The following is a 53,968-nucleotide window of genomic DNA, read 5'->3' as shown; positions in this document are numbered from 1 at the left end:
GCGCGGAGTGCGTCCGCATCCAACCGGGCACCGAGTTTGTTCATCGGCAGGCTAATGGCATCGGCCGCCGAGGAATGGTCTAGCGCACCGATGGTGCGGTAGTCAAAGAGCCTCTCCGAGTAGGACCTCGCGGCACTCAGCTTGCCGGGGAGGTTGGGCAGTCCGGCGCCGATGATGAAGAACGGCCATCCCTTTTGTCCAGCCAGATGCTGGACCGAGATCAGAGCGCCGAGCAACTCGTCGTCGAGATCCTGCATTTCGTCGATGAAGACTCCAAAACCTGCCTTGCTTCTCGCCATAGCTGTGGCGAGGTCCTCGACGAGTTCCTCGAGGTCGATGTCGAGGTTCCCGGAATCCGCCCGGCCCGCGGTCGTACCCAGAGTGGCCGAGACGCCTGTAAAGCCCAACGTAACGTTGAACGAGCCAATGCTCCCCAGGACGTCCTTCACGTAGCCCCACGCGGATTTGGCCCGCAATCTTCGAGCACCTGCTTCGATGGCCCGGGCGAGCTTCTGTCGAGTCGCCTTGCGCCCTTCCGGTGAGGGCTGCGCTTCAATCTGAACGACAAACCAGTCATGCCGCTCAGCCTGGGCGGCGAAATTGTTCAACAGCACGGTCTTGCCCACTCCCCGAAGTCCGGAGAGAAGCATCCCGCGCTCTGCTGCCTGTCGCTTGGTCCTGACTATGAGGCGGTCGAAAGCCTCTATCTCAGCTTCCCGGCCTTCCAAGGCAGGTGGCTTAAGGCCTGAGCCAGGGGCAAAGGGGTTCATGTCAGAGTCCACATGAGCAGTCTATACAAGAATATGAGTCGATATAAAGCATCTTTTATATCGACTCATATTTCTTTATCGGGTGGCGAGCCGCCGGGCAGTCAAAACCAATCCCTTCCGGCAGCCGCGGGCCGGTGGACTGCGAGCTGAAACCAGCCGTCTGCGGGTAAGAATCAGTCGGCCTTCCAGTCGCCGGCGGTGCTCCACTTCCTTGGTACTGGAACACCCTGGTGGCGCGTTAGGCCGCCCCGTCTAGTTCGCACACCGGCTCCACCTTGATCTCTGGCATGCCCCCAGGGACAACAAACTCTCGGTTTCGAAGCAGCATGAGCATCTGGTTGTGCATCTCCACGCCCAGCGCTTGACCTGCATATCCAGGTACCGATGCAAGGGCCAAGGACATTTCTCCGTCCAGTCGGATACCTGCCATAACGCTCGGGAGTTCAAGCGCCGCTTCCTGTAAGACTTCCTGCTCCATCTCAATCACATGGGTAACCGTGATGCGAAAGCGTGCCATGCCCGAACCTTCCTTTAGTGGTTACTCTCTTTAGACTGGCCTTCCATGCTCACTCTCTGAGCGGCTCACTCACGCTCCAAGATCTCCGAGATGGATTGGATTGCAGTTTTGGTCCGCTTCATCGGAACTGGACTCGCTTTGTTGGAGGACGGTGCCTACGAGCGAGTCAGAGCCCCCTTACGGATACAGTGCGGGTGCCCTAGGATTCGTGACGCGAAGAGCGTGGATATTTTTGGGCTGCGTTCTATCCTGCTTCCGCGTGATGATTCTCGCCGCGCAGTTGGTGCAGCCGGTAGGATAGGCGGGTCTTGTGGATTTCTTCGAGCAGCTCACGGTTGGTGACGGGCCGGGGCATTTCCCCCGACGGGCCGTCAGGGTTGAGGGTGGTGGCGGAGTCGTAGAAGCGTCGTTCCACATCGCTGGTTGGTTCCTCGAGGGCTGCCAGGACATAAGCGATGGCCCGCAGCTCCGGATCGCTGTGGAACTCTGTTGGCACATCGTGCAGGTTAAGGATGGCGGTGAGAGTAGCTTCGGTGATGCTCATAGCTGGATCCTTCCCTGTGTACTACCGCTCTCTTTGTTGATAAGTATGCTGATGGATTCAGGTAGGAGGAAGAGTCCTGATAGCCCTCCCTTACTCCCGGGGAAACCAGAAGCGACCTCATGCCATTTCCGTATTCAGCCCGCTTTTGGCTGTGACAGGTTTGGATGGCCCCGGTAGGACGGTTATCTTTGGCCCCACTTCGTGACTCGCCGGGCAATTGTGACGGTTATTCGTGGTCCCACCTTCAACGTTGGATTCATCAGTGGATGCATGCAACGGAAGGTGGTCTGGATGGAGTCGAGAGTGGAGTTGTTCGCGCAGATCCGAAGGGACGCCCGGGTTGAGGGCCTCTCGATTCGTGCGCTGGCGACCCGGCACGGGGGTTCACCAGAGAACGGTGAGGCAGGCCCTGGAGTCGGCAGCCCCTCCGGAACGCAAACCACGGCGGGGGGTGGCATGGCGGCTTGAGCCTTTCAAACCGGCCATCGACGCCATGCTGGTCGAGGACACGACCGCGCCGCGGAAACAGCGCCACACTGCCCGCAGGATCTTGGCCCGGCTGATCGAGGAGCACGGAGCGCAGGAGCTGTCGTACTCGACGGTGCGTGATTACGTGCGGGTCCGCCGGGCGCAGATCGATGTGGAGGCCGGCCGCCGGGTTGAGGTGTTCGTCCCGCAGGAGCATGCTCCAGGTGCTGAGGCTGAGGTGGATTTCGGTGAAGTCTGGGTCGTGTTGAAGGGGGTGAAGACGAAGTGCCACATGTTCGTCTTCCGGCTGTCCAGATCTGGCAAGGCAATTCACCGGATTTACCCAACCCAGGCGCAGGAGGCTTTCCTGGAGGAACATATCGAGGCGTTCAACGAGATCGGCGGCGTCCCGGTTAAACACATCCGCTACGACAACCTCACTAGTGCTGTGACTGCTGTGGTCTTCGGCCAAGGCCGGCAAAGGATTGAGAATGACCGGTGGGCGCTGTTCAAATCCCACTTCGGCGTAGATGCTTTCTATTGCCAGCCAGGCATCGCGGGGGCTCACGAGAAGGGCGGTGTTGAGGGCGAGGTCGGCTGGTTCCGACGCAACCGACTCTCCCCGATGCCGGTGGCTGAATCCCTGGATGAGCTCAACGACCGCATCCGCAGGTGGGAAGCCCAGGACGATGATCGGAGGATCAACGACAGGATCCGCACCGTAGGGCAGGACTTCGATGCCGAGCAGCCGTTCCTGGCGCCGTTGCCGGCGGAGACATTTGAACCCGGTCTGGTGCTGAACCCCAGGGTTGACAGGTCATCGATGGTCACGGTGCGGATGGTGAAGTATTCCGTCCCGGCGCGCTTCATCGGCAGAAAGGTCCGGGTCTCACTCCGGGCCTCGGAGGTCGTGGTGTTTGACGGTCGTGCCGTGGCGGCCAGACATCAGCGGATCGCCGCCAAGCACGGACAGTCGGTCCAGCTGGACCATTACCTTGAGGTCCTCAAAACAAAGGCGGGGGCTGACCGAACAAGCCGCCGTCGCGGCCGTGGACCAGGCCTGCCGACGGCTTCGCCTGCCCACCGTCCGGGCGGTCCTGGACGAAGCGCTGACCGTGGCAGGGAAGGAACAACTGACTTATCAGGGCTTCCTGGCGGAACTTCTGCTGGCCGAATGCGATGACCGGGACAGGCGCTCCTCGATCCGCAGGGTCAAAGCGGCCGGGTTTCCGCGAGATAAATGGCTCGGGGACTTCGATTTCGACGCGAATCCGAACATCAACCCTGCCACCATCCACACCCTGGCAAGCGGTGACTGGATCCGCAAAGGCTCCCCCCCTGTACCTGATCGGGGACTCCGGTACCGGCAAATCCCACCTGCTCATTGCATTGGGTACCGCGGCCGCGGAGAAGGGGTACCGGGTCAAATACACTCTCGCCACCCGGCTAGTGAACGACCTCGTCGAAGCCGCCGACGAAAAAGTCCTGGCCAAAACCATCGCCCGCTACGGCCGCGTGGACCTGCTGTGCATCGATGAACTTGGCTACATGGAATTGGACCGTCGTGGCGCGGAACTTCTCTTCCAGGTCCTGACCGAACGTGAGGAGAAGAATTCCATCGGCATCGCCTCCAACGAGTCTTTCTCAGACTGGACCAAGACCTTCACCGATCCGCGGCTTTGCGCTGCGATCGTGGACAGGTTGACCTTCAACGGCGCCATAATCGAAACCGGCACCGACTCCTACCATCTCGCTCACACCAAAGCCCAACAGACCCAGTAGGCCGCGCAAGGAGCCAGTGTTGCGGCGCAATTGTCTACACCGGGAAAGGACGCTGACCCTCTTTAGCCGTTCCCGGGCGCGTCTCCTCAACCGGCCTCGATAACCAGCCACCATCTGAGTGCGTGCCGGGTAGAGGAGTCACTCACGGCCCGGCACGCACGATTATGAGGCCCGGCCGCTAAGCCTTTGAATGAACTCGTCGGCCTGAGCCAGGTTCCGCGCCATCTTTGCCCGCTGGTGCACAGCCCTCCAGGAATCCGGCCAGCGTCGCCGACCGTTCAGGAGCGGTGACGTCCGGGGCTGCGAGGAGAGCAAGGATTTCAGCCATCTCCTCCAGTGAGAAACCCAGGGGCTTCATCTGCTTGATGACCATGAGCCGTTCGAAATCATCCTCCGAGAACACCCTGAAGCCGCCATCGGTCCGCGCTGTCGCAGGCAGAAGCCCCACGTCGTCGTAGTGACGGATGGTCCGCAGGGACAGGCCCGTCCGGTCCGCCAATTCACCGATGTGCATGGTGTTGGTGCTGCTGGTCTTAGCCGTCATCAGCGCCTCCGTCCTGTTCTGATTTAAACCCTACCATCACGTTAGAGTAGGGTCTGATTGGTGGGGTGAGACTCTCAAGAGTATTCCCCCCTCTTCCCGGCGCGGCGCTGCGCCCCTCATTCCTTAGCAACACCGAAGCCACAGCCGTGTCTTCTCGACCATGAACGGAGCCAGCAATGGCCGCCACAAAAGCCGAACACCCGCCGGCGTTCACCCCTGAACAACTTCAATCGGTCCGGGGAACCCTGATGTCACCGCAACGGCTCAAGACCGAGGTCCTTGCCGGCCTGGTCGTCGCGTTGGCGCTGATCCCTGAGGCCATCGCGTTCTCCATCATTGCCGGGGTTGATCCGCGGATTGGGCTCTTCGCCTCCTTCACCATGGCGGTCACCATCGCCTTCGTCGGCGGCCGCCCTGCCATGATCTCAGCGGCGACCGGCGCGATCGCCCTGGTGATTGCCCCGCTGGTGAAATCCCACGGCGTGGACTATTTCATCGCCGCCGTGATCCTCGCAGGCATCTTCCAGATCATCCTGGGCCTTTCCGGGGTCGCGAAGCTCATGCGCTTCATTCCCCGCTCGGTCATGGTCGGATTCGTCAACGCCCTGGCCATCCTGATCTTCATGTCTCAGGTCCCCGAACTCCTCGGTGTCCCATGGCTGGTCTACCCACTCGCTATTCTTGGCCTTGTTATTGTCTTCGGCCTGCCGAAGCTCACCAAAGCTGTCCCGGCCCCGCTGGTAGCCATCGTGGTGCTCACGTTGATCACCGTTCTCGCGTCCGTCGCGGTCCCCACCGTGGGCGACAAGGGCGACCTGCCCGACTCGCTCCCGCAACTGTTCATCCCCAATGTTCCGTTCAGCCTCGAAACCCTGCAGGTCATCTTCCCGTTCGCCCTCGCCATGGCTTTCGTGGGGCTACTCGAATCGTTGATGACGGCCAAGCTCGTGGACGACGTCACTGACACCCGATCCCACAAGACCCGCGAAGCCTGGGGCCAAGGTGTGGCGAACATCGCTACAGGCTTTACCGGCGGCATGGGCGGCTGCGCCATGATCGGTCAGACCATGATCAACGTCAAAGCCTCCGGCGCCCGCACCCGCATCTCCACCTTCCTCGCCGGCGTTTTCCTGCTCATCCTCGTCGTCGCACTCGGCGACATCGTCTCGCTGATCCCCATGGCCGCCCTCGTGGCAGTGATGATCTTCGTTTCCGTGGCCACCTTCGACTGGCACAGCATCAACCCCCGCACCCTGAAAATGATGCCCAAAAGCGAAACCACCGTCATGGTCGCCACAGTCATCGTCACCGTAGCCACCCACAACCTGGCCATCGGCGTGGGCGTTGGCGTGATCGTGGCCATGGTCATGTTCGCCCGCCGGGTAGCGCACTTCGTCACCGTCGAACGCACCGTCAAGACCATCGACAGCCACGAAACGGCCACCTACGTCGTGGACGGAGAACTGTTCTTCGCCTCTTCCAACGACCTCTACACCCAGTTCGAATACGCACTGGACCCCGAGCACGTCGTCATCGACATGCACGCCTCCCACCTCTGGGACGCATCCACCATCGCTGCGCTGGACGCCATCACCGAGAAATACCACCACCACGGCAAAGACGTAAAGATCGTCGGCCTCAACGACGCCAGCATCCTCATGCGCGAACGCCTCGGCGGCAAACTCGGCGCCGGCCACTGAGCCCGCTCAGTCCAGAAGGAGGCCCGTTACACATGTTGAACTGGTCCCCGAAAGTTGGACTAGCTAAATAGGTGTTAGACCGCGAGGGTGTAGGCACGGTATTCGACCGGGCTCAGGCCCTTTAGCTTTGTTGAGATTCTTTTGGCCGACGAACGAGTTCGACGTCGATGCAGCTGCAGAAGGCAAGCCAGCAGCTATCTTGGTAGGCCGTCGGAATCCCCTAGCAGCCACTCCATGGATTCAGCTCGTGAAGTGAAAAATTGGGTGGGGCACGGAGGGCTGTGTACGCCAAGGAAAAAGTTGGCCAGGATCCGATCGACAGGGCTTGACCCGAGGAGGGCTATCCGGTTGGCGGCGCAGGGAATAGAGAATATCGAACGGGCCTCCCGCGATACTCTCTCCGTGCTGGCCATATCAACCAGCATGGGGTATTCCAGTTCACCGGCTACCTCGTTACCGCTGCCATGGCTGCCCGCGCGTCATGGGCTTCAATGCGGACCTTTGGATTCCAGATCAGGTGGATGATGCCATCGGAACGCAGTCGCACGGTGCCCTTACCGCCATCAACCTCAACCGGCTCCTGGATTTCACGCTCCCTCATAGAGGGAATCCTACTGGAGCGTCCAGCTGTACTAAGTCAGGACATTGCATAGTCTCTTGTGGAAACCTGATGCTCCTCGAGAAGCTCGTTGATGCGCCGTTGAGTAGCGTGGTGACGTTCGACTTCAGGGGGCCATCCCCGGACCTGGGCATCGGCGATGAGGTCTTCCTCTCGGTCCAGTCGTGCCCGGAGCCTGGGAACGTATTCGCTGGTGGTAAGGAACTCTAGGCAGGAACGTCTGGACCTTCAGCGGGCAATCGGGGGCAGTGGCCCAGCTCCAGTTCGGTTTTGAGGAAGTTAGTATGCAGCTAATGAAGGGCCTGGTTACCGAGTTTGCCGTTCATCAGTGCCTCGATCGCAGGACCTGCCATGCGGTTGCCAGGCAGTAAGGGCAGCTTCGTATTCCCGCCGACCTCCGGGTCTGAGATGCGACTGTAGATCATCCGGAACCTGATCCATTGCTCGTGACGGGCCTAGTAGATCACGGTGCCGGTGGTCGCGACGGTGGTGCCGGCAAGAGCGTTGCGGCCGCTGATCTCAATCTGGATTCCTGTCCGCCGCAGCGGTGTCTCCAAGGCCGTGGAAAGGTCCGGAATGACGGTGGTGTTGATCCTGTGGAGGACGTCCTGGATGTCGGCGCGATTGTTAACCGTGATCTTCATGGTGAGATCCGGTTCCATGGCGGTGCCTCGCAGCAGCGCCGAGGAACCCACGACTCCGGGCAGGGTATTGATTTGGTTTTCCACGGCGGAGGCCAGCGCCGCAGCATCGCATAGCGTGGTTCCGGAGGCGGGATCCTGATGCAACCGGTACGTGTCGGCGGGATTCCTTCGGGGAATCTGTGCCAGGATCCATGACAATCCCAGGGCGCCGATGAGAACCCCGGCCACCAGGACAATGGCCGTAACATAGGCAGGTTCGAAGACCGTGTGCAGGTCACCTGTCACGACGGGACTTTCCGCGGCGGGCATTGCAGGGCTCATGGCGTGCAGCGTTCCGTTGGCGGCCAGCAGTGTCAGGACGCCGCCGGCGAGGGCGAGAATGCCGAGGATGAGGAGCCAGGTGCGGTTCAATACTCCGGCGTGTTGTCGCATGGGGTGCCTTCTTTCCGGAATGCGGGAGGATGGGTTGCCGATGTTATTCCCTGGACCGGACGGAGGCGGCGGCCTTCGGGACCGGGTTGAGCCCGGTACCGGTCAGGCGTTCGGTGACCACGGCAATCACTCGCGCGCGCAGCTCCCCTGTTTCGTGCAGGGCCGTGGTCACGTTCAGGTGGACTGCGCGTGCCGAAGCCGTGGCCGTGGCTGACCTGACGCCGTCGACGTGTTCACAGTGGGCCGCCGCATACCGCGCAATGGCCCGCCTTGTCATGACAATCTCCTGCGCGCCCGCCGCCGGGGCATGGCCCCCGTCCGCGGGTGCCTGCAGTTGTACGGCGTTGAAGCGGCCCGGAACCAGTGCTGCCGCGAGCAGGACGAATCCCAGGACCGTCGCCGCGGCCCCGGCAGCCCAGACTCCCGGATCGTTCCAGGTCACACCGGTCAGCCAGTCCCGGGGCCCGGCCAGATACACCGGCCACGAACCCGTGACCAGCCGGGCCACTGCCGCCCATACCAGTGCCACGCCGGCGGCCAGAAGCAGTGTTCCCAGGATCAGGGCAGGAATAGCCCGGCTGGGACGGTGCCGCAGGGGGGTGACTTTCCCATCGTGCCTGCTCATAACAGCCTCCGGCGGCCGGTGATTTCATCGGCAGGTTTCAGCCAGGACACTGTGATGTCGACCTGCCGAACCTCCACCCCGGTCAAGGCGGTGACGCGTTCGCTGATCCGGCGGCGCAACTGTTCGGTTGCCTGGCGCAGCGGCACCGGGTAGAGCAGCCCTATTTCCACGCTGAGCACGGCCATATTGCCTGCCAGTTCCACCGTGACTTTGGGCCGGACGGAAAAGTCAGAATGTGCTCCGATGCCCAGAAACCCTCCTGAAGACCCACCGGCAAAGGACTCCTCGCCGGCGACCTGACCGGCGATCTTCTCCACCACCTTCCGGTCCAGGACGGTGCGCCCCCGCGAATCCAGGTCCCGGTACTCCAAGTCCTGGGAGCCGGCAGGTGCTGCGGCGGTATTCATCGGCTGGATGCTTTGCCGAACAGGGCCTGCAGATCCAGTTTGCCTTCAGCGATACGGCCCACTATCAGCCCGATCAGGCCAAAGAGGACCGCTATCACCAGGGCTGTAAAGCCTCCGAAGGCCAAAACAATTCCTAGTACCAAGCCGACTGCCAGACACCATCGTGTAGTGGACATGCGGCGCTCCTTCCATAGTCGGTTACCGCCCGAAACGAGGCAGCGCAGGTGAGGTGGTTACTGCAGAGGCTGTTTGGCGTCCTCTTCGGGCCGCTCATCCTCGGGCAGATGAACATCGGTGACGTGGACGTTCACTTCCAGCACCTCCAGACCGGTGGCGCGCTCCACCGACTGGATGACATTGCGCCGGATACCTTGGCTGACCTCGACGATGGATGTTCCGTACTCGACGACGATGCTCAAGTCGATGGCGGTCTGGCGTTCACCCTTTTCCACGCTCACCCCGCCGCTGACATTGGTCTGGGAACCGGCGATACGCTCGGTCATCGCGCCGAACGCGCGCCGGACAGCGCTACCCATCGCATACACGCCGGGAACCTCACGCGTTGCCATGCCTGCCAGCTTCTGGACCACGGTTTCCTCAATGGTGGTATCTCCCCGGTCTGTGTGCAACAGGTCAGTGCTGCGGCGGGTCTCAACGGGGGCGTCCCGCTTCTGCCCCTCCTGGGTTGCCACCATGCCACCGGACTGTGCCGGGAACTGTGGGGCTTCTGTCACGGGAACCATCTCCAATCAAGCGATGCGATGTTTGCTTACATAGTTAAAGACGCACGGCACCACCAAACGTCACGCGGAAAGGCAAAACTGTTTTCTCCCTGCTTCCCTCGCACCGGGCATTCCCATGACCGGCCCCGTCTGAAAGTATTGGTCCTAATCCCCGAAACCCGGGTGGCGCGGTTCGGGGGCACAGGGGACGGCGGTGACGATGGATGAACATGAACCCGTTGCCCTGACCCGGCCCGAGGATCTGGACGAGGCGACCGTCGTCGCCCGGGCCCAGGACGGCAACCTGGACGCCTTCGAATACCTCGTCGAGGCGTATCAGGGCAGACTTTTCCGTCTCGCTTTCCGGATGCTCCACGACCGGGGCGAAGCCGAAGACGTCGTGCAGGAGACCCTGGTGGCCTGCTGGAGACAGTTGCCGCTGCTAATAAACGTGCAGGCTTTCAGCGGATGGCTTTACCAGATGGCCACCAACCGCTGCCTGGACAGTCTGCGCCGGCGATCCAGGCAGGCGGAGGTCGTCCAGGAACCGGTAACTTTGCAATCAATTCCGGGTTCCTTCACCGAACCGGGAGCCGGAGGCGATCCCGCCCGCGAAGCGGAAATCTCCTGCGAGATCGACGGCCTGACCACAGCGCTGTTGACCCTCCCGCCCGGGCAGCGCGCCTGCTGGCTCCTGCGGGAAATCCACGAACGCAGCTACGCTGAAATAGCCGCAACGTTGGAGATCAGTGAACCGACGGTCAGAGGCCGCCTCGCCAGAGCACGCGCACAACTCGCGGAAAGGATGAGTCAATGGCAATAGACGAAACCAATCCCCGCCTGGGCTGTGGCCGGAGCATCGACGAGGTCTGGGCAACCATCAACCAGCCCCCCACCGCCCATGAAAACGGCTGCGCCCCGTGCCGGACGGCACGGGGCAGCCTGGCAAAGCTCGCGGAGGCCGCCCGCACGCTTCGGGACAACGATGCAGAAGACCCCTCCCTGCAGCCCCATCACGCCGTCAAGGACGCCATCATGAACCTGGCCCGCGCCGAAGTCCGCAGGGGCAACCGGCTCCCCGTCTTCCAGTCTGGCCAGGGGGGCATCACGATCAGCGAACAAGCCATCACTTCAGTCATCTGGTTCGGCACCGATGCCCTTCCGGGAGTACGCGGCCGCCGCTGCCGCGTCCACGCTGACCCGGCTACCGCGGACGCCCTCCGCCCGGCCGGAACCGCCGGCATCTCGGTGGACCTTCGAATCGCCGTGGCCTCCGACACCGACATCCCCGGAACCGCCGAGCTGCTGCGTCAGCGGATCATCACCATGATCACAGGACACGTCGGACTCAACGCCGGGACCGTCAACATCACCGTGGAGGATTTCTACGATGTCTGAGCATCCCCTCGAAGCCCGACTGATCAGCAGCGATCTTATCGCCGACCTTGCTGCCCGCACCGCCCTCGATACACCAGGTGTCCTCCGGCTCGAACCGACCCTGAAAAACCTTCTCATCCACTTGGGAAAAGGAACACTCCAAAATCTCCGCAGGGCAGAGACCCGCACGACTCCCGCCCGGCACGACGGCGTCTTCGTGACCGTCCACCACGGCATCGCCGACGTCCAGCTCGACATCGCCACCGATATCGCGTTCGCAGCCCTGAACGTCGCCCAGGCCGTGCGGGAGCAGATCACCCGGACCGTCAGCCACACCGGGCTCACTCCCGGGCGCATCGACATCTCGGTCCTCGCTATAGAGCACCCGCCCACCGCCGCAACGGCCCGTCCCCCCACGCCCCTCTGACCCGGACACCAGCATGACGGCCACCCCACCGTCATCGTTACGGATCGGCCCGACGATTCCGAACCACGGCACCGCACCCGGACTCCCGAGCGCTACCCCTCGGCATCCTGATCTGCGGCACCAAGAACGACCGCAGCGTCAGGTACAGCCTCGGCCGCTCGACCTCGCCCATGGCCATTGCCGCCTACACCTACGACAAGCTTCCGGCCGCAGAGCAACAGGCCCCTCCCAACGAGGGGCACCTCGTTGCCGCGCTCGAATGGGCAGAACCCGAAGCCGGGCAGCGGGACTCCTATTAGCCCGTCGGCAGCCGCGATTTTTCGGGGATATCCCTGAAATGAGCAAACCGCGTCGTTGCGAGGTCGCGGGGCTGTTCTCCGACCCTTTCAGGACTCCGGCCTTTAACTGATCCTCCGCGGGCGGGTCAGTTCGCTGCCAATTCAACTGTCCTGTAACCATGGATGATTTATGGGCCGCGTTCTACCGTGTAGGCGGGAGAGCCGGAGAGATCGAGCTTGAGGCCTATCTTTACGGATTGATCCCGGTCAGCGGCACCGATAAGCAACTCCTCACCCCGGTCCTGACGACCATCATGCAGGCCAAAAGGACGACAGAGGGCACGGCTTTGTAGTTCCCTTGCGTGGCTGACGGCTGTTTGACCTGCTCGTAGGGTGAATGCAGCCGACGGTGGCCGGTGAAGTTGGCTCACCAGACACCGATTCGTTCGACTTGACCCGGAGACAATTAGGCGAAGCTCGTTCCTAGCGCGATTCTAGATTTCACGCCGCGGTCATTTTCGTCGGGTCGTAGCCGTCCTCTCGGTCGTGGCGCTGCGGCAGGATCCTGCAGGCATGGAGTCCGGAGCCCTGACCGCCGTCGGCGCTGGCCTCGTCGCGGTACACGACTGGACCTTCCTGCTTGGCTCCGGCGTCGTCACGGTCATCAACGCCCTGCTACTTGGCTCCCTGCTATACCGCTCCGGCTTGGTGCCGCGGCCGATCCCGGTGATGGGTTTCATCGGGGCGGCGTTTTTGCTCGCATCCTCGGGCGCCACCTTCTTCGGTCTCAACGAGCAGGTGTCCGCGTGGTCGGCCCTAGCGGGGCTACCCGTCTTCCTGTGAGAGTTCTCACTGGGTGTATGGCTGGTCGTGAAGGGCTTCCGGACCGCCGGTCTCACCACCATGGCACCCACGACGGTCCAGCAAACCTAGCCCCGGGTGGGAAGGCGCCCCTAGTCGAGATCCTGCGCCGGCTCTGTCGGCGAGGAGGATACCCACGGTCTTGGATAACGGACTTCACCAGGCTCGCGACCGGAACTCCCTGTCGAAGGAACCGGGTTGTCAGGTTCCCCGCTTAAGGCGAACCAGGATGGCGGTGCGCGAGGGTAGTGTCAGGCGCGCTGACCGAGGCAACCTGACCACAGCGGGACAGAGGATGTGCACGTTCGCCGGCTTCCCAATGTTAACTTCGTGGGGTTCTGGCACGAATTTCGTGAAGCGGGGACCGGTGTCCACAGTCCGGCTCCGGTAGCAGCTGCGCGCCCGCCGCGACAGCATCCCGGAGCCGGAGCGCGGGAACGCACTGTTCGCGCAGGCCCGGGCGGATATCCGCGCCGTCCCGTCCACCCGGTTACAGTTCTCCAATCAGCGGCTAAGTCCCGCCAGTTGCCTCCCAAAGCCTCCACGGTGTTTCTATTACGGATTCGTTGTCGAGCACGTCCAGGTCCGGACGCGGTAAGACCGGGACTTTGAGCTGCTCCAGTGCTCTCGCCAGCCGTGGCATGTTGCTTGTTCCCGAAGTAGGAAGGAATAGAACTTCGCTGGGTGGCAGGAGGCCGGGGCCGCCCTCGTCATTCCGCGGCGGCTGGCGGAGCGTCGTTCGCGCGGTCAGATTTTCGCAGCTAGCGCCGGTTGGTTTCCGGTGGTCTCTGCCATGTCCTTTTGGTGGCTCCCATCTAACCAGCACTGAGCCCCTGATCCAAGCCCGGCTAAGCCTTTGATCTCAGCGAAGGCGGCACGAGGCGTTGGGGCGACATTGGCTATTGCGCTGCTTAAGGCGCATGATGACCATGACAACAGTGCCGAAACGGATTCCTTGGTGTCTCCGACTTTTGACCGTTCTCGTGAAGTACCCAAGTCTCCTGGCCATCTGCATGCCGGTCTGGTGCTCCGATGGAGCCGTCAAGCAGCCGGCGGTTTCCATCGCGGAGGACCCTTCAAGCCGGCCGGCAAACGAGCTCGGTTACATGGAACTGGATAGACGTGGTGCCGATCTCCTCTTCCAGATCCTGATCGAACGCGAAGAGAGAGCATCTGTCGCGGTCGCCTCCAACGAATCCTTCTCCGGCTGGACGAAAACCTTCACGGACCCGAGGCTTTGCGCGGCCATCGTGGACCGGCTTACCTTCAACGGCACCATCATCGAAACCGGAACCGACTCCTACCGCCTCGCACACACCATCGCCAAACAAACTGTATAACTGGAAGCGCGGGTCGGCATGTCTGTCCGTGGTTATGGGCGCGGGGTGGTGTCCCATCTTTGGGCCAGGGTCTCTGTCATGGTCCGGGCGTATGTTTTGGTGAGGTGGTTGTCGTCGAGGTAGACGTAGACGTTGCCGACGATTCCCGGGCAGGTTTGCCCGTCGCAGATCAGGTCTGTCATGTCCAGGATCGTCAACCCAGTGAAGATCCCTTCGAGTTGTTCGAGCGGGTTGCTTTCGGCCAGCACCGAAGACTGGGCTGGGCGGCAGTCGGGGTTCTCGACGGTTGAGACCATCGCGCATTCACTGGGGCTGAAGGAGAACCGGGGGTTATCCCTCATGGCGATCACTTCCACGCCTTGGTCGGTCATTTCCCCGACCAGCTCGTCAAGACCCCAGGTGAGGTCCTCATCGGGGGAGTCCGGGACGGCTGCGGTGCCTACCAGAAAGACGGTATCGGGTTTGTGAACGCGGATGTGCGCGCGGAGTTCTTTGTTGAAGGTATTGCATTCGTCCCCGTACTCCGGGTTCTCCGTCATGAAGGGACATGCCCCGAACGTGAGGGCCTGGACACGCCAGTTGTTTTGCTGTGCCAGAGGCCCGATCGCTCCAAGCCACTGCTGGGCATGAGAATGTCCGACCACCAGTACAGTCTTTTCCCCGGTGTTCCCTATATCGTTCTGTTGGCAGTTCTCACGGAGCAGCCGGTCTGCGGGTCGCAGGTCCCCGGCGCAGGGGCCACCAAGGGATGCCCAGTCCTCTGGCAGCTGTTCCGGTCTCGGCAACGTCCTCGCGTTCTCTCCCACATGGTTCTCGTACCCCGGAAGCAACGCCGCCGCTCCAGGGTTGTCCTCCGAGCCCTGGGATTCGGCGGCGTTCTTTTCCATCTGTTGCTGGTAGGCGAACAACGCCATCGGTGCCGATCCTGCGGCGAGGCAGATAGCTACGACGGCGGCTAGCCGGCGTTGGTTGACTTCCGGCCAACGCCAGGAGCGCAGCGGCTGTTCGATGAAGCGGGTGGTCAGATACGCCAGAAGCAGCGCCAGGCCAATGACCAGTGCACCGGTTACCCCGTCCGCGTGGTCCTCGCCGAGCCATACGAGTGTAAGCACCAGCAGAGGCCAGTGCCACAGGTAGAGGGCATAGGAATGTGCGCCCAACCCCACCAACAGCTTCGATGCCAGGACCCGGTCAACCCCGAAACGGCTCCCCGACTGCCCGGCGGTGATGACCGCGACGGCGGCAAGGGTTGGCCACAGAGCCACGAAACCAGGAAAAGCTGTCTTGACCTGCAGGACCATGCCGCAGCTCAACATGGCCGCAACTCCCACCCACCCAAGAACAGCGCTCAGACCTTTGCCGGGCCTCAGATACGGCAGTGACAGTGCCACCAGGGTGCCCAGCGCAAATTCCCACAGACGGGCGAAGGTATCAAAGTACGCGAGTTCCTGATGAGCTGCGGTGAAATAGACCGAGTACGCCAACGAGGCAAAGAAAATGACACCGAAAACCCCCAGCAGCACGACCCGGTAGCGCAGCCCGAAGCGCCGACACACTGCGGCGGTAGCGATAAAGATCGCCGGCCAGAGGATGAAGACCTGACCCTGGATGGACAGTGACCAGAAGTGCTGGAACGGACTCGCCAAGCTATGGTCCGCGGCGTAGTAGTTGACCACCTGCCGCTGGAGCAGCCAGTTCTCGTAATAGAACAGGGACGCCCATCCCTGGCTGACGACCTCAAGCCAACGCGTCCGCGGAACGATCATGAAGGTCAGCGCCAAGGTGCCCGTCAAGACTACGACGACGGCGGGCAGCAGCCGCCAGAACAGATGCAGCCAGTGCCGCACCAGCGGCACCGAACGGCCGTGCTCGTAACGGCCCACGAACTGCAGGGTCATCAGGAACGCCGAGATCAGTAAGAAGACGTCCACCCCACCTGAGACCCTGCCAAACCAGACATGGTACGAAACGACCATCAGCACTGCCAGGGAACGCAGCCCCTGGATCTCCGGACGAAAGCCCGGACGCCCCCCATCACCCGGTAGACGCTTGGGGCTCTCAGGTGAGACAAGTTCTTTGGTGACCGTCATCGGTAATCTCCCTTGCCTTCAAATCAGCGCCCATAAAGGAGCCGAACCAGCCAGCCGGCGCGGGACGGCTTCTTCCTAAATCTACTTAGAATCGCTCAAGATCAGATCAAGTCTTTGAAGATGTCCCTGCCCGTGAGGCAATCCCGAGAAGTGGGTACCACTCAGGCCGTCCTGATGGACTCCAATCGAGTTGACACAATCAGGTGAGGGTCCGATCGACCTGACCTCCCATAGGTGCCCGAAAGGACTCAGCCCTGGGAAGAGGAGCGCCGGTCCGTGCCCTACCCTGCCTTCCGTTCCGGGGTGTGCAGCTGGTGAAGCCGGTTGGATAACCGGGTCTGGTGGATTTCCGTGAGCAGCTCGCGGTTGGTGACCTGCCGGGGTATTTCGTCCGGCGCGTCTGCCGGGAGGGTGGTTTCGGCGTCGTAGAAGCGTCGTTCTACTTCGCTGGTTGGTTCCTCAAGGGCAGCCAGGGCGTAGGCGACGGCTCGCAGCTCCGGATCTGGATGGAACTCTTGCGGTACATCATGCAGGTTCAGGAGGGCGATGAGAGTAGCTTCGGTGATGCTCATGTCGATACCCCTTCCTCGGCGTTGATGCGTGTTCACTGATAAGTATGCTGACTACTTCAGTTCGAAGGAAGAGACCAGGATGGAGCGCTGCCGTCCCGGGTGAACCCTCAGTGCTGGGCGATCTACCGGTCTCTAAACCCGTGGCTGGCAGAGGCCTCGAGTCCCCAATATCGGAGTTGAGGCCTTAACTGCTGTTGTCCCTTGTCTGGTCGGGAAGCCGCCTTAGGGCTACACTTCCCACATGCATGCCCTTGTCCTGATGGGTGTCGTTTTTGTGGCGGCGGTGTTGTGGGTGGGAGTCATCATGACGACGCTGGCCAGGTTCGGTCGGGGGCGAGACCACGCCAAGCACTTGGACCGGCGGCCGGCACGTTCGAACGCTGAACAACCCGGAAAAGATCCTGCCCCAAGGCAACCTGCCCGGGCCGCGGAGGATCGTGCACTTGATGGTGGAAAAACGCGGCTATACCGTCAGGTCTGAAGCCCACCGGTGCCCCCACTGGTGGGCTTCTGTGTGCGCTCAGGAAGCGACAGGAAGTGCCATGCCGGTTGCTTGATCAGGTTCCCCAAGCCACACAAGCGCCTCCGCCTTCGAGGTGAAGAACCGCGTCGGGCACGGAACCTGACCGGTGCTGAGTTGGTACTCGACCAATGTGTGGTCCACCGGGCCGGCGCCCAGCAACGCGACCCTGGAAGCGGCACAGGGTTCAGCGAAGACTTCGCGGGCACCGTGGCTAAGGAATTCCGTGGCAGCCATCTCAACCAGCAACGGATAAGTTCGGCCGTTCGCGACTTTTGTTGATGGCGTCCATGGCAGCCCGGGCGTTACCGGCTTCGATGCGCGTACCCCGATTCCACGCCAGATGCAGGAGATGACCCCCGTCAAGATGAATCATGCAGTCCTCCAGGTCAAGTTGATCCATCACTGCACCTCCGATGCCTTGCGATTGTTAGGCGCAGGGCCGGACAACACTTCTGGGTGGCGTGGCCCGGTCCCTGCCCGCGGAACCTATGGCAGCCCCGGCCAAAGTGGGGGGGACGATGGCCGTTTGTCCGGATCCGCTGTATTCAGTAAAAGCCAATAGCCAAGCCCTCCACACGAGTAATCGGTACTCACCTTTTAGCCTCCCACCCAAAGCCCACTACTTGCCCGGCTTCTTCCCCTCCGAGTACTCCCCCACGCCCCGCCCATACCCGCTAGGTGCATTCAGAATCCGCACCTTCTCCGCACGCATCCCCCAGACATAGCCCCTTGTCTTGATCACCGTGACAGCCTTGCGTTGGCTCATCGCCAGACCCATCCCTCAAGGAGGCCCGCGAACCACGTCTCCCGGACCTTTTTTAATAAGGCAACGCGGTCTCTGGTGACACGCCACATTGGTTTGTAGTCTGTCTGTCCCCAACCGTTGACTGCGGAAGGAACCCACGAAGGATCCACGCAGGTCAGCGGTCGTCTACGCGCTACGAGGGGGGTGATGGCAGGCCCCCCGCGCTGCTGCGGGCGCTCCCGGACCGGTCTCTTTGGCTTGGTGCCTCTGCGGTGAAGACCGCCTACGCGCGCTGAGTGAACCTCCCGGTCCGAACCCCGGCTGGAGTAGGTTTTGGCGTCGACAGCTGGCATCACCGTTCATTTCTGGGAAGGCATCGTTGTTATGGACCGTAATTCGGAAGATAAGCCGACAAGGAATTCAACCGCACGTATATGGAAATCAGCACTAGCTGCGTTTGCCGCCGCAGTACTGCTGCTGCTTCCTCTTGCTATCGGCATCGGCGTCGCAGCGCCTGCTACAGCCGCGGCGACTCAAGTAGACCCTGCAGGGGCCCCAACCCCAGTTTCTGGTCCATAAGGACGAGCATTCCGGCAAGTGAGGTGCTGGACCCATTAAGGAGCGGCCGCTTTGGGTAACGCAGAGAAACAACACACTCCACTGTGGTGCCGGTTCTTTCTGAGACCGTTTGGGATATCGCGGCAACACAGCCGTCAATAAAATCCTGTTCGCTCGCCGCTGCATGACCCAGCCGGGACAGATACTGGATCCAGGACGCTCGTCCGGCGCTTCTCATGGCACACATCCTACGGTGGAGCCACCCGGCCCCTACCCTTCACCGAGCCACAGCAGCGTTGACGGGACGAGCCCTCGTTCGTGAAAGTACTGCGGCCGCTGCCTGCCATCACGCCATTGCGGCCGTCTCGCGGGACGGACCCGTGGAAGAGGCTGGGCAATTATCATCGAATTCATGCTCGAAGTAGCTCTTCCCGGCACTGTGCCACGGCTCGATGATACGATCCCGTGCACCGCAAAACGTACAGTTGCGTACGTCAGAGCGGTCTGGTCATCTGGCGGCCTACGTGTAGTACCCATCAAAGAAATCGCCGAGGCCCTGAATATCTCCTCCGGTCACGTTTCCCGGTCTTTCCGCGATTGCTTCGGTCTCGGGCCTGCTGGTGGCCTCGAAATTGTGCGGTTAACTCAAGCGGCAATCGCCTTACAGCGCACATCATCAACACTGGGTGAGATCGCCGCAGGGTGCGGCTTCGATGATGAGTACCACCTCTCACGTCGTTTCTCCCGGATATACGGCTCGCCACGTTGCGAGGATCCGCTGGATTCAGTAAAGGCCTCCGGCCGGCCCTGCACACGAGTAGTCGGTACTCACTTTTTGAGCCCCGTCAGGAGTCCGACTACTTGCTTGCCCCACAGTGCCCCTTCAGTCATGCCTAGGCAGCCGAAAGCGGGCTGACTCAATCAGCAGTGGTCTCCGGGGCCTGTTTGGGCTTGAGGAGGCGCTGTTGAAGTTTGGCTTCGGCTGCTTCCCGGCGTTTGCCCACGACAAGCATCTGCTGGGTCGCCGGATTGTGCCGTGGAATGGTCAGCGTTTCCCGCTTGGCAGCTATCTGGTGATCCGCCGGCTCAGTGCCCTCGGATGGTTTCTGGACCATGTTCCATGATCCCACCACCGGGCCTCCCCGTACATGCGCACTGTTTTCCGTTGTCCGTGAACCTGTCATCGCGCTATCCCGATAGGGGTCTGAACATTAGGCGCCAGGAAGACTTCACACGGCAACGGACAGTGGCCATGAACGACCCACGACAACGAGCGCGACACCTCATCGAACAGGACACCATCACCCTTAACCGGCTATGGGTCAGATACTGGACCCATGGCGGCACCGGCACGGTCTTCGACCTTGACACTTACCTTTATGACCTGCAGGAACCAACCCCACTGCAGCTCCAAAGCCTTAGCCTGGCCTTGGAAGACCTGGAAGACACCGAGTGAATGTCCCTGAGAAGCCAGGCAGCTTTATCCCCCCTGGAATCCCGTGTCGATAGCCGGCTCGAGCTCCATCCGCGTCAGGACCTGTTAGGGCTTGTCCGGGACGGTATTCCCGGGGCCCGGAGCACAGGATGCTGCCCAGACGCCCGCCCCGCGAAACGACACCAAAGGGGCACGCGGTCGAAGTGCCGCAACCGTGCGGTCGTTACAGGGGTTGGACGCTCTCTGCCTGCGGCCCTTTTTCGCCCCTGACGGGGGTGAACTGTACTCTCTGGTCTTGCGTTAGGGTCCAGTAGCTTCCGCTGAGGATGGCCGTGTAGTGGACAAACACTTCGACGGACCCGTCATCGGGGGCAATGAAGCCGAAACCCTTCGCCGCGTTGAAACATTTGACCCTCCCTGTTGCCATGCCGCATCCCCTTCGACCCCGCGGAGCTGCGCACCCTTGCGCTTGTCCCGGCTCCGCGAGGTAGGCCCAAACGTACGTTGCCCGCACCAGGAGTGCAACGGTTCAGCCACCTTCCCGTTCATGACTGGCATCGGCTACAGGATGGAGTCGGTTAGGAGGGCAGGGGGTGGTGCGGCACGTGTACGCTTCCTGGCGTCAATTTCAGGCTGCCGGGCGTTGCACGCTCATGACAACCCGTGGCGGGGCCGCGTGTTAGTCCTCGAAACGCAGACTAAGGTCGGGGCCCCCGCCCAGGCGGGAGATGATCTCAGCCGCCACCTGGTGCAGTTTTTCGTTCCTGTGGCTGGAGGCTTTTTCCAGGATTGTGAATGCGTCGTCTTGGGAGCAGCGGCTTTGGGCCATGATCACGCCCCGAGCGAGATCGATGACGGTCCTGTTGGCCATCGCCATTTTGAGGTCGCGGTTGAGTTGCTCTACGGTTTCGATCCGGATGTCCAGGCGCAGGGTGCTGCCGGCCACATCCGCGAACGCCTCAGCTGCACTGATTGCCTCTTCGGTGAACAGCCCCGTCTCCGGGGCGAAGAAGTTAAGCACCGCCTCGGACGTTTCACCCAAATCCACCGGAACACCCAAAGCGCTACGGACCGCGGCCGCTGCCAAAGCCCGGCTGTATTCAGGCCAAGAGTTCTCTGTCGCCACGTCGGCCAGAAGAACCGGGTGCCCGGCGTTGAGCGCATCCACGCAAGGACCCTGGCCAAGCTTTTGTTCGATGCGGTCCAGAAGTACCGCCTCGTTGCTGCTCCCGGCGATGGTGGCGGTGCGTTTGCGCCGACGCAACGTCAGAGCACAATCAATCCGCGCCCCGGCCACCTGGCTCATCGCAGCCGAGGCGAAACCGGTCACACCCGTCAGGATCCCCTGGATGTCCGTGCTGCCGGTCACCAGCTCATGAAGACTGAGAATATGTTCGGCTTGTTCCAAGGTTCCATAAGCCCCATCGTAAGCAGCCACCCCCCATACGTCACCCGAGAACGGTCCCGTCAAGCGAGGATCATTCGGCGGGCACCCGAAACAGGGTGTTCCTCCTGACCAGAGCAGTCGCTTCGTCGTTGCCCAGGAAAAGGAGCACCATGTAGATTGAAGTGGTAAGCACCCTGATCATCAGGCTCGCAGGAGGCCCCAACAGCACCGGGACACCAGCCATGAACGACCCACGGCAAACAGCACGGAACCTCATAGGAGAACACTTCATTACCCTTGACCGTCTCTGGATCAGGTACTGGGCCAACGGCGGAAACGTCACGCTCTTTGACCTCGACGCTTACCTCTATGAGATACAGGACCCGCCTCCGGTGGACCTGAGAATTCTTGCCTGGGCCGTCGAAGACCTGCGGGAAGCAGACTCCCGGCACTGATCCATCCGCCTCCCACGTATCCCCCCGATACCGAAGTAGCGCGGCCACAGCTCGTCATTGTCTATATCCGCACTGCTGATGGCCTAACGGAGGCCCCGGAGCTGTGCTCGCCCCTCAGGCCTGATCCATGCGGCCCGTTTCCCTCAAGTTCACCTCGTGCAGGCCAGGGCACTGTAGGTGAATGTAGCTGCTTGCTGGACCACGAGCAATCGGTTGCAGGCAGAGGGGTACCCGGACCTGGCCGGGCTCAAACCCCAGCACCGGAAGCGTTAGCCTAGGCGATAATTAGCGTTGAGTTCATAATTCGCTGGCAGAGCTTTTGCACAGTCAGCCCTCCTCAAGCATCAGTTCACGACTGCGCTTTCCGCAGCGCAAGATGGAGACAAGATGACTTCCTCAAACTTAGCCAAGGTGCAGGGTAGCTTCAATGTCATCAGCGGGCTCTGGCCGTTAGTGCACATGGGCAGCTTTGAGGCGGTCACCGGACCCAAAACCGATAAATGGTTGGTCCGAACCGTTTCAGGGCTGCTCATCACCATTGGTGTCGAGCAATTACGCGCTGCCTCCCGTGCAGAGGCTGACCCTGCGTCGAAACGTCTCGGCATTGGGACTGCGGCCACACTTGCAGCCATCGATCTGATTTACGTAACCAAGGGGCGCATCAGCAAAAACTACCTACTGGACGCCGTCGTTGAAATACTCTTCATTTGGAAGTGGTCGAAGGCTCCCAGGTCCAAAGGCTCATAGTCAGAACCTTGGGACAAGCGTTCACTTGGCAAAGACCTTGGAGCATCTGACGATGCCCCGGTCGGCTTCTGATGGTTATTACCGCCTCAATCTTGGGTAGGACTGAGATGGAGGTCCCGTCCGGGGCCAATCGGGAACGGAATGGGAGCACGATAATGGATAGCGAAACCCGTGGGAAAACCCTTCTGTTGGCGGCCGCGAAAGGCGCCTTATGTGGTTTGGTCGGGGTGGCGGCAATGACTGCCGGTGAGAAAGTCGAACAGGCCTTCACGAGGCGCGCAAACTCTTACATACCTGCACGGACGCTACTTGCCCTCTTAGGGAGAGCTCCGCAGCAAGAGGAAAAGCCTCTGCTTTGGAACCACCTCATGCACTGGGGCACCGGAGCGCTTCTGGGATCTCTACGCGGAATCTGGGCGGCTACCGGTATACGCGGAACGGTGGCGAATGCCAAACATACAGCCGTGCGGATCGCCTTCGACCAGACGCTCGAAAACGCAACGGGCATGGGTGCACCTCCCGCGACCTGGAACACACAGGAGCAGCTTATCGACGTGTTCCACAAAACCATCTATTCCCTGGCCACAGGTATCACTGCCGACCAGTGGATCCAACCACGAACTGAGACCCGCAAAGGGGCCAGCAGTCACTAGCCCTCGGCCACTCTCCGCTGGCTCTGGCTGGTAGCGATCCTCGGAAAGCCCACGCCAGGCGTGAAGCAGGAATAGCCCCGGTCTCCGGGAAGTCCTCCGGTGCTGGGCGCCAGCAACCCGGTGCTCCCAATTCGACGGTTGGGCTCGGCTGTTGTGGCCTGTCGCGCGCATCAGTTTTCGTGTCTGATGTTTTCCGGCTGCGTCTGTTCCAAAGAACCGGGGCTCCGCGGCACGGCAAGGGCCACAACGAGAGCCTCGGTGCCCGGCTGCGGTGACCTGATCGTCAGGCTTCGAGCAGCCGTTGGTGTGGAAGGAGTGAAGATCTGAACATTTCGGGAGCCAAGAGATGTTGAGGTCTGCATGGAATACACGGTACCGAGATGATCTTCGACGCTAATAATCGGAGGCGAAGGCTTGACCTCCGCTTTCGGGCTCATATGAATGTTGACGACAATTCCTGTCCCCCAAATCTCAACGGACAGAACCGTGAACACTATCTCCGGGGTCTGGTGGTGCCCGAACGTCGGCGGCAACAGAACGTGGCGAAGGTCGCCCTCGGGAAACGGATCTCTCACCCCGCGCCCTCCGCTCGCGGCGGGAGGAAGGCAGCGCCGAGTAGCTCACTTGAGCCCTCGACGAGCCGGGGTGCCGGATTGCCAGTCCAACACGGCGGATTCAGATCAGGGCGGTGCACACGAGTCCTCGGAGTTCGGTCCGGAACCGGTCATCGACCCCGAGTCGGGCGAGGACTTGTCGTTCAGCTTCGTCGATGCGTTCGAGCATTTGGGCACCCCGGTCTGAGAGGGAAACGATCTTTACCCGGCCCTGGCGCAGTTGTTTGATACAGCCCAGAGCCTCAAGCTTTACCAGAGTCTCTCCCAGACTTTGAGCCCGGAGCCCACTGGCCTCAGCGAGTGCTGATTGTGTGCCCGGACCGGTGACCGCGAGCATTTTCAAGGCCGTGGCACCGGCGGAGCTCAGACCGATCGGGTGCAGTACCTCATCCCAGACCCGCTCCGTCGCCCGGGCCGCCACGGACAACAAATGAAGCATGGGCATATTCTCAATGTCCGGCATACCCATCATTATCGGCCGGTTTGCCGGTCGCGGTCCGGGACCCCCGGCATCGGCGTGCCGTCCCTGCGTCCGATAGCCGTTGTCCTCGGGTTCGGTGGCACTGGTGAAATCATCATCTGATCACGGCGATTGAGTGGCCAGGCGGTGATACGTCATGGCTGGCGACAACGTACACACGGTCTCCGACGGCTTATCTGGTGTTCTGAGGTGGGAGGGGTTCGTGTTGGTAGGAGTTCCGCTGAACTATGACACCATCGGGGTTTTTGATGATGTGCTCCACACCGTCGCGCTGGGCTGCTTGTCGGCCTCTTTGCTGTTGTTCCGCCCTGCTCCCTCCAACAGCGAAAGGCGTATCAGTGCCCTGGCGGCGGCTCCTCCACTGGCCCTCTTCGTAGTATGTCTCAACGCTTGGTTTAGCCATCATCAATTTCCTCCGGCAAAGCGGCATTCGAAGGCGGCGGGAACGCCGTAGCGAAATCAGCGTGTCAGCCTTTACCGCTGAGGGGCGGCGCCGGTCCTGTCCGCGGTCCGGCGGCTAAGCACCACGCCCAGGGCGATCATGCCCACACCCAGAATCAGGTGAAGCCAGTTATCAGCGCTGTTGACCGGGACGAAGTTGGCCGCAGACTCCTGATCGATAACCAACCCATAGATCCACAACACTAGATACACGGCTCCTCCACCGATCAGGTAGTTCCGGGATTGGGAGGGGGTTCGCGCCATCAACAGGCCAGCCACACCGAACAGCAGATGCACGATGTTATGCAGGATTGAGACTTGGAAGATGCCCAAAAGGAGTGCTTCCGAATCATGGCCGGCAAAAGCCAGGGAGTCATAGCCGGTGGTAACCCCCGGGATAAACCCGAGGACACCGACGAGAAGGAATACCGCACCAACCACTTGCGCGGCTCGTTGGATGGTGGCGCGGCTCCGGGCGGGGGTTTGGGCAGATGTCATTTTTCTTCTCCTCGGTCAGCCAAGACGTTTCCGGACCCAGAGCGGTACAGACCCGCTGAAAGTTCCGTGATCAGAAAATACCATAAGCAGCCTTACTATTTAAGGACTTCCCCACATCAACTAGGGCTCACGTGACGTTACGTGCGCGTGTCCCAGTTCCTTGAACTGGAACACCCCGGTGGGACACTCCCCCACCGTCCGGAATCTGTCGTTTTCAAAAGTCGACTGCACTCTATTTCGCGCGATCCCGGGGGTGGTGCAGACGAGTATGGACACGGAAATGTCAAAAGTGCCGTGCACGGAACTGCTTTCTGCTTTATAGTCCTCTGCGCCAACAATTCAGCAGTCGCCAGCACCAAACCTCAGGAACTCTGCTTTGAAGCCTCAGTAGTGCCGGCGGCCGGGACCCACCGGTAGAGGGTAGGGACGGAGACGCCGAGGCTGTTGGCAACTTCCCGGGGCGATGTTCCCTGGGTGAGGAGTTTGCGGGCGGAGCGGATCTTGGCTTCCGTCATTATGCGTTTGCGGCCGCCTACCCGTCCTTGTTCCCGCGCGGCCCGGAGTCCGGCTTGGGTACGTTCGACCATGAGTTCCCGTTCCATTTGGGCCAGGGATGCCATGACGTTGAAGAAGAAGCGCCCGGAGACCGTAGTGGTATCGATTGCATCGGTGAGGCTGACGAAGCCTACGCCGCGGTTATTCAGGTCGCCGGCGAATTCCAGGATGTCTTTCACGCTCCGACCCAGACGGTCTAGCTTCCACACCACCAGGGTGTCACCGTCACGCAGGGTGTCCAGCGCCTGGTCGAGTCCGGGGCGTTGGGACGTGGTGCCGCTGATCGTGTCTTCGTAGATTTTGTCGCATCCGGCCTTCTTCAGGGCGCTGATCTGCAGGTCCAAGTTCTGGTCCCGGGTGGAGACCCGGGCGTAGCCGATGCGGTGTGTGGTCATGGAGTGTTTCTCTTCTCAAAACTCAGTTCGGGGCGTTGCTTCCACCGTACCGTTTCGAGAACTATTTGTGAGAACGACGGGCCCTGAACCCCGCTTTTCGTCAGAACGTCGGTTTTCCGCATAAAGGCGCCACTTCACAGCCGCTCGCCACGAACACCACGAACACCACGATTCAAATCAACCTGTTCTTGAAATCCTTCGTTAGTGAGAAGGACGGCGATGCCCGGCGGTATCGGCCCGAATGTCATCCTCTCGGGTTACTCTTTAAGTGCACGTATACGCACATATGCACTGATGAGGAGTTGCTGATGCTGTCGGTTTTGCGGAACGGGACGTACCGGCGCCTGTTCGCCGCGCAGGTGGTGGCGCTGGCAGGAACGGGTCTTTTGACGGTGGCCCTTGGTCTGCTGGCCTATGATCTGGCGGGCAGCAACGCCGGGGCGGTCCTGGGTACGGCGCTGACGGTCAAGATGCTGGCTTACGTGGGTCTGGCGCCGCTGATCACGGCGCTGGTTGCACGGCTGCCGAAGAAGCCGGTGCTGATCGGGGCGGACCTGATTCGGGCTGCCATGGCGCTGTGCCTGCCTTTTATCACGGAGACCTGGCAGATCTACGTCGTGACCTTCGTGCTGCAGTCCGCCTCGGCCACCTTCACCCCGGCATTCCAGTCACTGATCCCCACGATCCTGAAAGACGGGCGGGACTACACCCACGCGCTGTCGCTGTCCCGGCTGGCCTATGACATGGAGGCGCTGGTTAGCCCGGCGGCCGCGGCGCTGCTTTTGACCGTTCTGAGCTACAACAAGCTGTTCCTGGGTACCGTTGCCGGGTTCCTCTTCTCGGCGTTCATGGTCGCCGTCACGGCACTGCCCAGGACTCCTGCACCGGCCGGACCACAGGCGTCGTTGTGGCACAGGGCCACCCTAGGGGCGCGGATCTTCTGGCGCGACCGGCGGCTGCGGTCGCTGCTGGCCCTGAACCTGGTCGTCGCCGCACCCACCGCCCTGATACTGGTCAACACCGTAATCTACGTCCGCGACGTGTTGCACCGTCCGGACACGGATCTGGCCCTGGCCCTGGCATGTTTCGGCGTCGGGTCAATGCTCGTCGCTTTGTCCGCGCCGCGGATCCTGGACCGGTTCGGGGACCGGGCGGTGATGCTTACCGGCGCAGCCGTAATCCCGCTGGCCCTCGCAGGTGCCGCGGCGGTGACGTTCCTGGCGTCCCCGGACACCGGGTGGTGGCTGCTGCTGACACTGTGGGCCATTCTCGGTGCCGCGAATTCGACCATCCTCACGCCCTCCGCCCGGCTGCTGCGTGATGCCTCCGATGAGCACACCAGACCATACGTTTTCACGGCCCAGTTCTCCCTCTCCCACGCCTGCTACATCCTCACCTACCCCCTCGCGGGCTGGGTCGGCGCGCAGGCCGGACTGGGCTGGGCCGCACTGGTCTTGGCAATCATTGCGATAATCGGCAGTGCAGGAGCATTCCTGTCCTGGCCACGGCGCTCACCCGCGCCGGGCATTGCATCCGCCTCACCGAAGGAACCCGTTGAGCACAGCCGATGAACAACCGTCCCTGGTCCATCCGGTCACACCCGGACCGGAGCATCTGGCGGCGGCCAGCGAAACGCTGCGGATGCTCGCTGAACCCACCCGCCTTCACCTGCTGTGGCAACTGAGTGCGGGCCCGCGAACCGTCACGGAGCTGACGGACGCTTCCGGGGTGCCCCGCACCGTGGTCAGCCAGCACTTGGCGAAGCTCCGCCTGAGCGGTCTGGTTGATACCCGCAAGAATGGCCGGCACATCATTTATACCCTTCGGGACGGGCACCTCATCAGGCTCATTCACGAAGCCATCAACCACGCAGACCACGTTGTCACCGGAGAGGCCCGGCACGGATAAGCAGCCGGGCCCTGCAATGATGAATCCGTGACTATCGCTAAAACCATCATGCTGTTCGTCCTGGCCGCAGCGGCCGAGATCGGCGGGGCGTGGCTCGTGTGGCAGGCAGTCCGCGAGGGTAAGGACTGGTGGTGGGCCGGACTCGGAGTGCTAGCACTGGGCATCTACGGCTTCGCCGCGACCCTGCAGCCCGACGCCAACTTCGGCCGGATCCTTGCCGCTTACGGAGGCGTTTTCGTTGCCGGCTCCCTGGCCTGGGGCGTAGTCTTCGACGGCTTCCTGCCCGACCGGTGGGACATCACCGGCTCGGTGATCTGCCTGCTCGGAGTGGCCGTGATCATGTTCGCGCCGCGGAACGCCGGCTGATCCCCGCTTTCAATACACAATTGCGTGAATACACCTAGAGCTGTACTTTAGTTTTATGGAAACCCTCACCCACGCCCCGGTGCTGGCCCGCTTCGGCTACGCTGTCTCGGATCCGACCCGGGCACGGATCCTCCTGGCGCTGGCCACCGATTCCGCCTACCCCTCGGATCTGGCCGTTTCCCTCGGGGTCTCACGGCAGAGTATGTCCAACCACCTGACCTGTCTTCGCGGCTGCGGTCTGGTGGTGGCTGTCCCGGATGGCCGGCGGAGCCGGTACGAACTCGCCGACGCCCGACTTGGCCACGCCATCACCGACTTGCTCAGCGTGGTGCTGGCCGTTGACCCCGCCTGCTGCGCTCCGGACGGGTCATGCCTGGTATGACCACGGCACTGCAGAGTACCCTCACCGCCTCCCGGCGCGCCGTCCTGAGTCGGCGGATCCGGCTGTTCGCGGCCGCGACCATCACCTATAACATCGTCGAGGCCGTCGTGGCCCTTTGGGCCGGGAATGTCGCGGACTCCTCGGCGCTGATCGGTTTTGGACTCGACTCGGTGATCGAGGTCGCGTCCGCACTCGCCCTGTCGTGGCAGTTCTCCGCCAAGGACCCCGAACGGCGCGAACACCTGACCCTGCGGATCATTGCCTTCTCCTTCTTCGCCCTCGCGGCGTTCGTCACGGTGGATTCCGTTCGGTCCCTGACCGGCGGCGGCGAAGCGCAGCACTCGACACCGGGCATCGTAATCGCGACCCTGAGCCTGGCCATCATGCCGGTACTTTCCTGGCTTCAGCGCCGGGCCGGACGGGAACTCGGATCCAAGACCGCGGTAGCGGACTCCAAGCAGACCCTGCTGTGCACCTACCTCTCCGCGGTTTTGCTGGTAGGACTGGTGCTGAACAGCACGTTGGGCTGGTGGTGGGCAGACGCCGGCGCAGCCCTGATCATCGCGGTGATCGCCGTCCGCGAAGGCATCAACGCCTGGCGCGGCGATGTCTGCTGCACCGTCCCGCACAGCCACGACCTGCCCGCCGCCGTAACGGACGATTGCTGCGCTATCGCTGAAACGCACGCAGACGTGAGCCAGGACGAAAGCCAAACAGGCCCTGACCCGCGCACAACCCCGAAGCTGGACGCTGAGTCGGCCGAGGCGCGCGGCTGCTGCGAAGGCTGTGGTTCGGATTCAAGTCCGGAGCCAAAGACGCGCAACCTCTCGCTGGGGCCCAGGGACGGCTGAGCCATGGACTACGAACTGCGCACCATCCCTGGCTGCCCGAACAGCGGGCCGGCCCTGGAACTGTTCCGTCAGGCCCTGGCAGCCGAAGGACGAGACGCTGGGGACCTCCTCGTGCGCGAGGTTACCTCCGAGGCCGAGGCCGAGGCACTGAATTTCCACGGTTCACCATCGTTCATAGTGAACGGGCAGGACTTGTTCCCCGCCCTGTCAGCCCCGGCCCTGAGCTGCCGCGTATACGCCTCGGAGGACACCATGGCCCGGCTTCCCTCGACCGGGTTGCTCCGCGCCGCCGTGCGTGGGAGTGCCGCAGAGGCATGAGGACCAGCAGTCCGGGCCGGACAGCCCGCGCGTCTCCAGGTATGACCGACGGGCACGCCACCATGCTGACGGACCAGCAGCGCTGCGTGGCCGAACACTTCGACGTCAGCGTCGAACACTCCACTTTCCAGATCGAACCAGCCGCCCACCGCGACCAGGAAAGCTTGCCGCACTGATGACACAGCACAACAACAGCGCCCGCCCCGAAACCAGCCGACACTGCAAGAAAAATCCGCGCGGCCATCTGGATCCTACTGGCTGCCATCGTCGCGGCAGGCCTGATCTGGTACGCGGTCTTCACCTCGACCAAGCCGACACCTCCGGCGGCACAGCCCGCAGCGGATGCGCAGCTGGTCCGTGAAGACAGCCACCGGGTGACGTCCCCGACAACCGAGAAAGCGCAGCTGGTGGAATTCCTGGACTTCGAATGCGAGTCTTGCCGTGCCGCCGAACCCCTCGTGCAGGAGCTGAAAAAGGAATACGGGGACCGGATCACCTTCGTCAACCGAGATGTACGCCAAAATGTTCAAAACCCAGCCGCAGTGGGGCGAAAGACAAGACTCCAAGGCAGCCGTGCTCAGAACTTTCGCCCAGGACCTGGGATTGGACATGAGCGCCTACGACGCAGCCGTGGCCGATGACAAGACCAAAGACCGGATCCGCAAAGACGTCACAGACGGCACCGCCCTGGGCGTGACCGGCACCCCCACCTTCTTTCTCAACGGCGAGAAACTCATCCTAAACAGCGAGCAGGAATTCCGGCAGAAGCTCAGCGAAGCCGCCAAATAGCGGCCCAACCCAAAATCCAGCAGTGCAACGACTTCTGAAACCAACGGGTGACCCCTTGGCCGCCCGTCAGCCGGTCCGTTTACGAACACACAATCGCAGTGCAGTCGGCTTCTGATGGTGATGGTGTTATTAGGTCGTGGGGCGGCGTGACTCTACTTCTGACTGACGTTTCCTGAAACTGTCTTTTGAATGATCCGTCCGCCGCGCCACGGTCTGTAACAGACGTGTCGGCCAGGCGGACATGACTTCATAGGAGCTTGACGAGAAGTCCCATCACCGTCTTGTCTGCCCACCTGGTCGACGCGAGCCCCATCACAACGCTGCTGCGCGGAAGTCGAGGAGCCAGTTCCATCATGACAAATGACCTCATCAGAGTCATCGCCGGTGTCGATACTCATGCCGATACCCACCATGTAGCCCTAATTAGTCAGCATGGGACACATCTGGCCGACGAGAAATTCGTGGCCACCGGATCCGGCTACCGGGCCATCATTGGGTACATCACCCAGTTCGGGCCAGTCATCGCCGTCGGAATCGAAGGCACCGGCAGTTACGGAGCCGGGCTGGCCCGCGTTCTGGCCATAGAAGGCTTTGAGGTCGTAGAGGTCAACCGGACCAACCGGCAGTCCCGCCGGTTGCGCGGAAAGTCCGACCCGCTCGACGCATACCAGGCCGCCGAATCGGTATTGGCCGGACGAGGCACATCAACACCAAAAGCGCGGGACGGATATGTCGAGGCCTTGCGTGTCCTGCGGACGGCAAGGACAAGCGCGATCAAGGACAGGACTGCTGTGCTGACGCAGATCAGCGGCATCCTGGTGGCCGCGCCGGAGGCCATACGTGCCAAATACCGGGCCCAAACAACACCCGCACGGCTGAAAGCGATGGCTGCCTTGCGCCCGGACAGCGACACAGCTGACCCTGCCGTGGCAACAGCGATCACGCTCAAGAGACTGGCCCGTCGCCACCAGCACCTCACCACCGAAACCGAAGACTGCGACACCGATCTGGCCCGGATCATCAGCGAGAACGCGCCGGCTCTTACCCACGTCACCGGCGTCGGCACCGCCGTGAGCCAGCTACTGGTCACCATCGGCGACAACCCCGAACGCCTCGGCAGCGAAGCCCAATTCGCAGCCCTTGCCGGTGTTGCCCCGATCCCCGCTTCCTCAGGGAAAACAACCCGCCATCGCCTCTCCCGTGGCGGCGATAGAGCCGCGAACGCCGCGATCCACCACATCGTGCTGGCACGCATGTGCACCGACCAGCGCACCAAGGACTACGTCGCCAAACGCACAAAGGACGGCAAGAGCAAACGCGAGATCATGCGCTGCCTCAAGCGCTACGTCGCCCGAGAAATCTATCGGGTGCTGCAAAACCCCAGGCCTGCTCCCGCCACCAACGACCTGCGACCACGGCGGCTGGCGCTTCACATCACCCAGGCCGCAGCCGCCCAGCACTTCAGCGTTTGGCCCACCGCCATCTCGCGCATAGAACGCGGCACCTCCCGGGAACACGACCTTGCCAGCCGCTACCGCGTATGGCTGGACGAACAATCCCAGACCAGCGCTTGACAACTATAGGAGCATCATTCAGTACAGTCAGCTTTTGAAGATGACAAGAATCCGCCGGGATCCAGCGCAACATTGAATGTCCCGCAGGTAGTCCCAAAAGTCCTGCGGCAAGCCGCTGTTGCTGAGATAACTTTCGGTACGGTTCACCCCATGGAGATCGGATACGCGAGGATCTCAACGACGAAGCAGGACTTCGGCCGGCCCGTCATATCCCTCAAGCAAGGCCAGCGCACCATCGCGGGACCGCCCGTACACATCGCCCTTAACGGCCCTGGCATCCAGCACCAATAGCCCAACCATCTGGCTTTGGGAAACATTTTGACGAACGTGCTGCTGCTCTGGCATCGCCGAGAAGACATACACCGCGCGCCGCGGGATTGCCAGCGGGCGAGCCCGGTTGAACATGCGGGCCATCGGCCGGCAACGTGATGGCGAGATGGTGACGCGCCCGTGGCGCCTCACCTGTTCCAGGAGTGCCGCGCTCCGGGTCAAATGCCACAGGCTGCCGGTTTCGCTGAGTGCTTCTCCCTTATTGACCGGCCTGTACCCATTCACCGTGGACAGCAATACCCAATGGAGGGCGACTACGCCGACCAAAAGGGACAAGTGCCACAAGACCGATCCCCACCCGTCAATTTGCATCGTCACCAGGGCGACGTATAGACCCGGCACACAAATCAGCACGTAGATCAGGATCCCCAAAACTGTTGGCCAGGTGCGGCGGAAACGCTGACGACGTGATTCTGGTGCAAGCCTCAGCCGGCAAGGGTCCTACCAAAACAGAAAGCAAGGTCCCTCATGGAAACAAGTAAGAAGATGGGCTGGGGCTACGGCCTAGGTTCGATGATGCGGGTAGGAGAGAACCTCTTCGGCTTCTATCTCATTTATTACTTATCCACGGTCGCTGGTATCAGCCCGGCAGTGGCAGGGGCGATCGGCGGATCGGCACTCTTGGTCGGAGCCATCGCCAGCCCCGTCATCGGCTACTTCTCCGACAGGAGCCGATCACGCTTTGGCAGGCGCCGGCCATTCATGATCAGCACCGTGGTCCCAGCGATGGTCCTTCTGACTCTGCTCTTCACCAGCGTCGATCTCGGTGAAGCCACCGGAATCTACTACCTCGTTATCGCGCTGCTGTTCGCCCTCACCTACTACGCATTCCTCGTTCCCTACGATGCCCTGGGGGCATCGTTGACGACGGACTACAACCAGCGCACAACCATCCGCAGCATTTGTACCGCCATCCTGTATGTCTCAGTTCTAGTAGGCGGAACCATGGTGGTACAGGTTCAAGCGGCCCTAAACGGTCTCATGTCACAGACAACAGCGTGGTCCGTCGCTGTCATTCTCTGCTGCGCAGTCCCCGGCGCCTTGTTCGGAGTGATCGCTTGGCGGGTGACCCGCAGCAGGGAGACCGCGACTGTGACGCACGCAGCTTCTGTCGAATCCACACCACAGTCCATTCGCTCCGCCTTGAGCGTCTTTACGATCCAGCCCGTTTGGGCGGTTCTCATATGGGGTTTGGTCTACTTCTTCGCCAACGCGGTTCTGGCTGGCTCCCTGATCTATCTGGGTGTTTTTGTCCTCGGGCTGTCAGAGGGTGTGGCCTCGACTCTCTTCGTCGTCTCCACCGTCACTACGCTAATCGCAGTCATTCCCGGGAATATGCTGGCCAAGAAAGTCGGCAAGCGCACGGCGGTCTTTATCGGCATGGGCGTGTTCGTGGCCGCCAGCCTCACCATGCTGGTCGTGGGCTTGGAAGGCTACCTCGCCGGTGCCGTCATTACAGCCGCTTTCGGTGTCTGCAACTCCTTGGTTCTCAGCTGCAGCTACGCGATGATCTACGATCTCCGGGAAGTGACTCAATTGCGGCTCGGCGAGGACAAAACTGCTGTGATTCTGGGATGGTTCAGCCTTGTCATCGGCGCCTCGGGGGCCTTCGCTGCGATGACCATCGGCGCGGTTCTCCAGACTGTCGGATTCGATCCAACCGCTGAACCAACCCCGCTGGTTATCGACGCCATCGTGGCTCTGCAAACCTGGGTGCCGGCGGGAATCATGCTCCTCTCGGGCGCTGCCCTGCTGTTCTGGAACATCAATGCGAGGTCGCATGCCCAGATGGCCCAGGAACTCCAGCTTCGTTCGGACGCCGTAGAACCGGTGACAGCGAACCCACAACCATCCGATCTGTAACGAACACCGACCACCCCGCACGCTCCCGGTGCCATACCCCCGGGACTCACGCGCCGACCGTTCAGGCGGTCAGGCACCACTCTGGGCCGGACGCTTTGGGATCACGGACTCCGCACGACAGTTCCATTACTACCGAAAAACCAAAGACAACCGCGTGCTCTTCGGAGGATACGACGCCGTTTACCACCGGGGCGGTCACGTTCTCAGCGAGTACGACCAAAGGGAACAAACTTTCGAGCTGCTCGCAGACCACTTCTTCACGACCTTTCCCCAACTTGACGTCAAGTTCACCCACGCCTGGGGCGGGGCGATAGATATGTGCACCCGACTCACGGCCTTCCAGGGACGTGCTTTCGGTGGAAAGGTCGCCTACAGCGCCGGATTCACCGGTCTGGGCGTCGCGTCCACACGCTTCGGAGCCAAAGTGATGCTCGATCTTCTCAGCGGCGAGGAAACTGAACTGACCGGCCTGAAACTCGTACGGTCAAAGCCAATACCGTGCCCCCGGAGCCTCTCGCCTATCCCCTCATCCAGATTATGAGACGCGCCATCGAAAGATCGGACGCCAACAACGTGAAGGACGGGCTCCTCATCAAAGCAGCGGAAGCCGTCGGCATCGGGTTCGACTCATGAGTAGGTTATCTGCCGGGATGCATGTCAATGCAAACACCCATGCCCTCGACCATCAGCCCGTTGAACCTTGGCAGCAAATTGATCCGGCTGCGACAACAGGCAGCCGAGTACTGGATGTTTGCTTCGGAGCCGAACTAGGCCTCTGGGAAATGTCAGCAGGACGCATGAAGGATATAGAAGCTGACGAGGTATTCGTCGTGCTCAGCGGATCCGGAACGCTAGAGTTCGTCTCCCCCTCGTTGCCATCCATCGAACTCCAAACGGGCTCCGTAGTCAGGCTCACCGAGGGCATGCGTACCCGCTGGACAATGAGAGATTCACCGCTTCGAAAGCTATACATTCTGTCTGCAAAAGAAGACGGTGACGACAGTGACTGAACTTGCATATCTCGACGCCATCTCGATCGAAGCGCTCTCAGGGGCCTACGACGCGGGGCTGGTTACTGTCGATGACTGGGCTTCCCTCCCGGGCCGGCAAGCCGAGATCCGCTACGGGAACTTACTCGTCTGCGCCGGGGTAGTGGACGCTGTCATGCCTGACGGATCAATCCTGTGGATTGTCCCCGACGCTGGCACACGCCGGCTATTCGAGAAGGCCGACGCATTCGAAGCCTGGGCACAGAAATAGTTCACGACAGGCCGTCGACAATCTCTCCATGACTGTCTCATCCCAGGCAGCTACCTAAGTCTTCAGCAGCAGCACACCACAACGGCCGCAACCCCAACGCGCGCAGCAGCAGAATACTGTCGCGACCGCCCCCCAACAGAAAGCAGGAGTAGTGAGCCAGTACATTAACGGCAAGCTCGTCGAAGGCACCACCGGTGAAAGAGTTGACGTCATCGATCCATCCAACGGGACCGTGGTGGACACCCTCACCATGGCGGGCAGCGACGACGTCAAGCTGGCCGTCCAGGCCGCCCGCGACGCTTTCCTGGCTTGGTCCCGCGCCACTCCGGCCGAACGCTCCGCCGTGCTGACCAAGTTCGTTGCGCTCATGGAAGAGCGCGCCGAGGAATTCGCACAACTCGAATCCCGACAGGCCGGCAAGCCCATCCGCCTGACCCGCGAATTCGACGTCCCCGGAACCCGAATTCGACGTCCCCGGAACCATCGACAACATCGCGTTCTTCGCAGGCGCCGCCCGAAACCTCGAAGGCAAAGCCACTGCCGAATACTCCGCGGACCACACCTCCTCCATCCGCCGCGAGGCGATCGGCGTCATCGCCTCCATCTCACCGTGGAACTACCCGCTGCAGATGGCCGCCTGGAAGATCCTGCCCGCCATCGCCGCCGGCAACACCATCCTCCTTAAACCTGCCGAGATCACCCCGTTGACCTCCCTGCTGTTCGCCGAAGTGGCGACCCAAGCGGGACTGCCGGCCGGCGTCGTAAATATCCTGACCGGCCGCGGCTCCACGGTCGGCGCCGAACTGCTCCGCCACCCTGACGTTGACATGCTTTCCTTCACCGGTTCCACCGGCGTGGGCCGCACGGTCCTTGACGCCGCCGCAACTACCGCCAAGCGCGTCCACTTGGAACTCGGCGGCAAGGCACCCTTCGTGGTGTTCGACGACGCCGACCTGAAAGCCGCCATCCACGGCGCCGTGGCCGGATCCCTGATCAACACCGGACAGGACTGCACGGCGGCAACCCGCGCGATCGTGCACCGCTCGCTCTACGAACAATTCATCTCCGGGATCGCTGATCTCTACGCCAACGTCAAACTTGGCCCCACCCAGGACCCAAATACCGATCTTGGCCCGCTCGTCTCCGAAACTCACCGGGACAAGGTAGCGGAGATGGTGGAGCGCGCCCGCGGCTACGCCCGGGTCTTCGGCGGCGGGATACCCGACGGCGACCTCGCCTCCGGCTCCTACTACCGACCCACCTTGGTGGCGGACGCCACGTCAGACAGCGAGATCTTCCGTGATGAAGTCTTTGGCCCGGTCCTCGCGGTTACCCCTTTCGACACTGATGATGAAGCGATCAAACTCGCCAATGACACCCCGTACGGCCTTGCCGCGTCGGCCTGGACCAAGGACGTCTACCGCGCCCTCCGCGCCACCCGCGAAATCCGCGCAGGAGCAGTCTGGGTCAACGACCACATCCCGATCATCAGTGAAATGCCCCACGGCGGATTCAAGGAATCCGGTTTCGGCAAGGACATGTCCACCTACTCCTTCGACGAATACACCGTGGTCAAGCACGTCATGTTCGATCTCACCGGCGTTGCCGCCAAGCCTTGGCACCGCACCATCTTCTCTGCAGGTGAAGGATAGCCGGGACTCGCATCGCACCAAGCCACATTTTGGGTAGCCTCTACCAACGAGGATGGCACTTGCTGGCCGCGGATCAATCATTTACAGGGTTTCGGGACGTCTCTTCTCGCCGTCAGCGCAGATGAACGAGGCTTTCTTCATTTGCGCTGACTTCGCCGAGCCACTGGTGTTCACGTGCTTCAGTGAGGCTACCTTCACTGGGCCTTGTCAAGCTCGGGTGGCTAACTCGCGGGGATTACGGTGCGGTGAGGAGGGTGCGTATATGCCGACGAGAAGTACTGCGCCTGCTGAGATGATGTGCTCGGTAGACTGAGTGAAGGTGCGCCGGGAAGTCTGGTCGGCATAGTTTTGTCGACCCAACGCATAGGACACCTTTTTATGAGTAAGAACCCCTCCGGCCAGCCCCTTTTCTCCATTCTTGGACGCGGAAGCTACTCCGAGTCGCTTCGCATTGGCGCGATCCTCCGGAAGGAAACTGTGGGCGGCGCGTTGCTGGTTGCCGGCGCGCTCATTGCGCTCATCTGGGCCAACTCCCCTGCTGCGGAGAGCTACTTCGCTTTAGGGGACTTCAAGATCGGTTACGAGCCGTGGCATCTGGAACTGAGCCTGGGCGCGTGGGCGGCCGATGGCCTTCTGGCCATCTTCTTCTTCCTGGTGGGCCTGGAGCTCAAACGCGAATTCGTGGCCGGGGACCTACGCCAGTTCAGCAAGTCAGTGGTCCCCATTGCCGCGGCAGCGGGCGGCGTGGTCATTCCGGCGGTCATCTATGCCGTCATCAACGCTTCCAGCCCGGAAGCCTTGCGCGGCTGGGCGATTCCCACAGCCACCGACATCGCTTTCGCTGTGGCCGTGCTTGCGATAATTGGTTCCCATCTGCCGAGCGCCCTGCGGATCTTCCTGCTGACTTTGGCCGTGGTGGATGACTTGATCGCCATCACCATCATCGCTGTCTTCTACACCACCGACATCCAGATAACTCCACTGCTGTTCGCCCTGATCCCGCTGGCAGCTTATACGTTCCTGGCCCAAAGGTACCGCCGTTTCTTCGGAACCAAACCGATCGCTGCGTGGCTGATCTTGCTGCCCCTCGGCATTATTGTGTGGGCCCTGGTCCATGCCTCGGGTATTCACGCTACGGTTGCAGGCGTGCTTCTCGGGTTCGCGATCCCTGTTATCCGTTCCAAAGCAAGCGGTGGACCCGAAGCGGGCCCCGGACTTTCGGAGATCTTCGAGCATCGGTTCCGGCCCATTTCCGCCGGTATCGCGGTGCCGGTCTTCGCGTTCTTCTCCGCGGGCGTCGCCATCGGAGGATGGGACGGTCTGGGTTCGGCGCTGACGGATTCCGTGGCCATAGGTATCATTCTTGCGCTTGTTTTGGGTAAGCCGGTGGGCATTCTTGGGACGATGTGGGTCCTCACCAAAGTCACCAGGGCGTCCTTGGACAAGTCCTTTAAGTGGATCGATGTTGCGGGTGTTTCCCTTCTGGCCGGTATCGGCTTTACTGTTTCCCTGTTGGTGGCCGAACTGAGCTTCGGGCAGGGCAGCATCCACGATGATCACGCGAAGGTCGGAATTCTGGCCGCTTCCCTGATCGCAGCAATTCTGGCATCCATCGTGTTAAGTACCCGGAACCGGCAGTACCGCATCGCCGAAGCCGAAGAAGCAGTCGATTCCGACGAAGACGGCATCCCGGACGTCTACCAGCAAGAGCACCGCCCCTGAACTCCTTCCCTGTTTTAGAACGAAGCGGGCCCCTTCCCATCGGAAAGGGACCCGCTTATTGGGAGCAGAGGGTTAGTGGCCTGCGCCGAGTTTCCCGCCGAGGCGCTGACGCATGAGAACGCTGGCGTCGTTGAGTCCAACGATAGTCACGTCTTTGCCGTGCCGATGGTACTTTTCCGTTATGGAATCCAGGGCCGCGATCGTGGAGGCGTCCCAGAGATGGGAGGCGTGCATGTCGATGACGACTTTCTCAGGGTCGTGGGCGTATTCGAACTGGGTGTAGAGGTCGTTAGAGGAGGCGAAGAACAGTTCTCCGTCCACCACATAGGTCGCTGTCTCGACGCCGTTGATGGTCTTGATGGTGCGTTCGACGGTGACGAAGTGCGCTACCCGGCGGGCGAACATCACCATGGCCACGATCACGCCAACGCCCACGCCGATGGCGAGATTGTGGGTGGCGACAACGACGGCGACTGTGGCGACCATGACGGTGGTTTCGCTTTTGGGCATCATTTTCAGGGTGCGGGGGTTGATGCTGTGCCAGTCGAAGGTGGCCCAGGAAACGAAGATCATTACCGCGACCAGGGCGGCCATGGGGATCAGCGAGACGATGTCGCCGAGTGCGACGACGAGGATGAGCAGGAAAACGCCGGCGAGGAAGGTGGAGATGCGGGTGCGGGCGCCGGAGGCTTTGACGTTGATCATGGTCTGACCGATCATGGCGCAGCCGCCCATGCCGCCGGTAAAGCCTGTAACGATGTTCGCCACACCTTGTCCCCAGGCTTCGCGGGTCTTGTGGGATCGGGTGTCGGTGACGTCATCGACGAGCTTGGCTGTCATCAGGGATTCGAGGAGACCTACGAAAGCCATGGCGAGGGCAAACGGGAAGATGACCTGCAGGGTCTCGAGGCTGAACGGAACATTGGGGATGAACAGCGTCGGCAGCGAGCTGGGCAGTTCCCCTTTATCGCCGACGGTGGGGACGGCCACGGATGCCAGGACGGTGATGAGGGTCAGCACGACGATCGCTACCAGTGGTGCCGGGACGGCTTTGGTGAGCTTGGGAAGGCCGAAGACAATGACCAGACCGAGCACCACGAGGGGGTAGACGAGCCACGGTACGCCGAGGAGTTCCGGGACCTGAGACATGAAGATCAGGATGGCAAGGGCGTTGACGAATCCGACCATGACAGAGCGGGGAATGAACCGCATGAGTTTCGCAACCCCGGACAAGCCCAGGATGATCTGGAAGATACCAGCCAGGATCACGGCGGCGATGAAATAGTCCACACCGTGGGACTTCACCAGCGGGGCAATCACCAGGGCGATCGCGCCGGTCGCCGCTGAGATCATGGCGGGCCGGCCACCGACAAAGGCGATCGTAACGGCCATCGTGAAGGACGCAAACAGCCCGATCCGGGGATCCACGCCGGCGATGATCGAGAAAGCGATCGCCTCCGGGATCAGCGCCAGGGCAACGACAAGCCCGGCGAGGACCTCAGTCTTGAGACGGCGTGGGGACTTCAGGGTTTCCCGAACAGACTGCAGCTGCTCCGGGGTATACGCCGGGGCGTCCGTGGCGGTTTTGACGGCCATTGCTGGTTCCATTCATGGTCGTGAAGACACGGCGGTGCCTTCGGTTTTTCGAAGAAGGTCGGGGGCGTTGAGGCGCCCTGTGCGGGCTGCAGGAACTAGGCTTTAAGTTCGAACCCGCACTGAATTCTACCCTAACGTCGTGGTAGAGTTTGTGCCCAGCCCATGATGGAGGTCTTCATGACGGAACGGACCAGCAGCCGCACGATGCATATTGGAGAACTTGCTGAAAGGACCGGGCTGTCTCTGCGGACCATCCGTCACTATGACGAGGTGGGGTTGCTTCCGGCCACGAGCCGCACGGAGGGTGGCTTCCGTGTCTACGCGGTGAACGATGTAGAACGCCTGACGTTGATCAAGCAGATGAAACCTTTGGGTTTCACCCTTGAGGAGATGGCTGAAATTCTGGGCATTCTGGCGGACCAGGACTCGGCGAACGGCCGAGTGGGGGCGGCCCGGCTTTCTGAGTTCATGGACCAGGCCACCGCGCAGAGGGCCAAGATGGCCCGGAACCTTGCGCAGGCTGATGAGTTTATTGAGTTGATGGGCAAGAGCGTCTGAGGCTGTGAGTGCGTGCCGGGAGAAAGTTGACTCCTCTGCCCGGCGCGCACTCAGGGTTCCAGGGCTTTGTCCGGCTCCGTTAGGCGTTGAGCCAGGTGTATCGGGAGACGAGCGCGTGGACCAGGGTGTTTTTGGATCTCTGTTGCTCGGTCGTGACCACCGGCCGTCGTTGAAGGGCCTCAGCGAACAGGCCGAGCCGGATCCGGTATCGCCCGGCGCTTTCGGACGCCGGGAAACGGCCAAGTGTTTCCACGACACGGACCATGTCGCGCATCTCCTCGAGACGGAAGTTCAGCACGCTCATGGCGTTGAGAATTTCCAACAACGGGGTTTGCTCCATGCTGAAAAGGGGACCATCCACAGGATCGTGTTCGATGGGTTTGATGATCCTTAGAGCGACCAAATGCCGGATGGAATCGGCAGGAATACTAGCGGCTTCCGCGGCGCCGCCGAGGTCGAGCAGGTTATTGTGGGAAACGGTCTCAGGGGATTTCACTCTGGCTCCTTGACTTCGGTTAATGGAGGTGACGCCGGGTGTTTTTGGGCCGGGCCTCCGCTGCCCCACCCGGTGGCGGCCAGCACACCACGCTCCATGGCAGGCCTCATGGTTTCGACGTAGCTTTTGTTGAGGTGGTCGTGGTCGCGGTAGACGTAGACATTTCCCACCACGGCCGGGCAGGCGGTGGCGGTGCAGATGCTGTCAGTGAGGTCCACGGAATGCAGCAGAGGTTCGCGCGCTGACAGTTCATCCAGGGGATTCCCTGTGAGCAGGACCTCGGATCGGGCGGGATTGCATTCAGCGGAATTCTGGCCATAAAGCCCGACGCAGGCGAACATGTGGAACGGAAACCGCGGGTTGTCGCGCACCGCCACGACTTCGATGCCGGCCTCAAGGAAGGGCCGAATGCCTTCCTCGTATCCGGGGACAAGCCCTTCCCGGGGTTTTTCCTGGGTAGCTCAGGGTTCCATGGGTCAGCACAGCGTCCGGACCGAGGGCAAGGACGTACTCTTTGGCGGCATCATTCCGGTCGTTGCACTCTTGATTGCGCGCGGACGAATCGGCGCCGTACCGGCACGCGTTCTTCAGCAGGGAGATGAGTCTCCAATTGTTCTCACGGGCTATGGGAACCAAGGCTGGCATGAGCTGTTGTGCATGCGAGTCGCCGATCACGACGATGGTTTTGGCGACGCCGGCGTCGGGCTCGATCTGCTGGCAGGACTCCAGCGCTGAACTTATGGGAGCATAGCCGGGGATGCAGGCCGGCCCAGCCGTTCCCCATTCCTCATCCAGTGCCGTTTCAGCCGGGATAAGCGGCGCCTCGGGCAGGTCCTGCAGGGCGAAGTCCGGTTCCAGCGCAGCGGCGCCGGGGTTAAGGCGCGTTGCCTGTGTTTGGAGTTCTCGTTCAGTAAGTCCTATACGGGTTTCCCAGCCGCCCAAGGGGATGGCAACGGCGATCGTCAGGGCGATCGTGATCCCGGCGCTGCGGCGTTTACGCCGGTTCATCCAGCCCCATGAACGTAGGGGCCGTTCCACCAGCCAGGTGGTCAGCCAGGCGAGGAGGGCTGAGACCCCAATAATCAAGCAACCCGCCACCGCCGTGACTTCGCCCGTCTCGGCAAGGACCAGGTAGCCGATCAGTATTGGCCAGTGCCACAGGTACAAGGCGTAGGAGATCCCACCGAGTCGGCGCACCGGCGTGGCGGTCAGAAACCTGTCTGCTCCCATGCGATGGCCGGTCCGGGCTGCGGTGATGACCATGGCCGCGCCCAGAGTCGGGATGAGGGCTACCCAGCCGGGAAACTGGTTGTCCACCTGGATTGCTGCGCCGCAGAGGAGGATCGCCGCCAGGCCCACCCATCCCAGGACAACCCGCAGGACTTTTCCTGGTCGAAGCCAGGGAAGCGCTAGGGCCAGCAACGATCCCAGAGCGAATTCCCACAGCCGGGCTCGGGTGTCGAAGTAGGCAAAGGACTGGTTGGCCGCTGTTTCCTGGATTGAAAACGTCAGTGAGAGAGCGAAGACCGTCCCGAACAAGATGGTGGCGAGGGTCCGGAATGATGCCCCTGTCAGGCGAGCAGCAGCCTGTGTCCCCAGCAGCAGGAGGGGCCAGAGGATGAAAACCTGACCCTGAATCGATAGTGACCAAAAGTGCTGGAAGGGGCTTGCAGTGGCTGCTTGGGCGGCGTGGTAATCCACGGCACCAAACGCCATCGCCCAATTCTGCACGTAGAACAACGACGCCCATGCATGGTCAATCAGTTCTCCCCAGCGGACCTGCGGGAAAAAGGCAGCCCCTGCAGCCAAAGTGGCCAGCAGCACAATCACCGCTGGCGGAACCAGTCGACTGAAAACCCTCACCCAGTACCGCCGCAGCGCGAACGGTTCCCCGGAACCCACCCGTTCCGTGAAGGACACCGTGAGCAGGAATGCCGAGACCAGCAGGAAGACGTCGACACCACCGGAAACCCGGCCGAGCCAGACGTGATAGAGAACGACGATGAGCAGGGCGACGGCACGCAGCCCTTCGACCTCGGGCCGGAAGCGCGTTCGGACCCTCGGCTCAGCAGCCTGCGCTGCTTGGGTGGTGATCGTCAAAATACTCCCTGCATGGCCGGTCCGGGTGAAAGGCTCCGCCTTATACTCTAACCTAACGTTAGGGTAGGGTGTAACCGGTGTTGACGTACCGCCCCCCAAAGAGCAAGGAAAGGCCGAAATGACCAGGACGCTAACCATCGCCACCGTGAACGGCCCGGCAGTCCTTGATGAGGCGGACCGGCGGCGGACGTTCGCGGTCATCTCCCATCCCGATGCCGGGAAGTCGACTCTGACTGAGTCCCTGGCGCTCTATTCCAGTGTGATCAAAGATGCCGGCGTCACGCATGGTAAGTCCAGTCGGCATGGGACGGTGTCGGACTGGATGGGCATGGAGCAGGAGCGGGGTATCTCGGTTAGCTCCGCCGCGCTTCAACTGAGCCACCGCGGCGCCGTTCTGAATGTCGTTGATACTCCGGGTCACGCAGACTTTTCGGAGGATAGCTATCGGGTTCTTGCCGCTGTGGACTTCGCGGTGATGCTGATTGATGCCGCCAAGGGTTTTGAGCCCCAAACTCTCAAGCTCCTGGCCGTGTGCCGGCGCCGTGGTCTTCCGATCATTACGGTGATTAATAAGTGGGACCGGCCCGGGCTTGAAGCCCTGGATCTGATCGACGGCATAGAGGAACAGACCGGAATGGCTGCCGTGCCGTTGACCTGGCCCACCGGGAAGGCAGGTGACTTCCATGGGCTTCTTGACCTGCGCCGCCACGAGGCGGTGAGTCTCGAAGCGGTCCGGGGCGGGGCATTGCCCTGCAGGGAGCGGACCACCGCCCTTTCCGAGCTGCCTGACGGTCCGGGCCTGCAGTGGGCGGCGGCACTGGAGGAGGCTGACCTTGTGCAGGCCACCAACGGAGGATTTGACCGGGCAGCTTTTCATGGGGCGAAGCAGACCCCGGTTTTGTTCACCGCTGCGGCCAAGAACTTCGGGGTTCGGCAGCTGCTCGATGTGCTCGCCGATCTTGGCCCGGGCCCCTCGGCACGGCGCACAACCGACGGCGGGCACCAGCCGGTGGACGCCGGCTTCTCCGGATTCGTTTTCAAAGTCCAATCCGGACAGGACGCTGCGCACCGCGATCACATCGCTTTTCTGCGGGTCTGTTCAGGGGTGTTCGAGCGCGGCATGATTTTGACCAACGCCCGCCTGGGCAGGCCATTCGCTACAAAGTACGCCCACCGCGTCATTGGCCGCAGCCGGGAAGTCCTCGACCTGGCCTGGCCCGGGGACATCGTGGGACTCGTCAACGCCGCCAGCCTGCGCGTTGGCGACAGCCTCTCCGCGGAGGGCGAGGTCCGATTCCCGGAAATACCGCACTTTGCTCCGGAACTCTTTTCCGTGGCCCGGGCCGTGGATCCGGGCCGGTACAAACAGTTCCGGCGCGGCATTACCGGGCTCGAACACGAAGGGGTCGTCCAGGTTCTGCGCTCGGACCGGCGCGGGGACCAGGCACCCGTTCTGGCAGCCGTGGGCGCTTTGCAGTTCGAAGTGGCCCAAGAGCGCATGGCCAAGGAGTTCCACGCTCCGGCAACCTTTGAGCCCTTGCCTTATACCCTGGCCATGAGGCTGGGCGCCGCAAGCACCCGCCCACCCGAAACCTTCCTCGGAGGCGAAATCATGCACCGCTCCGACGGTGAGAACCTGGTACTTTTTACCGACCGCTGGAAACTGGAGCACTTCCGCAGGGATAACCCCGGCCTGGAACTCACCACGATCGGCTCCTGATACCAAAAGGCCGGGCTGGCAACCTCAGGGTATGGTCAGCTGGCCATCCTGTCGGTGATCACGGCAATGAACTCATCCGCCCGCCCCAGGTCCGAGGCCAGAGCGTCCCTTCTGGACAGGGCCTCACGCAGCATCGATTCAAGGTCAGCCTTGACGGCCTCCACACCCAAATGGGTGCCGGATGTCAGGATCCCAAGCATTTCCGCGATTTCATCCAGGCCGAAGCCCAGGGACCTTGACCTGCCGGATCAGGAGCAAGCGCTCGTAATCCTCCTCGGAGTACACCCGGAAACCACCCTCGGTCCGGGCGCTTGGATGGAGAAGACCCACTCGATCGTAGTGCCTGATGGTCCGCAGTGACAGGGCGGTACGGTGGGCCAGTTCCCCAATGTGCACAGTCTTCCTCCCGGCTGGTTACGGCTACTGATTGGAAGTCTACCATTACGTTAGAGTACAGTTGGAGTCAGGCCTAAGGGTCTCCCTACTCTTACCGGGCGCGACGCGGCGCCCACCCACCACTTGCACCGTCGGGGCATTCGCCTGCCCCATAACCCCATGAATGGAGCCCGCATGACTGTTGCCGCCCACGCGCCAACCCTGACACCGGAGCAACGCCAGTCCGTCTGGCGAACGCTTCGGTCCCCCCGTCTGCTCCGCACCGAGGTCCTCGCCGGGCTTGTCGTCGCCCTGGCCCTGATTCCGGAGGCCATCGCATTCTCCCTGATCGCCGGCGTCGACCCGCGGGTGGGATTGTTCGCCTCGTTTACGATGGCGGTGTCCATCGCGTTCCTGGGCGGGCGCCCGGCGATGATTTCCGCGGCCACCGCCGCCACGGCGCTTGTCATCGCACCCCTGGTGAAGTCCCACGGCATCGACTACTTCATCGCCGCCGTCATCCTCGCCGGCATCTTCCAGATCATCCTGGGCCTGCTGGGGGTTGCGAAACTGATGCGCTTCATCCCGCGCTCGGTCATGGTCGGATTCGTCAACGCCCTGGCCATCCTGATCTTCACCTCCCAGCTCCCGGAGCTGATCGGGGTGCCATGGATGGTCTACCCGCTGGTCGCCGTCGGACTTGTCATCATTTTCCTGCTGCCCCGGATCACCAAAGTGGTCCCGGCGCCCCTGGTCGCCATCGTGGTCCTGACCGCCGTCGCCATTCTGTTCGCCATCAACGTTCCCACCGTGGGCGGCAAGGGTGAGCTGCCTGACAGCCTCCCGTCCCTGTTCTTCCCGAATGTTCCGCTGAACTTTGAGACCTTCCAGATCATCGCCCCGTTCGCGGCCGGCATGGCCGTGGTGGGACTGATGGAATCACTGATGACCGCCAAACTGGTCGATGACGTGACCGACACGCACTCATTCAAGACCCGTGAGTCCTGGGGACAGGGCGTCGCGAACGTCATCTCAGGCTTCTTCGGCGGCATGGGCGGCTGTACCATGGTGGGCCAGACCATGATCAACGTCAAAGCCTCCGGCGCCCGGACCAGGATCTCAACGTTCCTCGCCGGCGTCTTCGTCCTGATCCTGGTCGTAGCCCTGGGCGACATCGTGGCCCTGATCCCGATGGCCGCCCTGGTCGCGGTGATGATCTTCGTCTCGATCGCCACCTTCGACTGGCACAGCATCCGCATCAGTACCCTCAAGCGGATGCCCAAGAGTGAAACCACCGTCATGGTCGCGACCGTCATTCTCACGGTCGCCACCCACAACCTCGCCGTCGGCGTGATCTTCGGTGTCATCGTAGCCATGGTGGCGTTCGCCCGCCGGGTGGCGCACTTCATGAGCGTAGAGCGCACCATCGAGGAGCACTTCGGGGAAACCTTCGCCAAATACAAGGTCAGCGGCGAGCTGTTCTTCGCCTCCTCCAACGACCTGTACATGCAGTTCGAATACGCCGAGGACCCCGACCGGATCGTCATCGATCTCTACGATTCCCACTTGTGGGATGCTTCCACCATCGCGGCGCTTGATTCCATCGCCGCCAAGTACCGCCACTACGGAAAAGAGGTCGAAGTTGAAGGGCTCAACTCCGCCAGCGCCGCCATCCGCGAACGCCTCGGCGGGATGCTCAGCGGCGCCCACTGACCCCGCAACCCTCACCGCACCCATCACTGCCCGCCGCCCCGTCACGGGTGGCGGGCAGTGACGGGTAAGCAGCCCCGCGGCGCAGGCACCGGAATGGGGCGGACGTCCTGGGCCGGGACCGTTACAGCTGCTGCCCTCATCACGGCAGCCAGCGCCCCGGGCCAGACGGCCGGCCTTTCACCTTTCACCGATCCATTGATCCGGCAACTGGGGGTGAGCCGGACGGACATCTCCTTCAGTTACCTGATCGGCACCCTTGCCGGGGCGCTGGCTCTTCCCTTTATCGGCAGGGCCCTAGACCGGTGGGGTGCCCGCCTGGTGATCACAGCCGCTGCCCTGGTCTTTTCCGGGACGTTGCTGGCCATGAGCTTCGTAACCGAAATCGTGGGCCTGAGCGCTGGGTTCGTGTTCCTCCGCATGGCGGGCCAGGGAGCGCTCACCCTGGCCGCGACAACAGCGGTCGTCAAGGCGGTGACCCGCCGCAGGGGCCTCGCCGTGGGCATCACCGCAGCCGTCGGGTCCGCCGGCATCTCCCTCACCCCGGTCCTGATCGAGCGGGTAATCAGCGCCGGCAGCGTGCAGTTGGCGTGGCGGCTGGAAGCGGCAGCGGTTCTGCTCATCATCCTCCCCATGGTCCTCCTGCTCCCACGGCACCGACCACCCGTTACACAACCCGTCCCTCTCGCGCGTAGGGACTTTGGCCCGGCTGCTGTGGCACCCGGTCATGAGCCGGTTAAGCACTCCCAGCCCGTGGAGCAGCTATGGAGCGGGAAGCAGGCTGCGCGGACGCCAATCTTTTGGGCCATTGCCGCGGCCCTTGCCGCGACGGGAATGCTCTCCACCGCCCTGGCGTTCCATCAGGTCTCCATCCTGACCGCCCAAGGGTTATCGAGTACCCAGGCGGCGGCGAACTTCATCCCCCAAACCGTAACGGGTATCCTCGCAACCATCATCCTGGGAGCGGTCGCACACCGCCTGGACCCGCGCATTGCACTAGCCGGTTCCATGGTGCTCCTCGCCGCGGCCCTGTTGTTCCTGCCGGTCGTGAGCGGCACGGTCAGCGGGATCATCTATGGCCTGTTGCTGGGCGGGGCCGGCGGAGCGGTGCGCGCGGTGGAGCCAATCGCCCTTGCCCACTACTTCGGGACCGCCAGCATCGGCGGGATACGCGGTGTCATCTCAGCGATCAACGTCGGCTCCACCGCGCTGGGCCCGATCCTGTTTTCACTTGGCAAGGACACCAGCGGAGGCTACACGGTGCCCAGCATTCTCGCCGCCATCATTCCGGTGGCAGTCGCCGTTTTCGCGCTGCTCTGCCCGGCGCCGGGCGGCTCCGGCGGAATTCTTCGGCGCAATGGCCGGGTGAGCGCGAACTGAACGCCCCGGACCTGCCCCGACGGGGCGGATCCGGGCCGTTGCATCATGCTGCCAGGCCTGTTCAGGCGTCCACGACGATCGCCGTCACTACCGGTGCCCGGTTGTAGTACCGGCGCATCCAGTCAGCGGTCGCCTTCTCGATCACTTCCTCCGGGTCCGTGGACGCTCCGCGGCCGCTGCGGGACTGCGCTGCCTGCCCGATCGCCTTGGCCACAGCAGCGGCGGCCTTGTCCAGGTCCGCCTCGGTGCAGGCGAAACCACGGGTGAAGAACTCCGCCGGCTCGGCCAATTCGTTTGAGGCCGCGTCGAGGATGGCCAAGACCGTCACGGATCCTTCCTCGGCCAGTTGCCGGCGCTCACGCAGGGTGTCTTCGGTGGTGCCGCCGACGTTGTCACCATCAACGAAGACCAGCCCTGCGGTGACCCTCCCGGAAATCGTTGCCTTGCCCTTGTGCAGGTCCACGGTGACGCCGTCTTCGGCCAGGACGATGCGGGCGGGGTCTATTCCGGTGCTTTCGGCTACGGCGGCGTTGGCGACCAGATGGCGCCATTCACCGTGCACGGGCATGACGTTGCGTGGTTTGACCAGGTTGTAGCAGTACGCAAGTTCTCCGGCGCTGGCGTGGCCTGAGACGTGCACTTTCGCGTTGCCCTTATGCACGACGTTCGCCCCGAGCTGGGTGAGGGCGTTAATAACCCCGTAGATGGCGTTTTCGTTGCCCGGGATCAGGGAGCTGGCCAGCAGGACGGTGTCGCCTTCGGCGATGCTGATCGCGTGGTCCTTGTTGGCCATCCGGGACAGGGCGGCCAAGGGTTCGCCCTGGGAGCCGGTGCAGATCAGGACGACTTTGGGGTCATCGCTTTTCTGCAGGCGGCGGAAGTCCACCAGGGTGTTGCGTGGGATGGTGAGGTAGCCGAGGTTCTGGGCGATGGTCATGTTGCGGACCATGGACCGGCCCACGAAGGCGACTTTGCGTTTGTGGCGGTGCGCGGCGTCGATGACCTGTTGGATGCGGTGGACGTGGCTGGCGAAGCTGGAGACGATAATCCGGCGCGGCGCGGTCCGGAATACTGTGTCAATGGCCGGGGCCAGGTCTTTCTCCGAGGTGGTGAACCCAGGGACGTCGGCGTTGGTCGAATCGACCAGGAACAGGTCCACGCCTTCGGTTCCGAGCCGGGCGAACCCGGCCAGGTCGGTGATGCGCCGGTCCAACGGGAACTGGTCCATTTTGAAGTCCCCGGTGTGCAGGACCAGCCCTGCCCCGGTCCGGACCGCGATCGCGAGCCCATCGGGGATCGAGTGGTTCACCGCGAGGAACTCCAGATCAAACGGGCCAAAGGTGAGAGTTTGCCCTTCGGCAACTTGAATGGTCTTCGGAGTGATCCGGTGTTCCTTGAGCTTGGCTTCAATGAAGGCCACGGTCAGTTTGGAACCGACCACGGGAATATCAGGCCGTTCCCGGAGCAGGTACGGCACGCCACCGATGTGGTCCTCGTGCCCGTGTGTGAGCACCACGGCGACCACGTCGTGAAGACGGTCCCGGATGGCCGAAAAATCAGGGAGGATGAGGTTCACCCCTGGTTGATGGCCCTCCGGGAACAGCACCCCGCAATCGATGATGAGCAGCTTGCCGTCGTATTCGAAGACGGTCATGTTCCTGCCGATCTCCCCGATGCCTCCCAGGGCCACGACGCGCAGGGCGCCGGGCGCCAATTTTGGTGGCGTCGTGTGTTCGATGTGGGCATGGTTCATGTTGTGCTGCTTCCTTTAGCTGGACGACGGTGGTGCTGCTGCCCGCACTCGACGAGGCGCGGTGCTCAACGGCGGGGCGGTTCGGTGGTGACGTAGGATCCGCCCTGCCCCGAAGCACACGGGCAGTTGACCTCTACTTCAAAATTTACCGTGACCTCATCCAGATGTGCGGTGTTTTCGACGGTCACGGTCCTGCGAATGGTCTGGCTTTCAGACATGGTGTTCCTTCTTTCTTTGTGATGCGCGGCGGATCCGCGCAGGTCTTTCAAAATGCGGTCATAGTCCATGCGGCGCGCCTAAGGCAGCGCCCGTGATGACGCCGATGCCGGGTCCTGCTGCCTGGGTCAGGCTGCGCTGCTAGGGACAAGCGCCTGCCGCGAAAACCGGAGCGATGTCGCCAGAACGCCCGGGTGGTACTGACTGGAGCCACGTGAACTTATGTCCCTGGCAGTGATCTGGGGAACGGGCAGGACCAGAACCGCTCATCTCCAAGTCTACCCTGACGTTATGGTAGATATCAGTGATGGTGCGAAATCGCGACAGCAGCAGTTTCGCGCCGACACCAACCCTCATGAATGCGTCAAGGAAATGGAGATTTACCATGGCAGATTGCTCGGTAATGCGCTGCATGACAACAGCGGATGAGATCTTCTTCGTTGAAGGCCCGGAGGAAGAAGCGGTTCCCATCTGCAGCGTGCACAAAGAAGCGTTGGAAGGTGGCGAATTCTGGATTCTCCAGCATCTGACCCAGCCATCTGGTCCGGTCGTGGCGAACGTACTGATGTCAGGGGACGTACCTTGGCGCGTGCTTGCCGCCAGCGCAGAAAGTGCATCGGGGAGTGCGACGGGATTGCTACTGCACCTGACGATCAGCCACTCCGGCGAACTCAAAGACCTCCAATTGCTGGTGCCGTGGGATGAAGCAGAGGTCCTGAAGGGACTGTTGGACTCGTGAGTCCACGGCCCCTCCGAAGGGTGCACCCGGCCCGCCGCACTGCACTCGCTGCCGAGGGGCGTTTCCCGGACGAGGACGTGCTGGAATCTGAGGAGATGACCGAACCGGGCATGTCCGGCACAGATCGCAGCAGTGCCCGCAACGGTCCCCAAACCCGCGGCCAGCACGCTACTGACAATCCTCATCAGGAGGAACACAGCGCCGACTGAACAGCGCACCATCGGGCGGGTGACGGGTCAGCCGCCGAGGCGGCCATGTCGAACACCTGCCGGAAAGAGCCCGCTCTCTCTCTGGTCCACATTCCCAGGGACGGTGGTCTAAGGACATTCCACTCGTTCTGACGGATTCCGGGCTGCTTCTTGGCGTCGGCGTCGGAGATGAACGAGACTTTCTTCCAGGGAACTGACTTCCCCCAGCCATTGATGTTCACGTGCCTCAATCAGGCGTTGCTCGGCATTTTCTGTCATGGTGTCGAGTCGCCCGGTCTGTGCTGGATCTACTTGCAGGAACCGGCACTTGACGCATGCATGTTCGTGAACACAGGGAGTGGCATATGGGCGATGACACGTACCGAGGGCAATCCTGCGGAGCAGGAAATGCTCTTCGAACTCTCTCCATTCTTCTGCCGATGCGGGCCGGTGCTCATCGTCGGGCCGTGTTTGGCGTCGCCGTTCTATGAACGCGCGGTGTGCTTGAATGACGTGTTCCGGGAAAACTGCCGTGTACCCCCGGGTCGTTTCCAGGCTCAGGTGGCCCAGGAGGGTAGAGACGATGTGCAGCGGAAGTCCGGTTCCGACTAGTTCGGTGGCGAAGAGCCGGCGGAAATCGTGCGGGGTGAACGTGACAGGCATTCCGGCATCTTCGAGGGCTGCGTGGGTTGCTATGGCGTTCAATACACGACTGATGTACGTGTGGGAAAGAACATTTTGGGTGGGTCCGACCAGCCGCGCAAACAGGTGAGGCAATGGGTCGCTGAAGGTCTTTTCGTTCGTGTCGTAGCGGACCGACAGCGGGACTGTTTGGCCTGTTCCGCGGGCGCGCCGCTGCACGTCGACCAGCACTTTGACGAGCTCAGGTGACATGGGCACGAGGCGTTCTTGGTCGGTTTTCGAGGGCACGATGTGCAGCAAGGGAACGACCGTGTTGGTAGTGGGCGCCACATAGTGCCGCAAAGAGAGCTGCGTCAGCTCTTGAAGTTCCTCCAGCCGGATTCCGGTTTCCTTAAAGGTCGAGGCCACGGCCCATCCCCAGAAGCCGTCGGCTTCGACGGCCGTGATGTCAGCTCTCTTTCCAACCGCAGCGGGTGGGATGGATCCAGCCTCAGCTGCCACAACGTGAGCCCAGATGCGGGCTCTCGTGTTGGAGAGTTTGGTGTCGGGTGGGTCGTGCCGGCGGTAGGTGACGCCATCGACCGTGTAAGTTTCACCGTGGGCGGCGGCTGTCGTGGCAGTCAATAGCCTTGCGCCGCGTTCGCGGAGAGCGGCGGCGGAGCGAATGAAGGCGGGCATGAGCGGGGTCAGGGAGCGGGTGCGTTGCTGCATACGCGCCTGGACATGGTTGCGCTGTTTGGAGACGCTCCGTGATTCGGTACGGGGAAACGGCGTGGGTGCGACCCAGATCGCCCAGCGTTCCGGCTGGTCATGGGACCACTCGGCGATGTCCTGGTAGAGTGCCCTGACAGCGAAATAAGTTGAAGCGGTGTCCCCGCGTGGCCGACCCTCAAGGGTGCGGTGGACCCGTTCACGCCACTGGGCGGCGACCTCTGCAGACAGGCGCAAATCCTGTTGTTCGGGGTTGATGTCGATGACTTCGGCCCAGAACAGGCGGACCAGCCGGTAGGCGATCCCCTCGAGGGAGCCGTAGTCCATGCTGGGTTTGAGCTCTTCGAGGTAGTCGATGAGCAGCCTCCGAACTCCCGATTCAGGGATGCGATACCGATCCACCAGGGTTTTGACGGTATGGCGGCGGGAGGCGACGCTGGCATGCCATGCGGCGCGGAGGGTTGGCGGTTCTCCGGACAGCGGTCCCAAAGCCACGAGCAGTTCCCAGGCGAGGTGTTCCTTGGCATGGCGGCTGGATCGCGCGATGTGCGAATACGCCAGCA

At 62.0% G+C, this 53,968-nt stretch carries 62 protein-coding genes and 6 pseudogenes (2 of these 68 only partly in view); 38 read left to right on the top strand and 30 right to left on the bottom strand.

Annotated elements, in window-relative coordinates:
- From J7I86_RS12005 to J7I86_RS11995, 3 genes are all read right to left on the bottom strand, one after another.
- Positions 1-782 carry the 5' portion of an ATP-binding protein gene (locus J7I86_RS12005; protein WP_214820101.1) on the bottom strand. 391 nt of this gene lie to the left of the window's left edge, so the window shows 782 of its 1,173 coding nt (coding positions 1-782); its start codon is at positions 780-782; its stop codon lies off the left edge, out of view.
- A gap of 226 nt (positions 783-1,008) precedes the next feature.
- On the bottom strand, positions 1,009-1,287 hold the full coding sequence (locus tag J7I86_RS12000) for a hypothetical protein (protein ID WP_214820098.1): 279 nt from the start codon (positions 1,285-1,287) through the stop codon (positions 1,009-1,011).
- 244 nt (positions 1,288-1,531) lie between these two features.
- Positions 1,532-1,831 (bottom strand): hypothetical protein, encoded by a 300-nt coding sequence (locus J7I86_RS11995; RefSeq protein ID WP_214820096.1) that lies wholly within the window; start codon positions 1,829-1,831, stop codon positions 1,532-1,534.
- 291 nt (positions 1,832-2,122) lie between these two features.
- Here J7I86_RS11995 and istA point away from each other — a divergent pair.
- Positions 2,123-3,371: pseudogene (gene istA, locus J7I86_RS11990) on the top strand (IS21 family transposase); the annotation flags it as partial.
- A pseudogene (gene istB / locus J7I86_RS11985) lies at positions 3,289-4,081 on the top strand (IS21-like element helper ATPase IstB). The pseudogenes istA and istB, both read left to right, overlap by 83 nt.
- 178 nt (positions 4,082-4,259) lie before the next feature.
- Here the strand turns inward: istB and J7I86_RS11980 are convergent.
- Positions 4,260-4,625, bottom strand: a complete 366-nt coding sequence (locus J7I86_RS11980) for a MerR family transcriptional regulator (protein ID WP_309476720.1) — start codon at positions 4,623-4,625, stop codon at positions 4,260-4,262.
- Positions 4,626-4,801: 176 nt separating this feature from the next.
- Here J7I86_RS11980 and J7I86_RS11975 point away from each other — a divergent pair, with 176 nt between their 5' ends.
- The gene (locus J7I86_RS11975; RefSeq protein ID WP_214820094.1) at positions 4,802-6,325 is read left to right on the top strand and encodes a SulP family inorganic anion transporter; all 1,524 of its coding nucleotides are present in this window, start codon (positions 4,802-4,804) and stop codon (positions 6,323-6,325) included.
- A gap of 445 nt (positions 6,326-6,770) precedes the next feature.
- Here J7I86_RS11975 and J7I86_RS23120 read toward each other — a convergent pair whose 3' ends face one another.
- The gene (locus J7I86_RS23120) at positions 6,771-6,926 is read right to left on the bottom strand and encodes a hypothetical protein (RefSeq protein WP_309476719.1); all 156 of its coding nucleotides are present in this window, start codon (positions 6,924-6,926) and stop codon (positions 6,771-6,773) included.
- Positions 6,927-6,995: 69 nt separating this feature from the next.
- Between J7I86_RS23120 and J7I86_RS11965 the strand changes: the two genes are divergently transcribed.
- Entirely contained in the window at positions 6,996-7,154 is a 159-nt protein-coding gene (locus tag J7I86_RS11965; protein ID WP_214820092.1) for a hypothetical protein, read from the top strand.
- A gap of 245 nt (positions 7,155-7,399) precedes the next feature.
- On the opposite strand, the gene J7I86_RS11960 is transcribed toward J7I86_RS11965, so the two are convergent.
- Genes J7I86_RS11960 through J7I86_RS11940 form a run of 5 tightly spaced genes read right to left on the bottom strand, consistent with a single transcriptional unit; the run spans position 7,400 to position 9,747 of the window.
- Positions 7,400-8,020 (bottom strand): hypothetical protein, encoded by a 621-nt coding sequence (locus J7I86_RS11960; protein WP_214820089.1) that lies wholly within the window; start codon positions 8,018-8,020, stop codon positions 7,400-7,402.
- A gap of 43 nt (positions 8,021-8,063) precedes the next feature.
- Entirely contained in the window at positions 8,064-8,645 is a 582-nt protein-coding gene (locus J7I86_RS11955) for a DUF6286 domain-containing protein (RefSeq protein WP_214820088.1), read from the bottom strand.
- Positions 8,642-9,052: an Asp23/Gls24 family envelope stress response protein gene (locus tag J7I86_RS11950; RefSeq protein WP_214820086.1), complete on the bottom strand. Its 411-nt coding sequence runs from the start codon at positions 9,050-9,052 to the stop codon at positions 8,642-8,644. Before J7I86_RS11950 ends, J7I86_RS11955 begins: the two co-directional genes overlap by 4 nt.
- A complete protein-coding gene (locus tag J7I86_RS11945) occupies positions 9,049-9,228 on the bottom strand; it encodes a hypothetical protein (protein ID WP_214820084.1) in 180 nt (59 codons plus the stop codon). Before J7I86_RS11945 ends, J7I86_RS11950 begins: the two co-directional genes overlap by 4 nt.
- Before the next feature lie 57 nt (positions 9,229-9,285).
- Positions 9,286-9,747: an Asp23/Gls24 family envelope stress response protein gene (locus J7I86_RS11940; protein ID WP_214820148.1), complete on the bottom strand. Its 462-nt coding sequence runs from the start codon at positions 9,745-9,747 to the stop codon at positions 9,286-9,288.
- 247 nt (positions 9,748-9,994) lie between these two features.
- Here J7I86_RS11940 and J7I86_RS11935 point away from each other — a divergent pair, with 247 nt between their 5' ends.
- The 7 genes and pseudogenes from J7I86_RS11935 to J7I86_RS11905 all read left to right on the top strand — a co-directional run.
- Positions 9,995-10,597, top strand: coding sequence for an RNA polymerase sigma factor (locus tag J7I86_RS11935; RefSeq protein WP_286179711.1), 603 nt, complete (start codon positions 9,995-9,997; stop codon positions 10,595-10,597).
- Positions 10,588-11,172: an Asp23/Gls24 family envelope stress response protein gene (locus tag J7I86_RS11930; RefSeq protein ID WP_214820080.1), complete on the top strand. Its 585-nt coding sequence runs from the start codon at positions 10,588-10,590 to the stop codon at positions 11,170-11,172. The genes J7I86_RS11935 and J7I86_RS11930 overlap by 10 nt, the downstream gene beginning before the upstream one ends.
- The gene (locus tag J7I86_RS11925) at positions 11,165-11,578 is read left to right on the top strand and encodes a hypothetical protein (protein ID WP_214820079.1); all 414 of its coding nucleotides are present in this window, start codon (positions 11,165-11,167) and stop codon (positions 11,576-11,578) included. The genes J7I86_RS11930 and J7I86_RS11925 overlap by 8 nt, the downstream gene beginning before the upstream one ends.
- A 170-nt stretch (positions 11,579-11,748) precedes the next feature.
- A complete protein-coding gene (locus tag J7I86_RS22860) occupies positions 11,749-11,877 on the top strand; it encodes a hypothetical protein (RefSeq protein WP_286179702.1) in 129 nt (42 codons plus the stop codon).
- Between the two features lie 158 nt (positions 11,878-12,035).
- Positions 12,036-12,209: a hypothetical protein gene (locus J7I86_RS11915; RefSeq protein WP_214820077.1), complete on the top strand. Its 174-nt coding sequence runs from the start codon at positions 12,036-12,038 to the stop codon at positions 12,207-12,209.
- 145 nt (positions 12,210-12,354) lie between these two features.
- Positions 12,355-12,699 (top strand): DUF4386 family protein, encoded by a 345-nt coding sequence (locus J7I86_RS11910; RefSeq protein WP_309476725.1) that lies wholly within the window; start codon positions 12,355-12,357, stop codon positions 12,697-12,699.
- Between the two features lie 1,109 nt (positions 12,700-13,808).
- Positions 13,809-14,057: pseudogene (locus J7I86_RS11905) on the top strand (ATP-binding protein); the annotation flags it as partial.
- Positions 14,058-14,089: 32 nt separating this feature from the next.
- Here the strand turns inward: J7I86_RS11905 and J7I86_RS11900 are convergent.
- The 3 genes from J7I86_RS11900 to J7I86_RS22855 form a co-directional block, all read right to left on the bottom strand.
- Positions 14,090-16,147: an acyltransferase family protein gene (locus tag J7I86_RS11900; protein WP_214820072.1), complete on the bottom strand. Its 2,058-nt coding sequence runs from the start codon at positions 16,145-16,147 to the stop codon at positions 14,090-14,092.
- A 281-nt stretch (positions 16,148-16,428) separates the two neighbouring features.
- A complete protein-coding gene (locus J7I86_RS11895) occupies positions 16,429-16,719 on the bottom strand; it encodes a hypothetical protein (RefSeq protein WP_214820070.1) in 291 nt (96 codons plus the stop codon).
- A gap of 520 nt (positions 16,720-17,239) precedes the next feature.
- On the bottom strand, positions 17,240-17,476 hold the full coding sequence (locus J7I86_RS22855) for a hypothetical protein (RefSeq protein ID WP_286179701.1): 237 nt from the start codon (positions 17,474-17,476) through the stop codon (positions 17,240-17,242).
- Between the two features lie 1,481 nt (positions 17,477-18,957).
- On the opposite strand from J7I86_RS22855, the gene J7I86_RS23295 reads away from it, so the two are divergent.
- Positions 18,958-19,461 carry an AraC family transcriptional regulator gene (locus tag J7I86_RS23295; protein WP_214820068.1) on the top strand — a complete coding sequence of 168 codons (504 nt, stop codon included), beginning with the start codon at positions 18,958-18,960 and terminating at the stop codon, positions 19,459-19,461.
- 1 nt (position 19,462) lies between these two features.
- Here the strand turns inward: J7I86_RS23295 and J7I86_RS11880 are convergent, their stop codons facing one another.
- The gene (locus tag J7I86_RS11880; RefSeq protein ID WP_214820066.1) at positions 19,463-19,660 is read right to left on the bottom strand and encodes a hypothetical protein; all 198 of its coding nucleotides are present in this window, start codon (positions 19,658-19,660) and stop codon (positions 19,463-19,465) included.
- Positions 19,661-19,797: 137 nt separating this feature from the next.
- Between J7I86_RS11880 and J7I86_RS11875 the strand changes: the two genes are divergently transcribed.
- Positions 19,798-20,001, top strand: a complete 204-nt coding sequence (locus tag J7I86_RS11875) for a hypothetical protein (protein ID WP_214820064.1) — start codon at positions 19,798-19,800, stop codon at positions 19,999-20,001.
- Positions 20,002-20,203: 202 nt separating this feature from the next.
- On the opposite strand, the gene J7I86_RS11870 is transcribed toward J7I86_RS11875, so the two are convergent.
- Positions 20,204-20,407: a cold-shock protein gene (locus J7I86_RS11870; RefSeq protein ID WP_214820062.1), complete on the bottom strand. Its 204-nt coding sequence runs from the start codon at positions 20,405-20,407 to the stop codon at positions 20,204-20,206.
- Positions 20,408-20,659: 252 nt separating this feature from the next.
- Complete coding sequence (locus J7I86_RS11865; RefSeq protein ID WP_309476717.1) at positions 20,660-21,418, bottom strand: GAF and ANTAR domain-containing protein; 759 nt, start codon at positions 21,416-21,418, stop codon at positions 20,660-20,662.
- 131 nt (positions 21,419-21,549) lie between these two features.
- Between J7I86_RS11865 and J7I86_RS11860 the strand changes: the two genes are divergently transcribed.
- The 3 genes from J7I86_RS11860 to J7I86_RS22850 all read left to right on the top strand — a co-directional run bounded on the left by J7I86_RS11860 (position 21,550) and on the right by J7I86_RS22850 (position 23,222).
- Positions 21,550-21,822, top strand: coding sequence for a hypothetical protein (locus J7I86_RS11860; protein ID WP_309476716.1), 273 nt, complete (start codon positions 21,550-21,552; stop codon positions 21,820-21,822).
- A gap of 387 nt (positions 21,823-22,209) precedes the next feature.
- Positions 22,210-22,569, top strand: coding sequence for a hypothetical protein (locus J7I86_RS11855; protein ID WP_214820058.1), 360 nt, complete (start codon positions 22,210-22,212; stop codon positions 22,567-22,569).
- Between the two features lie 368 nt (positions 22,570-22,937).
- Positions 22,938-23,222: a hypothetical protein gene (locus J7I86_RS22850; protein WP_286179700.1), complete on the top strand. Its 285-nt coding sequence runs from the start codon at positions 22,938-22,940 to the stop codon at positions 23,220-23,222.
- A 675-nt stretch (positions 23,223-23,897) separates the two neighbouring features.
- Here J7I86_RS22850 and J7I86_RS11845 read toward each other — a convergent pair.
- From J7I86_RS11845 to J7I86_RS11830, 4 genes are all read right to left on the bottom strand, one after another.
- Positions 23,898-24,299 carry a MarR family winged helix-turn-helix transcriptional regulator gene (locus tag J7I86_RS11845; protein ID WP_214820054.1) on the bottom strand — a complete coding sequence of 134 codons (402 nt, stop codon included), beginning with the start codon at positions 24,297-24,299 and terminating at the stop codon, positions 23,898-23,900.
- 190 nt (positions 24,300-24,489) lie between these two features.
- A complete protein-coding gene (locus J7I86_RS23290; RefSeq protein WP_396019872.1) occupies positions 24,490-24,720 on the bottom strand; it encodes a DUF2188 domain-containing protein in 231 nt (76 codons plus the stop codon).
- Positions 24,721-24,791: 71 nt separating this feature from the next.
- The gene (locus J7I86_RS11835) at positions 24,792-25,256 is read right to left on the bottom strand and encodes a DUF4383 domain-containing protein (RefSeq protein ID WP_214820050.1); all 465 of its coding nucleotides are present in this window, start codon (positions 25,254-25,256) and stop codon (positions 24,792-24,794) included.
- Positions 25,257-25,618: 362 nt separating this feature from the next.
- Positions 25,619-26,206 (bottom strand): recombinase family protein, encoded by a 588-nt coding sequence (locus tag J7I86_RS11830; RefSeq protein WP_214820048.1) that lies wholly within the window; start codon positions 26,204-26,206, stop codon positions 25,619-25,621.
- Between the two features lie 308 nt (positions 26,207-26,514).
- Between J7I86_RS11830 and J7I86_RS11825 the strand changes: the two genes are divergently transcribed.
- From J7I86_RS11825 to J7I86_RS11785, 9 genes and pseudogenes are all read left to right on the top strand, one after another.
- A complete protein-coding gene (locus tag J7I86_RS11825) occupies positions 26,515-27,777 on the top strand; it encodes an MFS transporter (RefSeq protein ID WP_214820046.1) in 1,263 nt (420 codons plus the stop codon).
- On the top strand, positions 27,761-28,114 hold the full coding sequence (locus J7I86_RS11820; protein ID WP_214820044.1) for a helix-turn-helix transcriptional regulator: 354 nt from the start codon (positions 27,761-27,763) through the stop codon (positions 28,112-28,114). The genes J7I86_RS11825 and J7I86_RS11820 overlap by 17 nt, the downstream gene beginning before the upstream one ends.
- Before the next feature lie 27 nt (positions 28,115-28,141).
- A complete protein-coding gene (locus J7I86_RS11815; RefSeq protein WP_214820042.1) occupies positions 28,142-28,480 on the top strand; it encodes a YnfA family protein in 339 nt (112 codons plus the stop codon).
- A gap of 55 nt (positions 28,481-28,535) precedes the next feature.
- Entirely contained in the window at positions 28,536-28,862 is a 327-nt protein-coding gene (locus J7I86_RS11810; protein ID WP_214820040.1) for a helix-turn-helix transcriptional regulator, read from the top strand.
- Positions 28,859-29,713 (top strand): cation transporter, encoded by an 855-nt coding sequence (locus J7I86_RS11805; RefSeq protein WP_214820142.1) that lies wholly within the window; start codon positions 28,859-28,861, stop codon positions 29,711-29,713. Before J7I86_RS11810 ends, J7I86_RS11805 begins: the two co-directional genes overlap by 4 nt.
- 3 nt (positions 29,714-29,716) lie before the next feature.
- Positions 29,717-30,031 carry a DsbA family protein gene (locus J7I86_RS11800; protein WP_214820038.1) on the top strand — a complete coding sequence of 105 codons (315 nt, stop codon included), beginning with the start codon at positions 29,717-29,719 and terminating at the stop codon, positions 30,029-30,031.
- Between the two features lie 41 nt (positions 30,032-30,072).
- Positions 30,073-30,207 (top strand): annotated as a pseudogene (locus tag J7I86_RS11795) (cation transporter); the annotation flags it as partial.
- Between the two features lie 54 nt (positions 30,208-30,261).
- A pseudogene (locus tag J7I86_RS11790) lies at positions 30,262-30,820 on the top strand (DsbA family protein).
- A 353-nt stretch (positions 30,821-31,173) separates the two neighbouring features.
- Positions 31,174-32,394: an IS110 family transposase gene (locus tag J7I86_RS11785; RefSeq protein ID WP_214820036.1), complete on the top strand. Its 1,221-nt coding sequence runs from the start codon at positions 31,174-31,176 to the stop codon at positions 32,392-32,394.
- 174 nt (positions 32,395-32,568) lie between these two features.
- Here J7I86_RS11785 and J7I86_RS11780 read toward each other — a convergent pair whose 3' ends face one another.
- Positions 32,569-33,096: a hypothetical protein gene (locus tag J7I86_RS11780; RefSeq protein ID WP_286179698.1), complete on the bottom strand. Its 528-nt coding sequence runs from the start codon at positions 33,094-33,096 to the stop codon at positions 32,569-32,571.
- Positions 33,097-33,192: 96 nt separating this feature from the next.
- Between J7I86_RS11780 and J7I86_RS11775 the strand changes: the two genes are divergently transcribed.
- The 7 genes and pseudogenes from J7I86_RS11775 to nhaA all read left to right on the top strand — a co-directional run bounded on the left by J7I86_RS11775 (position 33,193) and on the right by nhaA (position 39,221).
- Positions 33,193-34,587 (top strand): MFS transporter, encoded by a 1,395-nt coding sequence (locus J7I86_RS11775; protein ID WP_214820034.1) that lies wholly within the window; start codon positions 33,193-33,195, stop codon positions 34,585-34,587.
- A 28-nt stretch (positions 34,588-34,615) separates the two neighbouring features.
- Positions 34,616-35,128 carry an FAD-dependent oxidoreductase gene (locus J7I86_RS11770; protein ID WP_396019869.1) on the top strand — a complete coding sequence of 171 codons (513 nt, stop codon included), beginning with the start codon at positions 34,616-34,618 and terminating at the stop codon, positions 35,126-35,128.
- Between the two features lie 88 nt (positions 35,129-35,216).
- The gene (locus J7I86_RS11765; RefSeq protein WP_309476715.1) at positions 35,217-35,597 is read left to right on the top strand and encodes a cupin domain-containing protein; all 381 of its coding nucleotides are present in this window, start codon (positions 35,217-35,219) and stop codon (positions 35,595-35,597) included.
- The gene (locus J7I86_RS11760) at positions 35,590-35,847 is read left to right on the top strand and encodes a hypothetical protein (RefSeq protein WP_214820029.1); all 258 of its coding nucleotides are present in this window, start codon (positions 35,590-35,592) and stop codon (positions 35,845-35,847) included. The genes J7I86_RS11765 and J7I86_RS11760 overlap by 8 nt, the downstream gene beginning before the upstream one ends.
- Positions 35,848-35,998: 151 nt before the next feature.
- Positions 35,999-36,241 (top strand): annotated as a pseudogene (locus J7I86_RS23115) (aldehyde dehydrogenase family protein); the annotation flags it as partial.
- 88 nt (positions 36,242-36,329) lie between these two features.
- The gene (locus tag J7I86_RS11755; protein ID WP_309476724.1) at positions 36,330-37,499 is read left to right on the top strand and encodes an aldehyde dehydrogenase family protein; all 1,170 of its coding nucleotides are present in this window, start codon (positions 36,330-36,332) and stop codon (positions 37,497-37,499) included.
- Between the two features lie 378 nt (positions 37,500-37,877).
- On the top strand, positions 37,878-39,221 hold the full coding sequence (nhaA, locus tag J7I86_RS11750) for a Na+/H+ antiporter NhaA (protein WP_214820027.1): 1,344 nt from the start codon (positions 37,878-37,880) through the stop codon (positions 39,219-39,221).
- A 72-nt stretch (positions 39,222-39,293) separates the two neighbouring features.
- Here the strand turns inward: nhaA and J7I86_RS11745 are convergent, their stop codons facing one another.
- Positions 39,294-40,817 carry a SulP family inorganic anion transporter gene (locus tag J7I86_RS11745; RefSeq protein WP_214820025.1) on the bottom strand — a complete coding sequence of 508 codons (1,524 nt, stop codon included), beginning with the start codon at positions 40,815-40,817 and terminating at the stop codon, positions 39,294-39,296.
- A gap of 177 nt (positions 40,818-40,994) precedes the next feature.
- On the opposite strand from J7I86_RS11745, the gene J7I86_RS11740 reads away from it, so the two are divergent.
- The gene (locus J7I86_RS11740; protein ID WP_214820023.1) at positions 40,995-41,375 is read left to right on the top strand and encodes a MerR family transcriptional regulator; all 381 of its coding nucleotides are present in this window, start codon (positions 40,995-40,997) and stop codon (positions 41,373-41,375) included.
- Between the two features lie 79 nt (positions 41,376-41,454).
- On the opposite strand, the gene J7I86_RS11735 is transcribed toward J7I86_RS11740, so the two are convergent.
- The 3 genes from J7I86_RS11735 to J7I86_RS11730 are packed head-to-tail and all read right to left on the bottom strand — an operon-like array spanning position 41,455 to position 43,971.
- A complete protein-coding gene (locus tag J7I86_RS11735; protein ID WP_214820021.1) occupies positions 41,455-41,871 on the bottom strand; it encodes a hypothetical protein in 417 nt (138 codons plus the stop codon).
- Positions 41,868-42,242 carry an SGNH hydrolase domain-containing protein gene (locus tag J7I86_RS22835; RefSeq protein ID WP_396019868.1) on the bottom strand — a complete coding sequence of 125 codons (375 nt, stop codon included), beginning with the start codon at positions 42,240-42,242 and terminating at the stop codon, positions 41,868-41,870. The genes J7I86_RS11735 and J7I86_RS22835 overlap by 4 nt, the downstream gene beginning before the upstream one ends.
- 22 nt (positions 42,243-42,264) lie before the next feature.
- Positions 42,265-43,971: an acyltransferase family protein gene (locus tag J7I86_RS11730; protein ID WP_286179697.1), complete on the bottom strand. Its 1,707-nt coding sequence runs from the start codon at positions 43,969-43,971 to the stop codon at positions 42,265-42,267.
- A gap of 118 nt (positions 43,972-44,089) precedes the next feature.
- Between J7I86_RS11730 and J7I86_RS11725 the strand changes: the two genes are divergently transcribed.
- A complete protein-coding gene (locus J7I86_RS11725; protein WP_214820019.1) occupies positions 44,090-45,691 on the top strand; it encodes a peptide chain release factor 3 in 1,602 nt (533 codons plus the stop codon).
- A 35-nt stretch (positions 45,692-45,726) separates the two neighbouring features.
- On the opposite strand, the gene J7I86_RS23110 is transcribed toward J7I86_RS11725, so the two are convergent.
- Together J7I86_RS23110 and J7I86_RS23105 are read right to left on the bottom strand one after the other, a co-directional pair.
- Positions 45,727-45,891: a hypothetical protein gene (locus J7I86_RS23110; protein WP_309476713.1), complete on the bottom strand. Its 165-nt coding sequence runs from the start codon at positions 45,889-45,891 to the stop codon at positions 45,727-45,729.
- A gap of 10 nt (positions 45,892-45,901) precedes the next feature.
- The gene (locus J7I86_RS23105; RefSeq protein ID WP_309476712.1) at positions 45,902-46,087 is read right to left on the bottom strand and encodes a MerR family transcriptional regulator; all 186 of its coding nucleotides are present in this window, start codon (positions 46,085-46,087) and stop codon (positions 45,902-45,904) included.
- A 174-nt stretch (positions 46,088-46,261) separates the two neighbouring features.
- Between J7I86_RS23105 and J7I86_RS11715 the strand changes: the two genes are divergently transcribed.
- Both J7I86_RS11715 and J7I86_RS11710 read left to right on the top strand, forming a co-directional pair.
- Positions 46,262-47,779: a SulP family inorganic anion transporter gene (locus J7I86_RS11715; RefSeq protein WP_214820017.1), complete on the top strand. Its 1,518-nt coding sequence runs from the start codon at positions 46,262-46,264 to the stop codon at positions 47,777-47,779.
- Between the two features lie 57 nt (positions 47,780-47,836).
- The gene (locus J7I86_RS11710; RefSeq protein WP_309476711.1) at positions 47,837-49,156 is read left to right on the top strand and encodes an MFS transporter; all 1,320 of its coding nucleotides are present in this window, start codon (positions 47,837-47,839) and stop codon (positions 49,154-49,156) included.
- Positions 49,157-49,217: 61 nt separating this feature from the next.
- Here the strand turns inward: J7I86_RS11710 and J7I86_RS11705 are convergent, their stop codons facing one another.
- Together J7I86_RS11705 and J7I86_RS11700 are read right to left on the bottom strand one after the other, a co-directional pair.
- Positions 49,218-50,909: a ribonuclease J gene (locus J7I86_RS11705; protein WP_214820015.1), complete on the bottom strand. Its 1,692-nt coding sequence runs from the start codon at positions 50,907-50,909 to the stop codon at positions 49,218-49,220.
- A 65-nt stretch (positions 50,910-50,974) separates the two neighbouring features.
- Positions 50,975-51,127, bottom strand: coding sequence for a hypothetical protein (locus tag J7I86_RS11700; protein WP_214820013.1), 153 nt, complete (start codon positions 51,125-51,127; stop codon positions 50,975-50,977).
- Positions 51,128-51,510: 383 nt separating this feature from the next.
- Between J7I86_RS11700 and J7I86_RS11695 the strand changes: the two genes are divergently transcribed.
- Positions 51,511-51,864: a hypothetical protein gene (locus tag J7I86_RS11695; RefSeq protein WP_214820011.1), complete on the top strand. Its 354-nt coding sequence runs from the start codon at positions 51,511-51,513 to the stop codon at positions 51,862-51,864.
- Positions 51,861-52,073 carry a hypothetical protein gene (locus J7I86_RS11690; protein ID WP_214820009.1) on the top strand — a complete coding sequence of 71 codons (213 nt, stop codon included), beginning with the start codon at positions 51,861-51,863 and terminating at the stop codon, positions 52,071-52,073. Before J7I86_RS11695 ends, J7I86_RS11690 begins: the two co-directional genes overlap by 4 nt.
- Positions 52,074-52,181: 108 nt before the next feature.
- Here the strand turns inward: J7I86_RS11690 and J7I86_RS11685 are convergent, their stop codons facing one another.
- Positions 52,182-53,968, bottom strand: the 3' portion of a protein-coding gene (locus tag J7I86_RS11685) for a tyrosine-type recombinase/integrase (protein ID WP_214820007.1). 685 nt of this gene lie beyond the right edge of the window; the window shows 1,787 of its 2,472 coding nt (coding positions 686-2,472); its start codon lies off the right edge, out of view — the gene reads right to left on this strand; the stop codon is at positions 52,182-52,184.

Source organism: Arthrobacter sp. ISL-95, from assembly GCF_018613695.1.
Classification (GTDB): Bacteria; Actinomycetota; Actinomycetes; order Actinomycetales; family Micrococcaceae; genus Arthrobacter.
Note: the sequence above shows the minus strand (reverse complement) of the source record. Positions and strands in the feature narration are given on the sequence as shown.

What these genes read in the sequence shown, in the direction of transcription:
- J7I86_RS12000 (WP_214820098.1), bottom strand. Translation starts at nt 1,287, where the DNA reads ATGGCACGCTTTCGCATCACGGTTACCCATGTGATTGAGATGGAGCAG.
- J7I86_RS11995 (WP_214820096.1), bottom strand. Translation starts at nt 1,831, where the DNA reads ATGAGCATCACCGAAGCTACTCTCACCGCCATCCTTAACCTGCACGAT.
- J7I86_RS11980 (WP_309476720.1), bottom strand. Translation starts at nt 4,625, where the DNA reads ATGACGGCTAAGACCAGCAGCACCAACACCATGCACATCGGTGAATTG.
- J7I86_RS11975 (WP_214820094.1), top strand. Translation starts at nt 4,802, where the DNA reads ATGGCCGCCACAAAAGCCGAACACCCGCCGGCGTTCACCCCTGAACAA.
- J7I86_RS23120 (WP_309476719.1), bottom strand. Translation starts at nt 6,926, where the DNA reads ATGAGGGAGCGTGAAATCCAGGAGCCGGTTGAGGTTGATGGCGGTAAG.
- J7I86_RS11965 (WP_214820092.1), top strand. Translation starts at nt 6,996, where the DNA reads ATGCTCCTCGAGAAGCTCGTTGATGCGCCGTTGAGTAGCGTGGTGACG.
- J7I86_RS11960 (WP_214820089.1), bottom strand. Translation starts at nt 8,020, where the DNA reads ATGCGACAACACGCCGGAGTATTGAACCGCACCTGGCTCCTCATCCTC.
- J7I86_RS11955 (WP_214820088.1), bottom strand. Translation starts at nt 8,645, where the DNA reads ATGAGCAGGCACGATGGGAAAGTCACCCCCCTGCGGCACCGTCCCAGC.
- J7I86_RS11950 (WP_214820086.1), bottom strand. Translation starts at nt 9,052, where the DNA reads ATGAATACCGCCGCAGCACCTGCCGGCTCCCAGGACTTGGAGTACCGG.
- J7I86_RS11945 (WP_214820084.1), bottom strand. Translation starts at nt 9,228, where the DNA reads ATGTCCACTACACGATGGTGTCTGGCAGTCGGCTTGGTACTAGGAATT.
- J7I86_RS11940 (WP_214820148.1), bottom strand. Translation starts at nt 9,747, where the DNA reads ATGGTGGCAACCCAGGAGGGGCAGAAGCGGGACGCCCCCGTTGAGACC.
- J7I86_RS11935 (WP_286179711.1), top strand. Translation starts at nt 9,995, where the DNA reads ATGGATGAACATGAACCCGTTGCCCTGACCCGGCCCGAGGATCTGGAC.
- J7I86_RS11930 (WP_214820080.1), top strand. Translation starts at nt 10,588, where the DNA reads ATGGCAATAGACGAAACCAATCCCCGCCTGGGCTGTGGCCGGAGCATC.
- J7I86_RS11925 (WP_214820079.1), top strand. Translation starts at nt 11,165, where the DNA reads ATGTCTGAGCATCCCCTCGAAGCCCGACTGATCAGCAGCGATCTTATC.
- J7I86_RS22860 (WP_286179702.1), top strand. Translation starts at nt 11,749, where the DNA reads ATGGCCATTGCCGCCTACACCTACGACAAGCTTCCGGCCGCAGAGCAA.
- J7I86_RS11915 (WP_214820077.1), top strand. Translation starts at nt 12,036, where the DNA reads ATGGATGATTTATGGGCCGCGTTCTACCGTGTAGGCGGGAGAGCCGGA.
- J7I86_RS11900 (WP_214820072.1), bottom strand. Translation starts at nt 16,147, where the DNA reads ATGACGGTCACCAAAGAACTTGTCTCACCTGAGAGCCCCAAGCGTCTA.
- J7I86_RS11895 (WP_214820070.1), bottom strand. Translation starts at nt 16,719, where the DNA reads ATGAGCATCACCGAAGCTACTCTCATCGCCCTCCTGAACCTGCATGAT.
- J7I86_RS22855 (WP_286179701.1), bottom strand. Translation starts at nt 17,476, where the DNA reads ATGGCTGCCACGGAATTCCTTAGCCACGGTGCCCGCGAAGTCTTCGCT.
- J7I86_RS23295 (WP_214820068.1), top strand. Translation starts at nt 18,958, where the DNA reads ATGCTCGAAGTAGCTCTTCCCGGCACTGTGCCACGGCTCGATGATACG.
- J7I86_RS11880 (WP_214820066.1), bottom strand. Translation starts at nt 19,660, where the DNA reads ATGGTCCAGAAACCATCCGAGGGCACTGAGCCGGCGGATCACCAGATA.
- J7I86_RS11875 (WP_214820064.1), top strand. Translation starts at nt 19,798, where the DNA reads ATGAACGACCCACGACAACGAGCGCGACACCTCATCGAACAGGACACC.
- J7I86_RS11870 (WP_214820062.1), bottom strand. Translation starts at nt 20,407, where the DNA reads ATGGCAACAGGGAGGGTCAAATGTTTCAACGCGGCGAAGGGTTTCGGC.
- J7I86_RS11855 (WP_214820058.1), top strand. Translation starts at nt 22,210, where the DNA reads ATGACTTCCTCAAACTTAGCCAAGGTGCAGGGTAGCTTCAATGTCATC.
- J7I86_RS22850 (WP_286179700.1), top strand. Translation starts at nt 22,938, where the DNA reads ATGCACTGGGGCACCGGAGCGCTTCTGGGATCTCTACGCGGAATCTGG.
- J7I86_RS11845 (WP_214820054.1), bottom strand. Translation starts at nt 24,299, where the DNA reads ATGCCGGACATTGAGAATATGCCCATGCTTCATTTGTTGTCCGTGGCG.
- J7I86_RS23290 (WP_396019872.1), bottom strand. Translation starts at nt 24,720, where the DNA reads ATGGCTAAACCAAGCGTTGAGACATACTACGAAGAGGGCCAGTGGAGG.
- J7I86_RS11835 (WP_214820050.1), bottom strand. Translation starts at nt 25,256, where the DNA reads ATGACATCTGCCCAAACCCCCGCCCGGAGCCGCGCCACCATCCAACGA.
- J7I86_RS11830 (WP_214820048.1), bottom strand. Translation starts at nt 26,206, where the DNA reads ATGACCACACACCGCATCGGCTACGCCCGGGTCTCCACCCGGGACCAG.
- J7I86_RS11825 (WP_214820046.1), top strand. Translation starts at nt 26,515, where the DNA reads ATGCTGTCGGTTTTGCGGAACGGGACGTACCGGCGCCTGTTCGCCGCG.
- J7I86_RS11810 (WP_214820040.1), top strand. Translation starts at nt 28,536, where the DNA reads ATGGAAACCCTCACCCACGCCCCGGTGCTGGCCCGCTTCGGCTACGCT.
- J7I86_RS11805 (WP_214820142.1), top strand. Translation starts at nt 28,859, where the DNA reads ATGACCACGGCACTGCAGAGTACCCTCACCGCCTCCCGGCGCGCCGTC.
- J7I86_RS11800 (WP_214820038.1), top strand. Translation starts at nt 29,717, where the DNA reads ATGGACTACGAACTGCGCACCATCCCTGGCTGCCCGAACAGCGGGCCG.
- J7I86_RS11785 (WP_214820036.1), top strand. Translation starts at nt 31,174, where the DNA reads ATGACAAATGACCTCATCAGAGTCATCGCCGGTGTCGATACTCATGCC.
- J7I86_RS11775 (WP_214820034.1), top strand. Translation starts at nt 33,193, where the DNA reads ATGGAAACAAGTAAGAAGATGGGCTGGGGCTACGGCCTAGGTTCGATG.
- J7I86_RS11765 (WP_309476715.1), top strand. Translation starts at nt 35,217, where the DNA reads ATGAGTAGGTTATCTGCCGGGATGCATGTCAATGCAAACACCCATGCC.
- nhaA (WP_214820027.1), top strand. Translation starts at nt 37,878, where the DNA reads ATGAGTAAGAACCCCTCCGGCCAGCCCCTTTTCTCCATTCTTGGACGC.
- J7I86_RS11745 (WP_214820025.1), bottom strand. Translation starts at nt 40,817, where the DNA reads ATGGCCGTCAAAACCGCCACGGACGCCCCGGCGTATACCCCGGAGCAG.
- J7I86_RS11740 (WP_214820023.1), top strand. Translation starts at nt 40,995, where the DNA reads ATGACGGAACGGACCAGCAGCCGCACGATGCATATTGGAGAACTTGCT.
- J7I86_RS11725 (WP_214820019.1), top strand. Translation starts at nt 44,090, where the DNA reads ATGACCAGGACGCTAACCATCGCCACCGTGAACGGCCCGGCAGTCCTT.
- J7I86_RS23110 (WP_309476713.1), bottom strand. Translation starts at nt 45,891, where the DNA reads ATGCTTGGGATCCTGACATCCGGCACCCATTTGGGTGTGGAGGCCGTC.
- J7I86_RS11715 (WP_214820017.1), top strand. Translation starts at nt 46,262, where the DNA reads ATGACTGTTGCCGCCCACGCGCCAACCCTGACACCGGAGCAACGCCAG.
- J7I86_RS11705 (WP_214820015.1), bottom strand. Translation starts at nt 50,909, where the DNA reads ATGAACCATGCCCACATCGAACACACGACGCCACCAAAATTGGCGCCC.
- J7I86_RS11700 (WP_214820013.1), bottom strand. Translation starts at nt 51,127, where the DNA reads ATGTCTGAAAGCCAGACCATTCGCAGGACCGTGACCGTCGAAAACACC.
- J7I86_RS11695 (WP_214820011.1), top strand. Translation starts at nt 51,511, where the DNA reads ATGGCAGATTGCTCGGTAATGCGCTGCATGACAACAGCGGATGAGATC.